Here is a 53,528-nt window from a genome sequence, read left to right as displayed (position 1 = left end):
ATGCCCCCGCAGGAAATCCACCAGCGCATCGCCTTCCAGCCGATGCGGGCTGGGGTTCAGCTTCGCGTCGGGGTACAGCGCCAGGAGTTCCGCGCGCAGCACGGGATGCTGGCAGAAGCTGGGGGAGGCGACGGCGATGCGCGGGCGGTCAGGCGCCACGCGGCTGTTCCAGCAATTCGAACAGCACGCCGCCGGTGGTGGCCGTGTCCAGGAAGGCCACGCGCGTGCCGGCATGGCCGGGCATGGGAGAGCCCGCGCGCAGCCGCAGCCCCTTGGCAGCGAGATCGGCGATGGCGGTGTCGAGGTCATCGACCTCCAGACAGATGTGGAAAAGCCCCTCCCCCTTCTCCGCGATGAAGGCGGGGACGGAGGAGCCGGGGCCGGTCGGGCGCAGCACTTCGATCGCGCTGTCGCCGGCGTGGAACACGGCGATGTCGAGGGCCGCCCGGCTTTCGCGATGCGGCGTGCCGAGGGCGAAGGCATCGCCCAGCAACGCCTCCAGCGGGGCGGAATCCGTCACCGCGATGGCGACGTGATGCAGGCGCGTGACGCGCATCGCCATCAGTCCAGCCGGACGCCGGAGCGCTGCACGACATCCCGCCACACCGGCGCTTCGGCCTGCATCTGGGCCGCGAATTCGGCCGTGGTGTTGCAGACGGGATCGCTGCCGAGGCGCCGCAGCCCGGCGCGGACGGGCTCCTCCGCACAGGCTTCCCGCACCGCGGCGGCCAGGCGGGCGATGGCGGCGGGCGGCGTGCCGCGGGGGGCGAGCAGGCCGTTCCAGGTCTCGAACCGGAAACCCGGGAAGCCCTGCTCGGCCACGGTCGGGACATCCGGGGCCAGCGCCGAGCGTGCCGCGCCGGAGGAGGCGATGACGCGCACCTCGCCGCTCTGCAGGAAGGGCGCCATGTCTGACGGGTTGCCGAAATAGCCGGCGGTGCGGCCCGCCAGCAGGTCCTGCACCGCGGGCGCGCCGCCGCGATAGGGGATGTGCTGCATGTCGAGGCCCGCGCGCAGCGAGAGGAAGATCATGACGAGATGCGTGCCGGATCCCGCGCCGCCGCTGGCATAGTCCAGCGCGCCGGGCCGGGCCTTCGCGGCCGCGATGAAGTCGCCGAGGGTGCGGAAGGGGGAATTGCCGGGCACGCCGAGGAAGAATGGATTCGCTGCCAGGTTCACAGCCGGCACCAGATCCGCCATCGGGTCGTAGCTGAGGCGCATCAGCACCGGCAGCACCATCAGGTGGGATGGCGAGAGCATGATGTAGGCATGGCCATCGCCCTGGGTGCGGGCGATGAACTCCCCGGCCACGGCGCCATTCGCGCCGCTGCGGTTCTCCACCACCAGAGGCTGGCCGAGCCGCGCGCCGGTGCGATCCGCGAAGAGCCGCGCGAGGCTGTCGGAGATGCCGCCGGGCGGGAAGGGGACGACGATGCGGATGGGCCGGTTCGGCTGCCAATCCTGCGCCGCCGCCGGCAGCGCCGGCAGCAGCAGGAGAAGCAGGGCAAGGAGTTTCCGCATCACTCGTCTCCGGGTCAGATGTGACTCTCGTGGTTGGCGAGGTACCATTCCGCGATCTCCTCCCGCGTCGTCCACCAGACGTCGGGGAAGGTCCTGGCGTAGTCGACGAAGTCGCGCAGCGCGCGGATGCGGAAGGGCTGGCCGATGACGTGCGGGTGCAGGCCGATATTCATCAGCCGGCCGCTGGTCGCACCCTCGCGGTACAGCTCATCGAACTGTTCCTTGAAGACGCCGAAGCCGCCATTCACGTCCTTGCCCTGGCGGAGGAAGACGGTGAAGTCATTGACCTCGGACGTATAGGGGATGGAGACCATCGGCTTTCCCGATTCCGTGTGGATCAGGTAGGGCTGGTCGTCGTTCAGCAGATCCGTGAAGAAGATCAGCCCTTCCTCCGCCAGGATATCGGCGGTGTTGGGCGTGGAGCGGAGCGAGCAGGAAAGCCAGCCGCGGGCGGGCTTGCCGACCACGTCCTTGTAGACGCGGAGCGTTTCCCGGATGACGTTGCGCTCACCGTCGATGTCGAACTGGTAGTTGGTAAGCAGGTCGGTCTGGACGTAGTTGTGGGCGACGATCTCCCAGCCCTTGTCGATGGCGTGCTGCACGACGGCGCGGCGTTCCAGGCCCATCTTGGCGTTCATGGTGCAGCTGGTCGGCACGCCCGCACGCTCGAAGGTCTCGAACATCCGCCAGACGCCGACGCGCTGGCCGTACTCGCGCCAGGTCCAGTTCGGGTTGTCATAGACATTGCCGGGCAGCATGTCGGTGATGATGGAGGGACCGCCGGGATAGAAGGGCTTGTCCGTGTCCTTCGTCGGGTCCCAGTACTCGAAGTTGGTGGTCAGCAGCATGGCGATGCGCGCCCCGTTGGGCCAGCGGAGCGGCTTCCGGTGGGGCATCGGGACGAAGTCGTAGCGCATCGGGCCATGTCCTCTGAGGTTGTCCGTACTTCACCATGGGGAATGGCGGCGCGGAAGGGTGCATGGATGACTTGGCGCGCGATGGCGTGCATGATCGCGCCATGCAGAACACCGCCCCCTCCGGCTTCCCGCAGCGCGTCGGCCTCCTCGTGCCCGGCAGCAACACGACGGTGGAGGCGGAGATGAACCGCGCCGGCCTGCCGGGCCTGAGTTTCCACGCCGCGCGCATGACGCTGCCGATGGGGCTGGCCGGGGAGGCGCTGGCGGCACAGCTGCGGGAGAATGCGGCCGCGCCGTTGCAGCACCTCTCGGCCTGTCAGCTCGATGCCGTGATGCTGGGCTGCACCAGCGCGGCGATGGCGCTGGGGGCGGATCGGTCACTGGCGATGATGCAGGCGGCGCAGGCCCGGGGCACGCTGGAAGTCGGCACTGCCATCATCGCCGCGCTGCGTGCGACGAAGCTCGCGCGAATCGCGCTGTTCACGCCCTATCTGCCCGCGACCAACGCCTCCGTCATCGCCTATCTCGCGGCGGCGGGGATCGAGACGGTGGCCTCGCTCGGCCTCGGGCTGAATGCGAGCCTGGAGATGTTCCGCGGCGTGTCCCGCACCACGCCGGCGGCGCTGGAGGCGCATCTCGATGCGCTGGACACCACCGGCGCCGATGGGGTGCTGATCTGCTGCACGGACCTGCCGACGGTGGCTGCGCTGCCGGGGCTGGAGGCCAGGATCGGCAAGCCGGTGGTCAGCAGCAACCAGGCCATGATCTGGGCCATCGCCCGGCACCTGGGCCAGCAGCCGGAACGGGCGGGCGGGAGTCTTTTCGCCGCCGCCTGACGGCGCGGACGGAACCGGCGGGGGTGGCGCGGCTTTGAGGGGGTTTGGAAACCCTTTCGAGGCGAACAGGATTCATGCCGGGCCGGACTGTCTGGATCGGCGCCGCGCTGCTGGCGCTGGGCGCAGGTGCGCTGGCTGCGACGATCGCGATGCAGGCGCCGTCGCGCGGGGATACCGTGGCGGTGGCGCCGCCGGGGGCCGATGACGCGGTGGAAGGGCAGAGCGCGGTGGAGGCCGTGCGCCAGCATCTGCGTCGCGCCGGGCTGTCCGACGAATTGCTGGGGCTAGAGACCCATCGCCCGGACGGGCTGCGGGAGACGGTGGTGGTCTGCGGTCGCATCGCCGCGCCGGCGCGCCAGGGCGGCGGGCTGGCGGATGTGGTGGCGCGGGTGATGGCGACGCCGCGCAGCAACGCGGCGCTGGCTTCCAGCGCGTCCCGCCCGCTGCCGCCCTTCGTGGTGCTGGAAGACGGGCCTGGCCTGACGCGCAACCGCCCGGTCGGCGATGCCTGGCGGCGGCTGTGCCACGCCACCCCGCCGGCGGATAGGGCACCGACAGCGGCCCCGGCTGCGACGGCCCCCTCGCCGCCGCCCGCCCTTTCCCCCGCTGCCATGCCGGCCGGTGAGCAGGTGGTGCTGCGCAGCCACGGCAATATCCGCAGCGGTCCCGGCGGCGGCGCCGCGGTGCTGCGCGTGGCGCCGCGCGGCGCCAGCCTCACGGTGCTGGACCGCGCGGCGGGCGGCTGGCTGCAGGTGGATGACGGCGCTGGCGGTGGCTGGGTGCATGAGAGCCTGGTGGAGGCGCCCTGACGCCGCCTACCAGCGATGGGCGGCGGCGGCGTGCGTCTCCGGCAGGCGCGGGCCGGCGCCGAACAGCTTTTCCCGGTAGGTGCCGGGCGCGTAGCCCGTCTTGAACAGCCCGCGTTCCTGCAGCACCGGCACCACCAGGTCGATGAAGTGCTCCAGGCATTCCGGCATGACGGTGCGGGAGAGGTTGAAGCCATCCACATCGGCGTCGCGCATCCAGCCCTCCAGCGCATCGGCCACCTGGTGGGGGTCGCCGACGATGGGGGGCTGGCGGCTGCCGAGGACGGATTGCTCCAGCAGCTTGCGCTTGGTCCAGGCGGGGCCGGCGACCTGCTTCATCGCCTGGACATTGGACTGGATGGCCTGGGTGGGGCCGGCCTGGATGGGATCGTCCATGCCATAGCGCGCAAAATCGATGCCGAGCGAGGCGGCGGCATGGGCCAGCGTGGCCTCCGCGCTGGCGTGGCTGGCGTAGTCCGCCAGCAAGGCGCGGGCCTCGGCTTCCGTGCGGCCGGTGACGATGGTGGCGCCGACGAAGACCTGGATGGGCCGGGGCGCGGCGCGGGCGCGGAGGTCGGCCACCTGCCGCGCCACGATGGCGGGGCTGGTGCCGTTGACGAAGACGCATTCGGCATGGCGGCCCGCGAAGGCGCGGCCGCGATCGCTGGCGCCGGCCTGGTACAGCACCGGGGTCCGCTGCGGCGAAGGCTCACAGAGGTGGATCGCGTCCAGCCGGTACTGCCTGCCCTGGTGGTGGATGCGGCGGATGCGGGCGGGGTCGGTGTAGAGGCCCCCCGCGCGGTCCCGCTTCACCGCATCATCGGCCCAGCTGCCCTCCCACAGCGCATAGACCGCCTCCATGTATTCCTCGGCCAGGTCGTAGCGGTCGTCATGCTGCATCTGGGCGTCATGGCCCAGCGCACGCGCCGCGCTGTCGAGGTAGCCGGTCACGATGTTCCAGCCGATGCGCCCGCCCGTCAGGTGATCCAGCGAGGACATCCGGCGGGCGAAGAGATACGGCGCCTCATAGGCCAGGTTGCAGGTGACGCCGAAGCCGAGATGCGTCGTCACCGCCGCCATGGCGGGGATGGTGACGACGGGATCGATCAGGGGCACCTGCACGCCACCGCGCAGCGCCGCATCGGCGCTGCCGCCCAGTACATCGTAGATGCCGAGCACATCCGCCAGGAACAGGCCATCGAACAGCCCGCGTTCCAGCAGGCGGGCCAGGTCCATCCAATGGGCCAGGCTGTTGTAGCCGGGGCTCTGGTCCCTGGGGTGGGTCCACATCCCCTGCTGGATATGGCCCGGCGTCGCCATGTCGAAGGCGTTGAGGCGCATGGCGCGCGTGGCCATGCAGTCAGCTCCGGTAGCTGATCGGGTCGTTCTCGATCAGGCGGAGGGACGCTTCCCAGGCCAGGTTGATGTGCGGGCTGGGCGGGTTCTTCGGCGCGAATTGCGCCGCGGTCTTCAGCCGCACTTCCTCCGGCGGCAGGACCAGCTTGGCGCCGCCGGCCAGCGCGGCCACCTGCGCCTGGCAGGCGCGTTCCAGGTAGTAGATCTGGCTCCAGGCATCCGGGATCGTCGTGCCACCCACCAGCAGGCCGTGGTTGCGCAGGATCATCGCCTTGTGCGGGCCGAGATCCGCGACCAGCCGGTCCCGCTCATCCAGGTCGAGCGCGATGCCTTCATACCCATGGTAGCCGAGGCAGCCGTAGAATTTCAGCGCGTGCTGGCTGATCGGCAGCAGGCCGTGTTCCTGGGCGGAGACGGCGATGCCGGCGGAGGTGTGGGTGTGGATGACGGCCACCAGATCCTCCCGCGCCATGTGGATGGCGGAATGGATGGTGAAGCCGGCGGCGTTCACATGCAGGCCGCTGCGGCCCTCCGGTTCCAGGATGTTGCCGTCCACATCGATCTTCACCAGGTCGCTGGCGCGCATCTCATGGAACATCACGCCGTAGCTGTTGATGAGGAAGTGGTGTTCCGGCCCCGGGATGCGGGCGCTGATATGGGTGTAGATCAGATCCGTCATCCGGTGATGCGCGACCAGGCGGTAGAGCGCGGCCAGGTCGCAGCGGATCTTCCATTCCTCCTCGCTGATGCCGGCGGGGATGGGAGAGGGGGCGGACATGTTCATCGGACGGGTCTCGCGCGCGGAGGGATCGGCCGACACTCTCCCGCATCGCGCGCCCTGCGGGAAGGGTCGCCGGGGCTGGACGGGGTTCACGATCCGGCCCGACCATGTGCATGAAGGGGGAAAGAAACCCCGTTGAGGAACGCTTCATGGCCCTGAGCCCCGAGACCCGCGACAAGCTTCGCCGCGTCAGCACCGCCACCCTGGCGACCGCGCTGTTCAAGCGCGGCTTCCGCAGCCAGATGATCCAGGGGCCGCTGCCGCTGCACACACCCACGGAGAGCATGGTGGGGGAGGCCTTCACCGTCCGCTACATCCCGGCGCGGGAGGATCTGAACACGCTGGAGGCCTTCCGGGACCCCAGCCACCCCCAGCGCAAGGCCATCGAGACCTGCCCGCCCGGGCATGTGCTGGTCTTCGACAGCCGCAAGGATGCGCGCGCGGCCTCCGCGGGCGCCATCCTGGTCGGGCGGCTGAAGGCCCGCGGCGTGGCGGGGGTGGTGACGGATGGCGGGTTCCGCGACAGTGCGGAGATCGCGGCACTCGGCATCCCGGCCTTCCACACCAGGCCGTCCGCGCCGACGAACCTGACACTGAACCACGCCATCGACATCAATGTCCCGATCGCATGCGGCGATGCGCCGGTGTTCCCGGGGGATGTGCTGGTGGGGGATTGCGACGGCGTGATCGTGATTCCCGCGCATCTGGCGGAGGAGATCGCGGGCGAAGCCACCGAGATGACGGCCTATGAGGATTTCGTGACGGAGAAGGTGGCGGAGGGGCGGACGATCGTCGGCCTCTATCCCGCGACGAACCCGGCGAGCCTGGAGGAATTCAAGGTCTGGCGGGCGGCCAAGGGGCGGTGAGGTGCGTGGGGAAGGCGCTGCCTTCCCCACACCCCATCCGCCAGGGGCGAACCGCCCCTGGACCGTCGTCGATTGCCAGGGTTCCAAGGGCCCGCTGGCCCTTGGCATGGGGGTGCGGGGGAACGGCGTTCCCCCGCGAGACTGAACAAAAACGGGAGGACCAAGACCCAATGAACCGCCGCACGCTGCTGGGCGCCCTCGCCGCGCCCGCCCTCATCCGCCCCGCTGTCGCGCAGCAGGATTGGCCATCCCGCGCCGTCACCCTCGTCGTGCCCTTCGCCACCGGCGGGCCTTCGGACCTGATCGCCCGCATCGCCGCGCAGCACATGCAGCAGACGCTGGGCCGCCCCTTCGTGGTGGAGAACCGCCCCGGGGCGACCGGGGAGGTCGGCGCGCGCCAGGTGATCCGCACGGCGCCGGATGGCTACACGCTGATGCATGCGCCGATCAGCACCTGGGCGATCAATGTCGCCCTGCGTCCCAACCTGGCCTATGACCCGACGACGCAGTTGACGCGCATCACCGTCACGGTGCGAACGCCCAATGTGCTGGTGGTGAACCCGCAATCGGTGCCGGTGCAGGATTTCGCGGGCCTCATCGAGTGGATGAAGCGCAACGCGGCCACCGCTTCTTATCCCTCCTCCGGCGTCGGGTCTTCGGACCATCTGACGGCGGAGATGTTCAAGCAGGCGACGGGGACGGAGATGGCGCACATCCCCTATTCCGGCGGCGGCCCGGCCATGACGTCCCTGATGGCGGGGACCACGCATATCTCCTTCCAGAACCTCGGCGCCGTCATCCCGCATATCCAGTCCGGGCGGCTGAAGGCGCTGATGGTGACGGCGTCGCAGCGCACGCCCGTGCTGCCGGATGTGCCGACGGGGCTGGAGGCCGGGCTGCGCGACTTCGTCGTCTATTCCTGGCAGGCGCTGGGCGGGCCGCCCGGCATGACGCCGGCCCTGGTGGAACGGGTGCGGGATGCCTTCATGGGCGCGCTGCGCGTGCCCGCGACGGCGCAGCGCCTCATCGATGCCGGCTTCGACATCGGCGGCGACACGCCGGAGGAATTCGCCACCTTCCAGGCGGCGGAGATCGCGCGCTGGAAGCGGGTGGTGGAGGCCGGAAACATCAAGCCGGAGTAATGGCCCGGGACAGCGCCAGCCGCACCGCGGCCGGCACGGGTTCGATGATCGGCACGGCGAAGCGCGGCCGCAGCGCTTCCGCCACCGCCGCCAGCGGGCCGCCGCCGATGATGATGGCATCGGCGCCGGTTTCCACGAGCGCTCGGCGGGCCGTCTCCTCCAGCGCGGCTTCGAGGCGCGCCGGGTCCGTCATCAGGGTGGCCGCGTCGCCGGGCGTCAGGAAGGTGCCGGCGTGGCGCGCGCCATGGCCATATTCGGCGACGCGCGCGTCGATGGAAGGCTTCAGCAGGCCGGTGGTGGTGACGATGACGAAGCGGCCCAGCGCGGCGGCCTCCGCCATCGCGGCCTCCGCGATGCCGGTCAGGGGCACTGCTGTCGCGGCGCGGCTCTCCGCCAGGCCGGGATCGCCGAAGGCGGCGACGACCACGCCGGCATAGGCGGACAGGTCGGTCGCGCCGACCAGCGCGCGGACCGCCAGCGCGCCTTCGGCCAGCTTCGCGGGGTCATCCAGCAAGGGCGCGCCGGTGGCGGCGGTCGTACCTTCCACCGTCACGCCGGCGGGGGCCGCGCGCTGGGCGATGGCCGCCATCAGCGCTGTCGTCCGGGTGTTGGTGTTCGGGTTGACCAGCAGCAGGCGCGTCACAGGCTGAACAGCCTTCCCCAGCCCTGCACCCGGGTGGGGTCCACGCCGGCGATCGCCAGGCTCTTCCACACCGCGGTCGCGATGCTGTCGATGATGGGGATGCCGAGTTCCGCCTCCAGCGCCGCCACCAGCGGCCCGGCGCGAAGGTTGGTGCAGACCACGGCGATGGCGTCCGGACCCTCCGCCGCCACGGCGCGGGTCATCGCCCGCAGCGCGTCCTCCGTGACCTCGGCGAAGGCGAAATTGTCGCGGATGCCGGCATGGGCATCGCCGCGGCAGGCCAGACCATGGCGTTCATACTGCGCGACGATCTTCGCCTGGACATCATCGGTGTAGGGCGTGACGTAGCCGAGGCTTTTCGCGCCCAGCTTCGCCAGCGCCTCATTCATCGCGAGGATGGAGGTGGTGGCGGGGATGCCGGTGGCGGCGGTGATGCGCTCGCACAGCCGCTCATCCGTCTCGAACCCCAGCCAGGTGGCGGAGGTGCCGTTCCAGGTGATGACATCGACCTTCGCATGGGCCAGCAGTTCCGCCGCCACCAGGATGGCGCTGTCGTCGAACTGGGCGAGGGCGGATCGGCTCAGCGCGATCTCCGTCACCTTGAAGCGGCCGAAATGGGCCGAGACCTCCGGCAGCCCGGCGATCATCGCCTGGGTCACGGGTTCCAGCACCGTGTTGGAGGAAGGGGTGAGCATGCCGAGGCGGATTCGTTTCGTCATGCCCGGCAGCCTAGCGAAGCCGCACCGCCGCGCAAACGCGGCTTTGCATTGACGCAGGCCGCCCGGCACGGCAGGCGGGGTCGAACAACCCCGCGGAGACGCCGTGAGCACGGGCCTGATCGCGCTGCTGGATGATGTGGTGGCCCTGTCCAAGGTGGCCGCGGCCAGCCTGGACGATGTCGCCTTCCAGGCCGGCAAGGCGGGGGCGAAGGCCGCCGGCGTGGTCATCGACGATGCGGCGGTGACGCCGCGCTACGTCGTGGGCTTCGCCGCGAGCCGCGAGATCCCGATCGTCAAGCGCATCGCGCTGGGGTCGCTGAAGAACAAGCTGCTGATCCTGCTGCCGGTGGCCCTCGCGCTCAGCCTGCTGGCACCCTGGGCCATCACGCCCCTGCTGATGCTGGGCGGCGCCTTCCTTTGTTATGAGGGGGCGGAGAAGGTGCTGGAAGCCATCCGCCCGCACGCCGCCCAGGCGCATGAGGCAGCGGTGGGCGCCGCGCCGGCGGACCCGCTGGCGCTGGAGGAAGCGCGGGTGGCCGGCGCCATCAAGACGGATTTCATCCTGTCCGCGGAGATCATGGCCATCGCGCTGTCCACCATCCCCGACAGCGGCTTCGTGGCGCAGGCGGCGATCCTGGCGGTGGTCGGCATCGGCATCACCATCGTGGTCTATGGCGCCGTCGCGCTGATCGTGAAGGCGGATGATGCCGGCGTGGCCCTGGCGCGGGAGCAGGGAGTGGCCCTGCGGCTGCCGGCGGGGCTGCGACCCCTGGCGCGGGCGGTGGGGCGCGGCCTGGTGAAGGGCATGCCGCCCTTCCTCATGCTGCTGAGCATCGTCGGCACGGCGGCGATGGTCTGGGTCGGCGGCGGCATCCTGATCCATGGGCTGGAGGAATTCGGCCTGGCCGGGCCGGCGCATTGGTCGCACGACCTGGCCGCCGCCGCGGGGACGATGCCTGGCATGGGCGGCGCGCTGGGCTGGCTGGCGGGGGCTGCCTTCGCCGGCGTGGTCGGGCTGGCCGCGGGGTTCCTGCTGATCCCGGTGGTGGAGCGGGTGCTGGCCCCGCTGGCGAAGCGCCTGCGGCCAGCGTAGCCTTTGCGGATATCCGGGAAGGAAAGCGCCGCATGATCCACGTCCTCGCCATCATCACGACCAAGCCCGGGATGCGGGATGCCGTGCTGGAAGCCTTCCGCGCCAATATGCCCGCCGTGCATGCCGAAGATGGCTGCATCGAATACGGCCCTGCCATCGATGCGGAGGGCGTGGGCGCCATCCAGACGAAGCTTGGCCCCGACAGCTTCGTGGTGGTGGAGAAGTGGGAAAGCCCGGCGCATCTGGCCGCCCACGCCGCCGCGCCCCACATGGCGGCCTATGGCGCGAAGGTGCGGCCGATGATCGAAGGCCGCGTCATCCACGTCCTGTCCCCCGCGGGCTAGGCCGGCGGTGCGATCCATCTCGCTGCGGGCGGAAGCGGCGACGGCGGAGAATGTCGCGCCCTTCGGCACGCTGATGGGCCCGACCGCGCCTGCGCCGGTGATCCGCAGCCCCTTCTATGGCGACCGCGTCGCGCTGCGGAAGCCGGGCCGCTTCGTGGCCGACGACACGCTGGAATTCACCGTCGCGACGCTGGAACGACGGCCACTGCGCGTGGTGTGGATGGAACGCCATTTCCTCCACACGCAGAGCTTCTTCCCCCTCGGCGGCCGGCCGTTCCTGATGGTGCTGGCCCCGCCCGGCGATGGCGAATTGCCGGTGCTGGAGGAAGCGCGCGCGCTGATCTTCGACGGCAGCGCGGGGCTGATGCTGCACCTCGGCACCTGGCATGAATTCCCGCTGGCGCTGGTGGACGCCACCAGCCTCATCATCGCCATCCGCCGGGATACCGCGCGGGACCTTCAGCATGTTCAGGGGAATGAGGCGCGCGGACCGGACCTCGACAAGAAGGACATCGCCGCGCGGCTGGGCGTGACCATCAGCGTCGATCTGTAGTCAGGTGATGCTGGCGAGTTCCGCCGCCAGCCAGGGCCGGGCCGCGATGGCGCGACGGAGGTAGTGGTCCCAGCGCAGGCCGAGCACCTTGTCCGACAGCAGGAAGCGCTTCGCCTCCTGCGCCGTGGCGTCATCGACAAGGGAAAGCGGCCTGCCCGCGGCGGCGGCCATGGCGCCGAGTTGGATGCGGCAGGCATCGTCCAGCATGATCGCGCAGTGCACGGCTTCGCGGATATTGCGGCCGACCACCAGCGTGCCGTGGTTGGCCAGCAGCAGGGCGCGGCGCGGGCCGAGGGCGGCGGCGAGTTCGACGCCGGTTTCCACCGTATCGACGATGCCGCCATACTCCGCATGCAGCGCGCAATCGTCGTGGAACATCAGCGCGGACTGGAACAGCGGCAGCAGCGGCGTGCCCGTGGCCGTCAGCATCACCGCGTTCAGGCTGTGGGTGTGGATGACGCAGCCGATATCGGGGCGGGCGTGATAGAGGCCGGTATGGATGACGAGGGAGGGATTGATCTTCCCGCCGTTTAGCACGCGCAGTTCCATGTCGGCGTGGCGGAGGTCATCCGCGCGCACTTCCTCGAACCCCTGGCCGTAGCCATGGCACCAGAAGCTGTCGCCGCCGGGCAGCCGCGCGGTCAGGTGCCCCGCGATGCCGGCATTCTGCCCGTGCACGTCGAGGATGTGATAGGCGGCGAGGAGTTCCCGCCGCAGCGTCGCCTCATCCATGGGCATCCTCCAGCGCGGGAATCCGGTTGGCGCCCTCCGTGATGCGGAGGCATGCGGCCTGGTGGGCGGCATCGCCGGCGACGGGATCGAGCGGCGGCGTTTCCGTGCGGCAGCGCGGCACGGCGACGGGGCAGCGACTCGCAAAGTGGCAGCCGGGCGGCAGGTTGATGGGGGAGGGGATCTCCCCCTGCAGGACGTGGCGCTTCAGCACCGCATCCGGGTCCGCGGGCAGGTGGGCCGACATCAGCGCCTGGGAATAGGGATGCGCGGCATCGGCGAAGACCTGGGCCGTCGGCGCATATTCGACGACGCTGCCGAGATAGAGCACCAGGATGCGGTCGCTGATGAGCTTCACGGTGCCGAGATCGTGGCTGATGAACATCATCGCCGCCCCCGTTTCCGCCTTCAGCTCCGCCAGCAGGTCCAGGATGCCGGCGCGGACGGAGAGGTCGAGCGAGGAGGTGGGCTCATCCAGCACGATCAGCTTCGGACTGGTGGCGATGGCGCGGGCGATGCACACGCGCTGGAGCTGGCCGCCGGAGAGTTCGGCGGGATAGCGGGTGAGGAGTTCGGGCGTCAGGCGCACGCGGATGGCCAGCGCCTCCACCCTGTCGCGCCGTTCGGCGGCGGAGAGCTTCGTGTGCAGCTTGAGGGGTTCGGCGATGAGGTCGCCGATGCGGATGCGCGGGTTCAGCGCGGACCAGGGGTCCTGGAACACCATCTGCATCTCCGCCCGCAGCGGGCGGCAGGCGGATTCGGGAAGGTTCGTGATGTCCCGCCCGCGGAAGCGGATGGTCCCGCCGGTCGGGGCCAGCAGCCGGATGACGCTGCGGCCGATGGTGGACTTGCCGGAACCGCTCTCACCGACGACGCCCAGCGTCTCCCCTTCCCGGATCGAGAAGCTGACGCCGTTGACGGCATGCACCTTCACCTGGCGGGAGACGTCGAAATGCTTGACCAGGCCTTCGACCTCGAGGACCGGCGCAGTCATGCCGCCACCCGGTGGCAGCGCGCGACATGGCCCTCGCCGAGCGCGACATCGGGCGGGATGGTGGTGCAATCCGCGCCGGCCTGGGGGCAGCGATCCTGATAGGGGCAGCCCGGCGGCAGGGCGCGAAGATTGGGCGGCGGGCCGCCCACGGTGCGCGTGGCGCCAAGCCGCAGGCGTTCCGGCGTCGCGCCGATCAGGTTCACGGTATAGGGGTGGGTGGGGCGGCGGAACACCTGGCGCACGGGCCCGCTTTCGACGATGGCGCCGGCATACATCACCGCCATCTCGTCGCAGTAATGCGCCACGACGCCGAGGTCGTGGGTGATGATCATGGCGCCGATGCCGGTGCGCCGCACCAAATCCCGCAGCAGGTCCAGGATCTGCGCCTGCACCGTGACGTCGAGGCCCGTGGTCGGTTCATCCGCGATCAGCAGCTGCGGTTCGTTCATCAGCGCGAGCGCGATCAGCACGCGCTGCGCCATGCCGCCGGAGAGTTCGTGCGGCCAGGCGCGCATCCGCCGCGCGGGGTCGGGAATGCCGAGGCTGCCGAGCATGGCGATGGCCTTGTCCCGTGCCTCCGCCACGCTGCCGCCGCGATGGGCGCGGCGGATGCGGATCAACTGGTCCCCGATGCGGCTGAGCGGGTCGAGCGATGATTTGGGGCTCTGCACCACCAACGCGATGTCGCGGCCGCGCAGCGCGTTGAGGTCATCATCGGGCATCGCCAGCAGATCCTGCCCCTGGAACAGCGCGCGGCCGCCCATGATGCGGGCGGGCGGGCGCAGCAGGCCCATGATGGAAGTCGCCGTCAACGACTTGCCGGCCCCGGTTTCCCCGACGAGGCCGAGGATGCGACCGGCATCGAGGGAGAAGGAGACGCCGTTCAGCGCCTTCGCCACCTGGATCTCATTGTCCAGGTTGCGGGCGATGAAGTGGGTATGGAGATCCTCCACGCGCAGCAGCGTCATCGCGTTGCCGCCTTGCGGCGGGGATCGAGCAGGTCCTGCAACCCGTCGCCGAGCATGTTGAGGCCGAGCACCATCAGGATCAGCGCGATGCCGGGGAAGACGCCGACCCACCATTGGCCGGTGACCAGGTATTCGGCGCCCTGCCGGATCATCGCGCCCCATTCCGGCGTCGGTGGCTGGATGCCGACGCCGAGGAAGGCGAGCGTCGCGCTGATGCGCACCGCCCAGGCCGCGCGCACCGCCGTCTGCGCCATGGCGCCCTGCAGGGCGTTGGGCAGGATATGGACGAAGAGGATGCGCCAGGTGGGGTTGCCGGCGGACACCGCGCTTTCGACGAAGGTGGAATGGCGCAGGGCCAGCACCTCCGCCCGCACCACCCGGGCGAAGACGGGGCTGTCCAGGAAGCCGATGACCAGCACGACGTTGAGCAGCGAGGGGCCGGCGGCGGCCACGACGGCCAGCGCCAGGATGATGGAGGGGAAGACGCGCAGCGCGTCGAAGAAGCGCATCGCGATCTCATCGAACCAGCCGCCGCGATAGCCGGTGTAGAGGCCGAGCGGCACGCCGGCGAGCAGCCCGACCAGCACGGCGGGGATGGCGATGCCGAAGGCCCAGCGCGCCCCGGCGATGACGCGGGAGAAGACGTCCATCCCGTTGCCATCCGTGCCCATCAGGTGCGCGCCGCCGGGTGCGGCCAGCACGTTGCGGGACTGGGCGAGTTCAGGATCGAAGGGCGTGATCCAGGGCGCCAGCAGCGCCATCGCCGCGAAGCCCAGGATGATGAAGACGCCCGCCGCCAGCGTCGGGCTGCGGCGGGAGATGCCGCCGATGCGACGGACCCAGCGGGGCGAGGCGATGGTGGCGCTCATGCCGCGCGGGGTTCCGTGAGGGTCACGTAGATGTCCACGATGAGGAAGACCAGCACGGAGAAGAGCGCGAGCATCAGCACGTAGCCCTGCACCGCGGCGAAATCGCCGGCGATGATGGCGGAGAGGCCGTATTGGCCGAGGCCGCCCCAGGCGAAGACGTATTCGATGAGGGAGGTGGTGCCGACCAGGCCCGTGATCTCCGTGCCGATGAAGGTCACGATGGGTGTGGCGCTGTTGCGCAGCGCCATGGCGCGGATCTCCCGCTTCGGCAGCCCCTGGGCGCGCGCATAGCGGATGTAGTCGCTGGCCAGCACTTCCAGCGCGATGGCGCGGGTCTGCTTGATGATCGGCGCGGCCGCTATGATGGCGACGCAGATGACGGGCAGGATGAGCTGCGAGGCCGCCGATGCCGCCAATTCCCAATCCGCCGCGATCAGCCCATCGATCAGGTAGCTGCCGGTCACGCGCGGTGGTGGCTCCAGGAACAGGCTGATGCGGCCCATGCCCGGTGGCGCCCATTCCAGCAGGTAGAAGAACACGAACAGCATGATGAGGCCGAGCCAATAGGTCGGCACGGAGAAGCCGAGCAGGGAGAAGAAGCGGCTGAACTGGTCGAAGCTGCGATCCGGGCGGAAGGCCGCGCGCAGCCCGACAGGGATGCCGATGCCCGCGCCGATGAACACACCCCAGAGCATCAGTTCCAGTGTTGCCGGCGCGCGGTCCAGGATCTCCGCCAGCACGGGGCGGTTGCTGAGCCAGGAGGCGCCGAGGTCCCCCTGCACGACCTTGCCGAGATAGACGCCGAACTGCACCCAGATCGGCTGGTCGAGCGCCAGCGAGGCGCGCACCAGCTCGATCTCCGCCGCCGTCGCGGTGGGGCCGGCCAGCAGCCCCACGGGGTCCTGCCCGCTGAGGCGCACCAGCATGAAGGTGCCCAGCAGGATCACGAAGAGCAGCGGCACCACCAGGACCAGGCGCCGCGCCAGCATCCGCCCGATCGGCATGGGCCTGCTATGCCACCCTCAGATCGTACCAGCGTTCATGCTCGTCCGGGTGCGGGCACCAGCCCGTGATGTTGCCGGCCATCGCTTCCCACACCGTCGGATAGACGGTGACGATCCAGGGCGCCTCGTCCATCCAGAGCTTCTGCGCCTCCCGCATCAGCTCATTCCGCCGCGGTACATCGAGGGTCTGCCGCGCCTCGTCGATCAGCGCATCCATGCGCGGGTCGGCGAAGCGGGCGCGGTTGGAGACGCCCTGGGAATGCGCCAGCAGGAAGGTGGCGTAGACGGGATCGAGGACGATGGGACCATCCTCGAAGGAGAACATCGGCATGTCCTGCCGGTTGGGTGCGCCGCGCGCGCGCATGTCGCTGTCGCTGATCCGCACGGCGCGGGCCTTGACGCCCACGGCCTGCAGCTGCGCCGCCACCTGGATGGACATCGGCTCCTCCCAGTTGAAGATCTGGGAGTAGAGGATCTCCACGGTCTGGTCGAAGTTGAAGTTGGCCTGGGCCAGCAATGCACGGGCCTTGGCGGGATCGTAGTCGTAGTTGAAGAAGCTGGGGTCGTAGCCCGCGACGATGGGCGGGACGATGGAGCGTGCCTGCTCGGCGAAGCCGAAGAAGACGCCCTGGATGAGCGCCGGCTTGTCCACGGCGTAGTTGAAGGCCTGGCGCACCAGCTTGTTGTCGAAAGGAGGGAAGCGGAGATTCATGCGGACGGAGGAGATGGTGCGGCCGAAGCTGTCCTGCGTCCTCACCCGCCGGTCGCTGCGCAGTTCCGCCACCTGCTGCAGCAGCGGGCGATGGATCCACTGCACCTGGCCGCTGCGCAGCAGCGTGATGCGGGACGCGGCGGAGGGAACCGCGCGATAGACCACGCGGGTGAAGAAGGGCTGTTCGCGGAAATAGTTGGGGTTGGCGACGAAGACCGCCTGTTCGCCGGCGCGCACGGATTCCAGGTGGTAGGCCCCGAAGCCCGCGGTGTTGGTCTCCATCCACTTCAGCGCCCAGGGGTCTTCCGGCGTCGCGTGCTTCTTCACTTCCGTGCTGTCATAGACGGCCGGCAGATAGAGCGTCAGCGCGCTGAGCAGGATCATGCTGGGGGCGGAGAGGGTGAACTCCACCTCATACTTCGAGATCGCCTTCACGGCGGTGACGTTGGAGACATTGGCGATGAAGGCGCCGGTGCGGCGCTGCGCGAAGGATTTCGCCCAGCCCCATTCGACGTCGGCGGCCGTCATCTCATTCCCGAAGAAGCTCCGCACGCCCTGACGCAGCTTGAAGACCCAGGTCTTGCCATCCGTGGAGGTCGTCCAGCTTTCGGCCAGGTGGCCTTCGATGACATCGGGGTTGAGGTAGGGGCGGCCGTCGCGCATCACGCGGCCGTAGCGGGTCAGGCCCTCATAGACCTGCACCACGGTTTCCTGCGTGCCGGGGCGCAGCGCGTCGCCGTCGAAACCCTCCGGCGCGCCAGGCGCGGCCAGCAGCAGCGTGCGGCCTGCGCGCGGCTGTGCCAGCGCGGGCGCGGCCAGGGGCGCACCGGCCGCCATGGCCATGGTGCCGAGCAGGATGTCGCGCCGTTCGATCGCCATTGGTCTTTCCCCCGTCCCGCCATCCCGCCTGGTCAACTCAGCCGGACCGGTCCCGATCCGCCGTTGCCAATCCGCGTGGCCGGGGCCATTGTCCGGACAACCTCGATCCTTGGCAAGGAGCCTTCATGCACGACCTGGTCATCCGCGGCGGCACCATCGTGGACGGCACGGGGGCGCCGCGCTTCACCGGCGATGTGGCGATCGATGGCGACCGCATCACGCAGGTCGGCGGCAAGGCCGGCCCCGCGAGGCGCGACGTGCAGGCCGAAGGCCGCATCGTCGCCCCGGGCTGGGTGGATGTGCATACGCATTACGACGGGCAGGCCACCTGGGACCCGGTGCTGGCGCCTTCCGTCTGGCACGGCGCGACGACGATCCTGTTCGGGAATTGCGGCGTCGGCTTCGCACCCGTCCGCAAGCGCGATCACCAGGCGCTGATCGATTTGATGGAAGGCGTCGAGGACATTCCCGGCATCACCCTGGCCGAGGGGTTGCAGTGGAACTGGGAAAGCTTTCCCGAATACCTCGATGCGCTGGATGCCATGCCGCGCACCATCGACGTGGCCGCGCAGGTCGCGCATCACCCGCTGCGCGTCTATGTCATGGGCGAGCGCGGGCTGAACCGCCAGGCCGCGACGGATGACGACATCGCGCAGATGGCGAAGCTGACGGAGGAGGCGCTGCGCGCCGGCGCCTTCGGCTTCACCACCAGCCGCACCGACCAGCACAAGACGCCGACCGGCGACCTGGTGCCCGCGCGCTATGCGGAGCATCGGGAACTGCTGGCGATCGGCCAGGCCATCGGCCGTTCGGGCCGCGGCACCTTCGGAATGCTGAGCGACTTCGAGGATGAGGCCGCGGAATTCGCCTGGCTGCGCCAGGTGGCGGCCAGCACGCAGCGGCCGGTGTGGTTCCTGCTGACGGATCGCAACGCGGACCCCGGGCGTTTGCAGCGCCTGCTCGGCCATGTCCGCGCAGCGCGGGCCGATGGGTTGCCGCTGGCGGCGCAGGTGGCGTCGCGGCCGGTCGGCCTGATCCTCGGCCTGACCACCTCGCTCAACCCCTTCGCGCTTCGCGAAGGTTTTCACGAGCTGGCGCATCTGCCGCCGGCGGAGCAACTCGCAAAACTGCGGGAACCGGCGGTGCGGGCGAAGATCCTGGCGGAGGAGGCGTCGCCCCGCCTGCTGCATGTGGTGCCGCCGCTGTCGCGCCAGATTGCGACGCGCTGGGACCAGATGTTCGCCCTCGGCGATCCGCCGGATTACGAGCCGCCGCCGGAGCGCAGCATGGCCGCCATGGCGGCCGCGGCGGGGCAGGACCCCGCCGCCTTCTGCTACGACTACCTCACTGGCGGCGATGGCGGGCGGATGCTGTATTTCCCCGTCGTCAACTATGTCGGCGGCGACTTCGACCGCCTGCACAATCTGCTGCAGGACCCGCATACGGTGGTCGGCCTGTCGGATGGCGGGGCGCATTGCGGCGTGATCTGCGATGCCTCCATGCCGACCTTCGGGCTGACGCATTGGACGCGCGACCGCAGCCGCGGCGACCGCCTGCCGCTTGAATTCGTGATCCAGCGCCAGACCAGCGGCACGGCGGATTTCTTCGGCTTCCATGATCGCGGGCGGCTGAAGCCGGGCCTGAAGGCCGACATCAACGTCATCGACCTGGATGCGCTGCGCCTGCACCACCCCGAGATGATCTACGACCTGCCCGCGGGCGGCCGACGCCTGGTGCAGCGCGTGGATGGCTACGACATGACCCTCGTCTCCGGCGTGCCCATCATGGAGCGCGGCGCGGAGACGGGGGCACGGCCTGGGCGGCTCGTCCGCTCCTAAAGGCGGGCGACGAAGCCGAGGATCGCCGCGGCCATCAGTTCCGGGGTCTGGATGGCCATGAAGTGGCCGCTCTCCACCTCCCGGAACTCGGCGCCGGCGATGGCGTCGGCCACCGGCTTCACGCGCTCCGGCGGCCGCGTCAGGTCATGCTTCGCGGCCAGCACCAGCACGGGGCAGGCGATGCTGGCGAGGTCGGCGGCCATGTCGAGGTCAGCCAGCATCCGCGCCGTCGCCGCCTGCCCCGCGGGATCGACGCCGAGGCGCGACGCGCGGCAATGCGCGAAGCGTTCCGCATCGCCCCGCATGGCGGGCGGATAGCTCGTCATCAACCCGGTATCGACGACGGCGCGCGCGCCCTTCGTCTCCATCTCCTGCGCGCGGGCCAGCAGCGCGACGCGCCCGGCCTCATTCACCCCCGTCGCCGGCGAGGAGACGACGGCGCCACGCACGCGGCCGGGATGCGCGGCTGCCAGGTGCAGGGCCAGCGCGCCGCCGACGGCCATGCCCACCACGACCACGGGCTGCGTGATGCCGAGCGCATCCATCAGCGCCACGGCGTCATTGCCCTGGGCTGGCATCGTCAGCGGCGTGCGCGGCTTCTCCGACAGGCCGGCGCCGCGCTGGTCGTAGCGCAGCACGCGGCAGCGCGGTGCCAGCAGCGGCAGCATGAAGTCCCAGCTTTCCAGGCTGCCGCCCATCTCATGCAGCAGCAGCAGCGCGGGGCCATCGCCGCCCGTGTCGTGGTAGCGCAGCGCGGCGCCGTCCAGGTCGATCCAGCGCATCATGGCGTGTCTCCGTCGAGGTCGAGCGTCCAGGCATCCGGCACCAGGCGATAGCCGGAACCGTCCCGCGCGACATGCGCGAAGGCGGGGAAGTGCAGGTGCATGCCCGCGATGGCGACGCGATCCGTCGCCACCTGGTCCAGGATGCGGCGGCGCGTGGCGATGGCGAGGGCGGGGTCGGTATCGACCTTCATTGTGACCTCCGGCCGCGCGATCTGCACTTCCGGCACATGCACGATGTCGCCCCAGATCAGCAGCGACCTGCCGCCGGAGGCCACCATGAAGCCGGTATGGCCGGGGGTGTGGCCGGGCAGCGGGATGGCGGTGACGCCGGGGAAGATTTCGCCACTCCGGAACACCTGCATGCGGTCGCGATAGGGGCGCAGGCGGTTGCGGGTCTCGATGAACATGGCCTGGCGCTGGGCGGGGTCGGCCAGGCGCATCATCGCGTCATCGCTGTCCCAATGCGCGATCTCATCGGCATGGACATGCAGCGTGGCATTCGGGAAGGCGGCGGTGCCGGTGCTGTCGGCGATGCCGCCCCAATGGTCGCGGTGGAGATGCGTCATCAGCAGCGTGTCCACCGCCGCCGGATCGACGCCCGCATCCGCCAGGTGCTTCGCGACGAAACCCACCGTCGGCCGCACACCCTGGCCGAGTCCCGCATCCACCAGCGCGATGCGGTCGCCATGGCGGATCAGGAAGGCGTTCACCGCCGTGCGGCGCGCGGGGCGGAAGGATGCCGCGAGCAGGGTGGTCGCCTCCTCTGCCGCGATGCCATCCATCGACGACACCGGCGAATCCTGGTGCCCGTCATGCAGCGCGGTGACGAGGATCTCGCCGACGCGGCGGTGGAAGACGCCCGGAACCTGCGCTTCGATCATGCCGGCAGGGGATGCGCGAGGAGGTAGGGCATGTAGTCCGGCTCCACATCGATCTCCATGGTCCCGAGGAAGCGCACCAGGCCGCAATAGGTCGCGATGATCAGCGTGAGTTCGACCAGCGCCTCCGCGTCGAAATGCGGGCGCAGCGCGTCGAAGGTGGCGGTGGACATGGCGGGGCCGTCCCACATCTCCCGCGCGCCTTGCAGGACCAGCTTCGCCAGCGGTTCCAGCGCGGAATCGCCGCCCGCCGTCTCCACGCCGATGGCGCGGATATCGGCCTCCGTGCAGCCGAAATCCTGGCTGATGCGGACATGGTGCGACCATTCATAGGGGCTGCGCGCCAGCCAGCCGATCTGCAGGATCGCGAGTTCGCGCAGCCGCGCATCCAGGCGGCTGGCGTGGCGGATATGCATGGCGAGGCCGGTGAAGGCGCGGGCCAGGCCGGGGCTGTGCGACAGCAGGCGGTTCAGCGCGATGTCGCGCTTCAGCAGGTCCTGATCCTGTTCGGGCAGGTCGGCGCGGGTGAGATAGGGGAGGCGGGCCATGGCGATCCTCAGCGATGCAGCATGTGTTCGTAGTCGGCACCCATGACCTGGCTGACCGGCTTCCCCGCCTCCACGTCGCGGGCCATGGCGGCCTCTCGCGCCGCGATCATCTCGGCCGCTTCCAGCACGCGGTCGATATCGGCGGCGGCGACCAGCACCACGCCGCTGCCATCCGCCAGCGCATAGTCGCCGGGCCGCGCGGCGACGCCACCCAGGGTGATGGGGCCGCCTGTCTCGGCCTCATGCAGCCGGCCGCGGGCGGTGCGGGCGGTGGTGGCGGCGGCGAAGACGGGGAAGCCGATCTCCGTCGCCTCATCGATGTCGCGCGCCGCGCCATCGGTGATGATGCCCGCCAGCCCGCGCGCCCTGGCGGCGCGGGAGAGGATGCCACCCCAGCCCCCGGCATCGAGGCCCGGGATATGCTGGATCAGCAGGATGTCGCCGGGGCCGGCGGCCTCGATCGCGGCGGAGCAGAGGTGGCGGGGCGTCGTTCCGGGCGGTGGCGGGCCCTCGGCCAGGCGCACCGTCATCACACGGCCGGCGATGCGGCCGCGCACCGTGCGGGGCGGCATGAAGGACAGCGCGGGCGGCAGGCCGAGCTTGTCCATGGCGTCGGACAGCGCGCAGGAATCGAGGCGCCCGAGGCGCGCGATGATGTCGTTCTCGGCCACGATGCCCCGTTTCCCCCGCGTGTCGCCCGCATCATGGGCACCCGGGAGGGCGGCGCCAAGCCGGGCCCCTGGCATGCTTCATGCAAGCCCCGCGCGGGGATTTCGGACGGAGCCACGCCATGGCCGACAGGACCGCCTTGCAGGGCGCGGAGGGACCGCCGGATGCGGCCTGACGAGACGCTTTCCACGCTGATGCGGGACGGCACGCGGCTGGATGCGGCGGTGTGGCGGCCTTCGGCGCCCGGGCCGCATCCGGTGCTGCTGATGCGCCAGCCCTATGGGCGGGGCATCGCCTCCACCGTCGTCTATGCGCATCCCGCCTGGTATGCGGCGCGGGGCTATATCGTGGTGATCCAGGATGTGCGCGGGGCCGGGACCTCCGCGGGGCGCTTCCTGCCCTATTCGGCGGAGGCCGAGGACGGGGCCGACAGCATCGCCTGGGCGGCGGGGCTGCTGGGGGCGACCGGGCAGGTCGGGATGTATGGCTTCTCCTACCAGGGGGCGGCGCAGACGCTCGCGCTCTCCCAATCCCCGCCGGCGCTGAAGGCGATCGCGCCGGCGATGGCGCTCTGGGATTTCTACAAGGAGCGCATCGCGCCGAACGGCGCCTTCACGCTGGGTGGCAGCGCGTATTGGGCGGCGCAGATGGCGGCGCTGATGGCGAAGCGGGCGGATGACCCGGAAGCCTTCGCGGAACTGGCGGCGGCGGCGAATGGCGGGCTGCGCTTCGATGGCCCCGTGCCGGCGGACCCCGCCGTGCTGCGCCGCCATGCCGGCTACAGCCATTACGCGCTGTGGCGGGAAGCGGGGCCTGACCATCCGTCCATGCGGCAGGCGTCATCGGCCGCGCTGATCGGCAGCGCGAAGCCGGCGGTGCCCGCCTTCTTCACCGGCGGCTGGTTCGACTACCATCTGGCGGGCACGGTGGCGGGGTTCCGGCACCTCGGCGGGCATCTCCTCATCGGGCCCTGGACGCATCTCGCCTGGGCACCGCAGGGCGCGGGCACCGATTTCGGCCCGGCGGCCATCAGCAGCATCGACACCATGCAGGCCGACTTCTTCGACCATGTGCTGAAGGGCCATGATCCCGCGCCCTGGATGCGGGAAGCGCCGGTGCGGCTGTTCGACCTCGGCACGCGCGGCTGGCGACTGTTTGATGCCTGGCCGGAGGGGCCGCGCCAGGTGCTGCATTGCGCTGGCACCGGCCTGGCGGCCACGCGGGCGGATGATGGCGCGCTGGTCGCCGATGCGCCGGCCGGGGCGGGGTGGGAGCGTTTCGTGCACGACCCCTGGCGGCCGGTGCCCGCCTTCGGCCTGGCGCATGGCGCGGGGCAGGGGTGGCGCGACCGCGCGGAGATCGATGCCCGCTTCGACATCGCCTGCTTCACCAGCGCGCCCGCTACCGCGCCCGTGACCTATGCCGGCGACCCCGTGGTGGTGCTGGCGGCGGAGACGGATGCGGAATCCTTCGACCTCAACGCGACCCTGTCGCTGGTGACGCGGGAGGGGCGGGCGATGGCGCTGTCGCAGGCCCATGCGCGGATCGAGGCCGGCGCCATGGCGGGCCTGCGCCTGGCCATGCGCCCGATCTGCATCACCCTCAAGCCCGGGGAGGCGCTGCGCCTGTCCGTCGCCGGCGCCTGCTTCCCGGCCTATCCGATCAACCCGGGCAATGGCACCGATCCGCGCCGCGCGACCGGGGCGGAAGCGCAGCCGATCGCCATCGCGCTGCGCACCGGCGCCGGGGGCTGCCGGCTGGAGATGCCGCTGGCGCCGTGACCGGCCGTCAGGGCCTGGCGTAGCGGGTGCTGCCGGGGATGGCGGCGCTGCGATGCGCGAGGCTGTGCGACAGCGCCTGGTAGGGGCTGGCGGAGACGCCGATGCTGCTGCGGAAGGGCTGGTCCATCAGGAAGACGAAGGCGATCAGCGCGCCGACGCCGGCGGCCTGCACCGCCAGCATCGCCACCGTATGAAGCCGCGGCGGATACAGCGCGCCGGTCAGCGCCAGCAGGCCGGACAGCACCAGGATCAGCATCCAGAATTCCAGTGGCAGGCCGATGCGCGCGCCATCCAGCCGCTTCTCCCGCGCGCCATCCATGTCGTCGAATTGCTGCAGCATGTCGTTGGCCATCACCTCCGGCGCCATGGCGGCCAACTGGTAGAAGCCGGCCTCCAGCCGTTCCAGCAGGGCCTGGGTCTGGGGGTGGCGGCCCTCGGTCGTCATCGCGGGGAACTCATCCTCCGCGATGCTGCGGGCGTAGGCGGCCAAATCCTGGCGCAGTGCGTGGCCGGCCGGCCCGCCCCGATCGGCGATGCGCGCCATGGTCGCGATCGCCGCCACCTCCGTGGAGACGAGGCGCTGCGCATCGCTGGCCTGGCTGCGCGCCTGCACGGCGCAGAAGGCCAGGATGAGGGTCAGCGCCGCCATCACCGCGCCGGTGGTGCGCATGGCGATGTCGATATGTTCCTTGGTCTGCGGGATGCGCGCCAGGGGCGCGAGCGCGGCGCAGCCCAGCGCGGCCATCACGGCGGCGGCGGCCATGAAGGCGGCGTAGATCGCGGGGCTCGGCAGGCCATGCAGCAGCGGCGACAGGTCCATGCGCCCACACTGCGCCGCGCGCGCTTAACCCGGCGTTGATGCGCCCTGGTGCTTCCTGCCGGGGCAAGGAGGCAGGGTGATGGCGCAGGCGGTCGCGCGCGGCAGGGGCTGGAGGCCGGACGGCTGGAGGCCGGACGGCTGGAGGCCGGACCCCGTGCTGGCATCGCTGCACGGCATGGGCGGCCACCTGGTGCTGCATGCCGACCGGCTGCGCATCCTGCGGCACGGGCCGTGGTTCACCGCCGTGAACCTGCTGTCGCATCTGGAGCGGGAGATGGAGACGACCATCCTGCTGCGCAGCCTGGTGGGCGTGCATCTGGTGCGGTCGCTGCTGCTGGTGCAGTTCCTGCGCCTGACCTATGCCGGCGCGCCCGCGCCGACCGGCCACTACCTGCGCGACGCCTTCGCCGAGAACGCCTTCATGTTCAGCCTGGCGGACAACCGCCCCCTGCAGGCGATGGCCGCGCGCATCACCCAGGCGGCGCGCGCGGCGGGGGCGGTGTAGCTGGCTGCTTCCGCTACGCCTCCGCCAGGCGGCGGTACCAGGTGGTGGTGCGCAGCACGCCATCGGGGCGGGGGGCCAGGCCCTCGGCCTCCATCAGCTTCGCCACGGCGCGATCGGCATCGGCGCGGCGGCCCTGGTTGCCGGCCAGGCCGTGATACAGCGCGGCGGCGTGCCCGGCATCGCGGCGGGAGACGCGGCCCCTGCCATCCGCCTGCGCCCGCAGGAAGACCAGGACCTGCCGCGCGGCGGTGCTGGGCGTGGCGCCATGCCGCGTGGCTTCCGCGGCCAGCGTGGCGCGGGCTTCCGCCGCCGTCAGGCCATAGCGGGTGACGCCCTCGGTCAGCAGCGCGCGCTCGGCCTCCGCATCCGCGAGGCCGGCGGACAGGCGAAGGCGAACCAGCTCCGCGAAGGCCGGCGCGCCAGCGGGGGGCGATGCGGCCGGCGATGCGGGCGGCGCGACGGCTTCCGCGCGCAGGCCCGGGCGCATGGTGTCCAGGCGCCGCTCCGCGGCGGTGGCGCAGGCCATGCAGGGCAGGCGCTGGGTGCTGCCATCCAGCGCCATCAGGTGCAGTTCCACCGCCATGTCGGGATGGCGGCGCAGCACCTCCGCCGCCGCGCGTTCCATCACCGCCTGGTGCTGGCGTTCCTCATCCGCCGGATCCTGCGCCAGGTTCCGCCCGGCCCAGAGGTTCATCGCCCCGCAGTCGCGATGGTTGATGATGATGACGCGGCGCACGCCGTGCAGCTGTCGCGACGCGGCCAGGTTGTCCCACACCGCGGTGTTCCAGCCGGGCCGGGCTTCGTCCACCGCGGCCAGCGCGGCGCCGGCGATCCGCATCTCGCTGTAGCGGTTGGTGCGGCCCATGGTGGCCAGCAGCTGGGTCACGTCATCGACCAGGCGCGGGTCGATGCAGCTGAGGACGAAGGCGTCCGCCTTGGATGTGTCGGGGGCTGGGGCAGTCATTTCTTGACCTCCTCCGTGTGGGTGATGCCGGTCAGGCGATGATCGAGGTGGGAGTACGACAGGCCCGCGGTGAAGACCACGGCGATGCTGACCAGCGCCCAGATCAGCAGGGTCGCGCCATCCAGCAGCGGCTGGCCGGTCAGTTGCGCCAGCGTGACGCTGGTGCCGAGGGAGAACAGGAGGACCAGCACGATGCCGGTGCGGCCGAGCACGCCCATCGTCGTGCGCCACAGCAGCAGCAGGATCGTCACCAGCACCGCGCCGGTGGCGAGCTTGGCCCAGAACCAGTCGAAGCCGCCCAGCACCCAGTGCAGGTAGGAGGTGCCGGACGGGTTGTAGATCGCGAAGACGATGAACAGGCTGAACAGCGCCCGCGCCACCACGCCGCGCCAGTTGAAGGGCCGCGCGTTCATCGGGCGGAGACCCGCTGGAGCGCGAGGGCGGCCAGGTGGCGCGTCGCCGCATCCGCGGCGAGGCGGCGCTGCAGCCCTTCCCGCCAGGGCCGCAGCGCGGCCGCGGAGGCCGGCGGAAGGCCCGCCAGCGCCGCCTCCGCCCCCGCCAGGTCACCGGCCGAGAGCGCGGCGGAGGCTGCCTGCACCGCGGCCAGCGCCGGCGTGCCGGTGCTGCCCAGGCTGGCGCCGAGCCGCATGGTGGCGGCGGCGCGGCGCGCCAGCCAGCCGGCATCAGGCGCCAGGCCCATCTCCGCCAGCAGCGCCGCTTCCGCCGCGTCCCCGAAGCTGTCGGCCAATTGCCGGGCGGAGGGCGCGCCATGCGGCGCCACCGCATGCAGCGGCGCCAGCAGCGCGGCCGCTTCCGCATCCCCGGCGGCGAAGGCCAGGGCGAGCGCGAAGGCGCGGGGGAAGGGCGCGGTGCGCGGCAGATGCGGCAGCAGCAATTCGATCCCGATCAGCGGCAGCGGCGCATCGGCCGGCAGCGGCGTGGGCATCACCGCCGCCGCCTGGGACACCACGGGGGGCAGGGGCCGTTCCAGCGCGGTCGCCAGCGCCGCCGCGGCCAGCAGGAAGGCGCCGGCGGACAGCGCCAGGGCCAGGCGGCCCTGGCGTGGCGGCGGGGCCGGGCGCGGGGGCTCCGGCGGCATCCCGGGTTCCTCGCCGGGCGCGGGCAGGGGCATCATGGGCAGGGTGCCACCCGCCGCAGCGCGTCGAGCCGGGCCTGCAAGGCCGTGGCGGTGGCGTGGGTGGCCTCCGCGGCCAGGCGGCGTTCGGCATTGGCGATGGCCTCCAGGGCCTGCGCCTCGAAGGCCGCGCGGTTCAGCGTGGCATCCAGCTTGTTGAACAGCCAGTCGATGCCCCAGGAGGCGCCGATGCCGCTCGCCAGCCCCACCACCGTGCCCGGCAGGCCGGCCAGCGCATAGCCGAAGGCGCCGCCCGTCGCGATGATCGACCCCGCCTCGCTCACCCGCACCGCCACGGCGCCGAGCCGCGCGGCCATGGGGCGGAGGGAGCGCATGAAGACCATGCCGGAATCGGCGCCTTCCTCCGCGGCCACCGCCATCGGGTCGGCGGGCGCCGATGCCAGCAGGGCCGGGGCCAGGGGCCGGGCGGCGGCGGCGAGGTCCAGCATCGCCACCGGCTGCCCGCTGCCGGGCGGCAGGGCACGCAGCGTCCCGGTCGCCGCGGCCAGCGCCCGCGCCCATTCGGCATCCACCAGGGCGCCGATATGGTTGAGGTCGGCGCCGAAGCCGCCTTCCTCCAGCGCCGGGGCCAGGACGCGGATGCGGAATTCCTCGCGGATCGGCGCGGCCATCTCCTCCGCGATGCGGGCGGGGTCCGGCACCTCGCCCCGGCCGGCCATGGCATCCGCCAGCCCCACCGCCCCGCGCACCAGCACGCGGTAGGAGGTGACGTAGCTCTGCACCCAGCCATAGGCCCAGTCGCCGAAGCGGGGCACGCGTTCGCGCGCCGGCGCCAGGCGCATGGCGGCGGCATCGGCCAGCAGGCGGGCGGCCATGTCGCGGATCGCCGTCGCGTCGCGGGCCAAATCCTCCGCCACCTGCCGCGCCGTGCCATCCGGTGCCGCATGCAGGGTGCAGGTGCCATCGGCGGTGGCCAGGCCCAGGATCTCCGCCCTTGCGGGTGCGGCAGGCAGGGCGGCGCAGGCCAGCAGCAGGGCGAGGAGCCCGCCGTAACGGCTGGGAAAGCGATGCGGCCGCATGATGCGTGACCGTAGCGGAGATGCACCATGGATTATGGCGGCATGGCGTCCCTGGCCTGGGTCGCGATCGAGGCGCTGGTGGCGGTGCTGGTCGCCCTGCTGCTGCTGCGCGGCGCCAGCGGCGCCTTCAGCCTGGCCGCGCCCCAGGATGCGGAAGCGGTGCCGCTGCTGCATGTCGCCGCACTCGGCACCGGCCTCGCCCTCGGCCTGTCGCTGCTGCTGGCCCTGCCGCATGGGGAGGCCTTCCGCCTGGCGCAGGTCTTCGACGACAAGGGCCGCTGGGGCCAGGACCTCGGCGGCTTCCTGGCCGGCAGCCTGATCCCGGCGCGGGAGACGCTGCACGCCGCCTTCCTGGCCGCCCGGCGGATCGATGGCCCGGCCGGCTTCGCGGGTCTGCTGACGCTGGCCGGCATGCTGGCCGGGGCCGGCGTGGCGCTGCGGCTGTGGCGCGGCCTGGCCCGGCTGCGCGCGCTGGTGGCGTTCCTGCTGCTGACGGCCTGCGTCGCGCTGCTGCTGCACTACGCCGCGCACCTCGCCGCCTGGCTGGCCGCCCGGCTGAACTTCTGGGTCTTCGCGCTGCTGCTGCTGGGGTTCCAGCGTTGGCGCTACGCGCCACGGGCTGCGCACTAGCGCTACGCGCCACGGGCTGCGCACTAGCGCTACGCGCCACGGGCTGCGCACTGGCGCTACGCGCCGCGGGCGGCGCACTGAGCGGCGCATCACGACACCTCCATCAGCGCGAGGAAGGGCCGCGGCGTCAGCAAAGCGGGGTCGCCGACATAGGGAAAGGCGAGCTTGAGGGCCACCAGCAGCACCGCGCCCACGATCAGCGCGATGACGCTGCCCATCGCGTAGTGCATCGTCGCGCTGCCGCCGTTGAAGAACCACTGGAAGGCGATGACGGCGACGGAGACGGTGATGACGAGCAGCCAGATCAGCCCGGCCAGCGACCGGCTGGTGACGGAAAGCCGGCCGATGCGCGCTTCCGCCACGCTGCCGACCCAGTCGCCGATCTTCTGCTGCAGCGCCTGCTGGCCGGAAGAGACGCCATCGACATCGAGGAAGGCGCGCGTCAGCCGCTGGAAGGCGGCGTCGGAGGCGGGGTTGGGCGTGCCGGCCTGCATGGCGGGCCAGTCGTCGGAGACGACGGCGGCGGCATAGCCGCGGATCGCGGCGCGCATTTCCTTCCGCGCCTCCGCGAAATCCGGCCCGCTGAAGGTGTCCACCGACAAGGCGAGCATGTAGAGCCCGCTGGCTTCCTTCTGCAGTGTGTCGCGCGATGTCTGGTAGGTGTCCCAGGCGCCGACGAGGGCGAGCGCCGCGACCACCGCGTAGATCTCCACCACGAAGCCGTACTTCACCGCGCCGACGGTGGCGTTGGTGGCGAATTCATGCGGCGTGAACAGCGCGAACATGGCGCGCCCGAAGACGAGCGCGATCACCACCGGCACGCCGATGGTGACGATGATGCCGGCCCAGGCCGGCAGCGCCGCCAGGCTGTGCGGCAGCAGGATGTCCAAGGCCGGGCTCCTCCTCGGCGTCTCGGGCGGGAAGGCCCGGCATCCTGCCGGGCCGCAACGGGCGCGCCCCTGGTGGGGCGCGGCGGCCTCAATCCTCCGGGCCGTGCTCCTTCCACGCCCAGTTGCCGACGGTGACGCCGGCGATGGCGCCGATCGCGGCGCCGAGGAAGCCGCCCTGGATCAGCGCGGAGCCCGCCAGCGCCCCGGCGAAGAGCCCGGCGCCGAGCGCCGCGGCATGGCCGGCGGAGATGTCCGGCACGGCCGGCAGCTGCACCTGCGGCAGGGCGAGCGTGGCCGCGCGCGGGGCCGGGGCCGCGGCCTGGCCGGCGGTCTGACCGAGGGTCTGGGCAGCGGCGGGAAGTCCGAAGGCGAGGAAGGCGAGCAGCAGCAGCAGGCGCGGCATGGTCATTCTCCTTGTCGGAACAGGGTCGTCAGGCGTCGATCGCGCGGTACCAGCGACGGGTGCGCAGGATGCGGCCGCTCGGCCGCGGCTGGAGGTCGAGCTCCTCCATCAGGCGCTTCACGCGGCGGCGCGCCTCGGCATCGGTCAGCGCCCCGCCCGCGCGGGCGCGGTAGAAGGCGACGGCGCGGGCGAAATCATCGCGCGCCACGCGGTTGCGCCGATCCGCGAGCGTGCGGAGCAACTGGCGGGAGGAGGCGCCGAGCTCGGCTTCCATGGCGACGTCGCCCTCCTGCGCGGCGCCGCGCAGCAGGCCCTGCGCTTCGTCCAGCGTCAGGCCGTAGCGGGTCAGCCCTTCCTCCAGCAGCTTGCGTTCCTGGTCACGGTCCAGGAAACGCCGGCCCTGTGTCTGCAGCTTCACCAGTTCCGTGAAGCGGGCGCGGCCCGCGGCATCGGTCATCGTCATCGAAATGGCTGCCTTCCTTTCTGGAAGCCGCGCACCCTTCTGGTGCGCCGGGAGTCGGGTTCAGAAGTCGAGCGTGGCGGGGCGCAGGGCGGGCCCGCGCGAACCCGGGGCCGGGGCTTCGAAGCCCTGGCCCTGGGTGCGTGGCAGCGCGCCCTGCACGCGCTGGTTCAGGCGTTCGATGGCCCGCATGATGCGGCTGGCCTCGATGCCCAGCGGCGCATCCGTGGGCGTCAGCACCAGCTTCACCTTGGGCAGCGGGAAGAGGTCGACCTCCACCTTGTCCACGGTGAAGCCGCCGATCTCACCGGCATCCATGATGCCGCGCACGATGGTGCGCTGGATCGCGGCCAGCGGGCCCGGATTGGTGCGGGCGTGGCGTTCCAGCATCCGCTCCAGGTAGTCGCGGTCGCCTTCCGTCAGTTCCCGTGCCTGGCCGAAGGTCAGGCTGAGGCTGGGGAAGAGGCTGACGGCGGATTCGATTTCCTTCAGCTTGTAGCCGGCGACATCCATCAGCCAGGTGAAGTCCTCCCGCGCCTGGTCCTGCGCGGTGTGGGCGGGGCGGCGCATGAAGTTGCTGGTGCTGAGGCCGAAGCCGAAGGCATCCATGAGGCTGGACCACAGCCGTTCCGCCCGGTCCCCGAGCGAATCGCCCGTGGGCAGATCCTGCAGCGGCACCGTCACCACGGTGCGCGGGGCGGGCGCCGTGACGGGCCCCGTGGCGGGCCCCGTGGCGGGCCCCGTGGCGGGCGATGTCTGCGCGTCGGCGGCTACCGGCAGCGCCAGCAGGGCGGCAAGGGCGATGCCCGTCAGGGCGCGGGATTTCGCGTGCATGATCGACATTCCTTCGGCGTCAGCGGGACATCAGCGTCTGGCGTTCGGCGATCCGGCGCTGCGCGGCGCGGTCCGCGGGTGGCAGCGGCACCAGCCCGGCGAGGGAGAGGTAGCCGCCCGGCCCCCCCGCCTGTTCGCTGCTGGCCTCGTTCAGGAATTCCCGCAGGCCACGCACCACGCCGACGCCCTGCATGTTCCGGCCGTGCTGGCGCTTGGCGTAGAGGTAGTAGGTGCGCGACTGTTCGTAGCTGCCGCTCGCGATGCTGCTGGCCGTGGGCAGGTCGCCATCCAGCGCCACGGCCAGGAAGTTGCCGCCGCTGGCGACCAGCTGGTCGTAGCTCATCACCGCCAGCGTGCCCGGGGGCGCGGCCAGCAGGCGGGCCGGCACATCCGCGGCGGGCACCGGCGTCACCGCGCCGTCATTGCGCAGCGTCACGCATTTGCTGTGGCGGTAGCTGGCTTCGAAGATCAGCCGAATGTCGCGGACATGCCGGCAGCCCGCTTCAAGGATCAGATCCTCGAACAGCATGCGCGTGCCACTGCCCGCGGCGGGGACGATGACGCGGATCGGCACGCGGGGCAGGCCCGGCCCGACATCGGACCAGTTGGTGGCGCGGTTCGGGATGAACTCGTTCTCGGCCGGCTGTTCCGCCGCCAGCGCCGACCACACCTGGCGGGAGCTGACATTGGGCAGCACCTCCCCACGCCGCGCCGCGAGGACAACGGCGCCGAGGCCGATCTGCAGCTCGACAATGTCCCGCACGCCATTGGCGCTGCAATTCTCCACCATCGCGCGCGGCATGCGCCGGGTGGTGATGGCGATGTCGGGCGTCTGGGGGCCTACGCCGGCGCAGAAGAGTTCCAGCGCCTGGCTAGATCCGATGGCGCGGAGATGGGGCGGGTTGGCGCCGTCGAACCGCTCCGCGAAGCTCTGCGCGAGCAACTGCGCGATGCCGGCGGAGGAGGAGGAGCTCACGATGACGAGGCGGTCGCGCAGCGTCAGGCCTGCTGCGGGCGCGCCGACGGGGGATGCGCCGGCCGGCGCGGATCCCACCTGGGCCGATGCGGTGGCGCCGCCCAGCGCGACAAGGGCTGCGATCAGCGGCAGGAAGGTCCGGCGCACGGGCTTCTCCTTTGTGGAGGATGGGGGGACGGTCATGAGGGGCGGCCCGGCGGCGTCAGGCCCGGCGGCGTGGCGCCCGTGCCGGACAGCGCGCGCAGCAGCGTTTCCTGCACCGCCTGCTCCACCGCGAGGCGCGCCCTGGCCTGCGCCAGCCAACCCGCCAGCAGGGGTTGCAGCCCGGCATCCAGCGCCGCGGCATCCGCCACTGCGCCGGCCAGGTTGCCGCGGCGCAATTGCTGCGCGACCGCGCCGATCGCCACTTCCTGGTCGGAGGGCGGCGGCGGGGCCGCCAGCCCGATGGCCGCGAAGCCGCCGCGCAGCAGGCCAAGCCCCTGGTCCAGCAGCCCGCCCGGCTGCGGCGCGCGGGCGATCAACTGGGGCATCAGCGCGGCGAAGCGTTCGCGAAGCTCGGGTTCGGAGGGCAGGCCCCGCGCGGCGTGGCTCATCAGCACTTCCGCCACCGGGCGCGGCAGGGCGCCCGCGGGGGCAAGGTCCGCCATCGTCTGGAGTTCACGCAGCCAGGGGCGGGGCGTGGCGATGCTGGATTGCAGCAGCAGCGCCGCGGCCAGGAAGCGGTCCCCCTGCGGGCCGCGCTGCGCCAGGCTGCCTTCAAGCCGCTGCGCCGCGGCCTCGGCGCGGGTGGAGAGCGCTTCCGCGCGCACCGCCTGCTCCTCCGCCCGCCGGGCGGCGTCCAGCGCGGGCGCGACCGCGGCTTCGACCTGCGCCAGGCTGGGCCCGGCATTCGCGGCCACCGCCGGCGCGGGCAGGCGAGTCAGCAGCGGCGCGAGCACGGCCACGGCGACGCCACCCAGGAAGGCCAGCCCGGCCAGGAGCAGCGGATGCCGGGCCGGCGGCGGCCGTGTGGCCGGGGCCGGCATGGCGAGGAGCCGGGGGTTGGGGGTGCGGTGCTGCGCTGACACGGGTCTTCCGGTGCTGGGCGATGCGGGTTGCCGAGGACCCCACCATGCGCCGCCGCCCCTTACCCGCTGATTAAGCCCGGCACCGCAGTGCACCATTCTCCGCCCGCGGCCAGGCCCGGGGTTGACCGGCGGCACCATGGGGGCGAACTGGCGCGCATTCACGCCGACGGAGATGGACGCCATGCCGAGACCGCGCCGCAGCGCCCTGTTCATGCCGGGCTCCAACGCCCGGGCGCTCGACAAGGCGCGCGGCATCGCCTGCGACACGATCCTGTTCGACCTGGAGGATTCGGTGGCGGCCGGGCAGAAGGCCCTGGCGCGGGACCAGGTGGCGGCGGCGATCCGCGCGGGCGGCTACGGGTCGCGGGAACTGGTGGTGCGGGTGAATCCGCTGGGCGGCGCGCTGGTGGCGGATGACATCCGCATGGCGGTCGCGGCCGGTGCGGATGCCGTCCTGCTGCCCAAGACAGAAAGCGCGGCCGATGTGATGGCGGTGGAGCAGGCGCTGGCGGAGGCGGGGGCGCCCGCCGCCATGGGGATCTTCGCCATGGTGGAGACGCCGCGCGCCATCCTGGCCGTGGCGGCGATCGCGGCCCGGGCGGAAGCCGGGCGGCTGCGGGCGCTGGCCGTCGGGCCGAACGACCTGGCGAAGATGACGGGCGTGCGCGCGGGCGGGGACCGGGCGCCGATGCTCGCCTGGCTGTCGCAGGTGGTGCTGGCGGCCAAGGCCTATGGCCTCTCCGCCCTCGATGGCGTGTACAACAATTTCAATGACGAGGCCGGCTTCGCCGCCGAATGCCGCCAGGGCCGCGCGCTGGGCTTCGATGGCAAGACGCTGATCCACCCCCGCCAGGTGGAACCGGCCAACGCGCTGTTCGGCGCGTCGGAGGAGGAACTGGAATGGGCGCGCCAGGTGGTCGCCGCCTTCGACCAGCCGGGCAACGCCACCGCCAATGTCATCAACCTGGACGGCCGGATGGTGGAACGGCTGCACCTGGAGCAGGCGCGGGCGCTGCTCGCCTCAGTCGCGTAGCGCCGGGCGCCGCAGCAGGGCGATACCCACCACCAGCGCCGGCAGGCCGCAGGCGGCGAAGCCCCAGCCATGCTGGCCGGTCAGGCTCAGCACCAGCGCATAGGTCAGCGGCAGGATCAGCGCGCCGAGCTGCCCACTGGACAGAACGCCGCCCGTGGCCGCGCCGCTCATGCCCGGCGGCGCCAGGCGCGCGGCTTCGGAGAGCAGCACGCCATGCCAGGACATCGCCGTCAGGCTGATGCCGATGGCGACGGTGGCGAAAAGCGCCAGCGGCCAGCCAGCGCCGGACAAGCCCAGCAGCCCGGTGCTGACCGCCATGCCGAGCGACAGCCCCCCCATCAGCACCCGCGGTGCCACGTGACCGCTGCCGAGCCAGCCCCAGAAGATGCGGGCCGGCACCGCGACCACCATGGCCAGCGAGAAGACGGCACCCGCCGTGGCCAGCCCGTGCCCGAGCTGCGTGAGGTAGATGACGAAGAAGCCGATGAAGACCGTCTGCAGCCCGTTGAAGGCGAAGCAGGCGAAGGCGAGGTTGCGCAGCGCCGGGCTTCGCGCCACGACGACGCCGGACAGCCAGAGGTCGCTGACCTTGAAGCCGCGCCCCGGCATGCGGTCCCCGTCGAAGGTGGCGCGCAGCGGTTGCAGCGCCACCGCGAAGACCAGGCAGAACAGCGCCGCGATCTCCAGCGCCGCCCGCCAGCCGAGCCAGGCGGTGAGCCATGGGCCGACCAGGCCCGACAGCAGCAGCCCCGCCGGCACCGCCGTCTGCTTGATAGAGAAGACCAGCGGCGCCTGCTTCGGCGGCGAATAGCGGCCGAGCAGATGGGAACTGGCCGGGGTGGAGACCGCCGAGCCGCCCCCGCCGATGATGGCCGAGATCGCGAAGAAGATGAGCGGCCCGACCGCCGCGGAAGCCAGCCCGATCGCCAGCATGACCAACGCCAGCTGGCTCATCCTCAGCGCGCCCCAGCGCAGGATGAAGCCGCCGCAGCCCATCTGGAAGGCCAGGGAGGAAGCGGCGGCGAGGCCGACATAGACACCCGCCAGCGCGGGATCGAGGTCCAGGTCCAGGATGATGGCGGGCGCGATGATGGAGGGCAGGTTGCGGCCGAGCGCGGCGCAGGTCTGCTGCATGAACATGGCGCCCAGGATGACCAGCAGCAGGCGTGGAATTGCGACGGCCATCGTGTCCTGCCGGACGCTCCCTTGATGCGCCGCCAGGATAGGCATGCGCGGCGGGGCGCCGGAAGCCGCGCCAGGCTTCGCCCAGGCCCGCTTCCCGGGCATGATGGGCGCATGACCGCCGATCCCGTGACCTCACCCCAATCCCCCTACGCCCTGCTGGGCGGGGAGGAAGGGCTCCGCCGCCTGACGCGGCGCTTCTACGCGCTAATGGACGAATTGCCGGAAGCCGCCGCCTGCCGCGCCATCCATCCGGAGAGCCTGGAGCAGGCGGAGCAGCGGTTCTTCGAATACCTCTCCTTCTGGTTCGGCGGGCCGCCTCTGTTCCTGCAAACGCGGGGCGCGCCGATGCTGCGCGCCCGCCACCTGCACGCCCCCATCGCGGGGCCGGAGATCGAGGGCTGGATCGCCTGCTTCCGCCAGGCCTGGGCCGAACAGGTGACCGATGCGGCACTGACCGACGCCGTGCTGCCGAAGGTCATGGCCATGGCGCTGCATATGCGCAACCGGGAGGATGGGGCATGAGCCTGCTGTTGCGCGGCGCCGATGTGGTGCTCACCATGGATGCCACGCGGCGGGAACTGCGCGGGGGCTGGGTGCATGTCGAGGGCGGCGCCATCACCGCCGTCGGCGCCGCCGACGAAGCCCCGCCTTTGGCCGCGGAAAGCATCGACCTGGCCGGCCATGTCCTGATGCCCGGCCTGGTGAACACCCACCACCACATGTTCCAGTCCCTGACCCGCGCCCTGCCGGCGGCGCAGGATGCGGAGCTGTTCGACTGGCTCGGCGCGCTCTATCCGGTCTGGGCGCGGATGACGCCCGATGCGCTGCGCATCGCGGCGGCGACGGCGATGGCGGAGCTGGTGCTGAGCGGCTGCACGACGGCGGCGGATCATCACTACATCTTCCCGAATGGCTGCGCGCTGGACGACACGATCGAGGCCGCGCGCCAGGTCGGCATCCGCTTCCACCCCACGCGCGGGGCGATGAGCCTCGGCCAGTCGAAGGGCGGGCTGCCGCCGGATGCGGTGGTGGAGGCGGAGGACGCGATCCTGGCCGACATGGAGCGCGTGGTGGCGCGCTTCCATGACCCCGCGCCGCTTTCCATGCTGCGCATCGGCATCGCGCCCTGCTCCCCCTTCTCCGTCACGCGGGAATTGATGCGGGATGCCGCGGGCTTCGCGCGGGCGCGCGGCCTTCGGCTGCACACGCACCTCGCGGAGAATGACAAGGACGTCGTCTTCAGCCGGGAGAAGTTCCGCTGCACGCCGGCGGAATACGCGGAGGAACTGGGCTGGGTCGGCCCCGATGTCTGGCACGCCCATTGCGTGAAGCTGGATGAGGCCGGCATCGCGCTTTTCGCCCGCACTGGCACGGGTGTCGCGCACTGCCCGTGCTCCAACATGCGCCTGGCGTCGGGCATCGCGCCGATCCCGGCGATGCGCCGCGCGGGCGTGCCGGTCGGGCTCGGCGTGGATGGATCGGCGTCCAACGACGGCGCGCATCTGCTGGGCGAGGCACGCCAGGCGATGCTGCTGGCGCGCGTCGGCCACGGCCCCGCGGCGATGACGGCGCGCGACGCGCTGGAGATCGCGACGCTGGGCGGCGCCCGGGTGCTGGGGCGGGACGATATCGGCGCGCTGGCGCCGGGCATGGCGGCGGACCTCGTCGCCTTCGACCTCGGCGGCATCGACCATGCCGGCGCGGGCGCGGACCCCGTCGCCGCGCTGGTCTTCTGCACGCCGGCGCGCGCGGCGCTGTCCGTCATCAATGGTCGCGTCGTGGTGCGGGACGGGCGGCTGCTGACGCTTTATGAACGGCAGCAGGCCGCACGCCACCGCGCGGCCGCGGCGGCGCTGCTACAGGGCTGAGGCGCAGTCCAGCACGACGTTGCCCATGACCTCGCCGCGCGCAACGAGGTCATGCGCCTCCGCGCAATCCTCCAGCGGCATGACGGCGCCGATGGCGTGCTGAAGGGCGCCGGCTTCCAGCCAGCCTGTCATCGTCGCCAGCCCCTCCGCCCGCGCGGCGTCGGGCAGGCCGTAGACGATGAAGAAGCGCACGGCGGCGCCGGAGAGGATCATCGGGAAGAAGGGCAGCGCCGCTTCCGCCTTGCCGCTGCCGTAGCAGACGCAGAGCCCGTCCTTCGCCACGATCTGCGGCAGCAGCGCGCCGTTCGCGGCCAGGTCCACTTCCACCACGCGGTCCACGCCATGGCCGCCGGTCAATGCCTTCACCGCCGCGGCGACATCCTGCGTCCTGTAGTCGATCACGGCATCGGCGCCGGCAGCCCTGGCGTGTGCCGCCTTGCCCGGGCTGCTGACGGTGGCGATGACCTGCTTCGCCCCCAGCAGCTTCGCCATCTGGATGGCGTAGTGGCCGACCGCACCGGCGCCGCCCGCCACCAGCACGCGCTGCCCGGCGACGCCGCCATCGATCTGCACCGCGCGCCAGGCCGTCAGCGCCGGGATGCCGAAGCAGGCGCCGGCCTGGAAGCTGGTATTGGCGGGCAGCCGCACGGCCTGCGCCGCGGGCAGCGCGATGCAGTCGGCGGCCGTGCCCAGCGCGCGCTGCCACTGGCCGTTCCAGATCCAGACGCGTTCGCCGATGCGCGCGGCATCGACGCCGTCGCCCACGGCCTCGATCGTGCCGGCGCCGTCGCTGTGCGGGATGATCCGCGGCGCCAGCATCGGCCGGCTGCCTCCCCGCGCCTTCCAGTCGGAGGGATTGACCCCGGAGGTTGCGAGGCGGACCAGCACCTCCCCAGGGCCGGGGGAGGGTGTCGGCATCTCGCCGACCACGATCACCTCCCGGGCCGGTCCCGTCCGTTCATACCAGGCTGCGCGCATCGTGCTGTCCCGTCACTGATCGAGGCGGATATTGCCGATGCGGACGGCCTCGCGCGAGGTCTCCATCTCCTCCCGGATCACGCGTGCGTAATTGGCGGGGGTGATCGCCTCGGCAGCCGGGATGGCGCCGCCGAGGCTCTCCAGCCGCTGCTTGATGGTGGCGTCATGCATGGTGCGGGCCAGCGCGGTGCGGAGCGTCTCCACCACCTCGGCGGGCAGCCCCGCAGGGCCGAGCAGTCCTAGGGTGGTGGTAAGCTCCTGCTGCACCAGCCCGGCTTCCCGCAGGGTCGGCACATCCGGCAGCTGCGCGGCGCGGCTGCCGGAGGCGACGGCGATGATGCGAGCGCGGCCATCGGCATGCAGCGGCAGGGCCGATGAGAGCTGGTCGAACACCACCGGGATCGTGCCGGCGATCAGGTCGTTGATGGCGGGGCCGGTGCCGCGATAGGGCACATGCACCAGATCCGCTCCCGTACCGGCATTGAACAACTCGATCGCGAGATGCGCGCCGGAGCCGATGCCGGCGGTGCCGGCGGAGAACTGGCCCTTCTGTGCCTTGGCCGCGGCAACGAATTCCGCCAGGTTCCGCGCCGTGACCTGGCGGGAGACCATCATCACGATGGGCACACGGTAGCAGATTCCGATCGGCGCGAGGTCCCGCAGCGTGTCGTAGGGCAGTTGCGCCATCGCGACGGGGAACAGCGAAAGCGGGCCGGTGGAGCCCAGCAGCAGCGTATGGCCATCCGGGCGGGACCGCGCGACATGCTCCGTGCCGACGATGCCGCCCGCCCCCGCGCGATTATCCACGACGACCGGCTGGCCGAGGGCAGCCGACAGCGTGGGCGCCAGCAGCCGTGCCGTGAAGTCCACATTGCCGCCGGGCGGGAAGCCCACGACGATGCGCACGGGACGGTCGGGGAAGCGGCCCTGCGCGCGCAGGGAAGGGGCGGCGAGGGCGGCGGCGGCGGCCAGCGCCAGGGTTCGGCGGGTGGTCATGGCGTGGGTTCCTCGGATTGCGTGCGGCGTTCGGCGAATTCGCGCACCAGCAGCGGGATGGTGCCGCCGGCACGCCAGATCTGGACCATGCGGGGGGAGAAGGGTTTCGACTGCCGCGTGCTGCCATCGGCCAGGGTGACGATTCCCGTGGCGGGATCGGCCGCGATCACGTCCCCATCCCGCACGGCGGCGTGGATGCCGGGGCAGATCATCACGGGCAGTCCGACATTCAGCGCGCGGCGCAGGAAGCCGGAATCGCAGGATTCGACGACGACGACGGCGATGCCGGAAGCGCGGATGGCGACGCTGACTTCCACATGATTGTGATGCGCGAAGTTCCGCCCACCCACGACGATGTCACCCGCCTTCACCTCGGCCGGAAACTCCGGGCGCAGGCGGCGGAAGCACATGGCGCGCAGCGCGTCCTCGTCGAATTCCTTGCCGAAGCCGTCGCGGATGATGGCGAATTCGATGATGCCGTCATCGCCGGAGACATCATCGCCGAAGACCCAGGCGCGGCCGCGGGGCGTCATGCCACGGCCTCTGCCATCAGCGGCCGCGGGTCGGCGATGCGCCCTTCGATGGCGGAGGCCGTAACCACTGCCGCGCCGGCCAGGTGCACAAGCGCGCTGCGCGCGCCGTTGCGGCCGGCATAGTTGAACTGCTGGGTCGAGATCAGCACTTCATGGTCGTTCAGTACGCCCTGATAGCCCCAGCAGGTGGTGCAGCCCGGCGCCAGCACCGTGGCGCCCGATTCCGCGAAGATCTCGAGCAACCCCTCCCGCGCCGCGGCGGCATAGACGTTGCGGCTTCCTGGCGTGATGTAGAGCGTGACATGTGGCGCGACGCGGCGCCCGCGCAGCAACCCGGCCGCGATGCGCATATCCTCCAGCCGCCCGCCGGAACACGACCCGATCGTCGCCTGGTCGATCCGCTGGCCCGCGACATCGCCGACCGGCACGGCGGCGTGGAGGTCCGGCGGCAGCGTCACCATGGGCGCGATGGCCGAAAGATCGTAGGTGAGGTCGGCGATGTAGGGCACGCCAGGGTCGGCTTCCACAATCTGCCAGGGGCGGCCGGCGGCGCGCTGTTCGACGTAGCGCAGGACCAGGTCATCCACCGGCATCACGCCGGTATAGGCGCCGCTGTGGAACAGGCTGGCGAGGATCGTCTCCCGCTCATCCAGCCCCAGCGTCGCGATGCCGTCGCCCGCGAATTCGACGCAGGCCTGCAGCAGCGCGCTGTTGGTGGTCTGGTCGCGCAGGATGGTCTGGATCAGATCCCGCGCGCCGACGCCGAAGCCGAGCCGTCCCGTTAGCGTGATGCGCGCCGATGGTGGCACCGCGATCCAGTTGCCGTCCTGGATCAGCGCCACGATAACTTCCGTGGAGATCGGCAGGTTCAGCGCGCCCAATGCGCCGATGGAGGCGATGTTGCCCTCATCGGAGAAGATCAGCGTGCCCGGCCGCGCGAAGCCGCGTTCCGTCAGCACCAGGTGGCGGAGCCCGTTGCCGGGGCCGAAGAAGGTCTCGATCCCCTGCCGGGCGCACCAGTCGCGGAGCGTTCGGTGCGTCTCGTGGTGATGCGATCCCATCGCCGCGCTGGTGGAATGGTCGATCACCATGATCGCCTTGTCCGGGCGCGGGATGCGGTCGACGCCGATGCGTTCCAGGTTGCGCTTGTGGCCGGGCCAGAAGAGTTCCTGGCAGGCCACGTAGTCCGGCGTCACAGTGACGTAGTCGCCGACCTCCACCGCATCGAGGCCGGCGGCGCGGGCGATGATCTTCTGCGCGACGCTGCGCGGCGCGGTGGCCATGCGGCATTTCCCCCGGTGGCCGGCCTTAGGCCAGCATTATGACCTTAGGCCCACCACCCGGGTGTGTCCATGCCCGGTCAGGGCAGTTGCGCGAGGGTGCCGGCCCGCGCGCGTTCCACCGCACGCGCCGCATCCTCCGGCAGCAGCAGCCGTTCCGCCACCGCGCGGTCGGCCGCGGCGCGCACGGCGGCGACATAGGCGGCGTCATCGGCATAGCGTTCGGCGATGGACAGGCGCGGATCATTCGCCGCGATGCGCGCCTCCCGCGTCGGCGCGAAGGGAGAGACGGCGCCCTGCAGCGGAAACAGCGTGCCGGCGCCGAAGCCCTCGGCGCGGGGATTCCAGCCGGTGTAGCTGGCGCGCGGCACGGCGAGTGGCAGCATGCGGATGCCGGCGATGGCCATGCCATCGGCATCCGCGCGCGGCACGAAGACCGGGTATTCGCCGATCAGCCGCGGCGGCAGCACCGATTGGTCGGAGATCGCGGCACCGGTGTAGATGCCGGCATAGGGCAGGCCGGGGATGCCCGCGGGCACGGCCTGCGCGGCCTCCACCAGCGTGCCATGGGCGCGCATGGGCACGCGGCTGGCCGGCGGTTCCACCCCTTCCGCGATCCAGGCCTCCATCGCCACCAGCAGCGCGCGCATGGGCGGGCCGGCATGCATCGGGTTGGTGGGCAGCGCCATGGTCGGCGCGCGGCGCACGCTGTCATTCGGCGGCGCGTAGTGCGGCGTGCCGGCGACCATGTAGGCGCGCACATCGGGCGGCAGGTCGATGTGGTTGCCCGCGAGGTCCGTCACGACCAGCGAGGCGCGCGACGCCCACCATTCATGCTCGCTGTCCGTGTGCATGATCTTCGGGCAGGTGCCGTTCAGCCGGCAGCGCATCAGGATGCCATCCGTGCGGCCGGACAGCGGATCGCGCATCGCCGCGTAGGTGAAGGGGAAGGTATCCGCCTGCCAGGCGGGGTCCTGCGGGTGGCGCGCGTTGCGGCCGGGATTGCCGAAGCGGTAGTTGGTCGCCATGCGGCGTCCGCCGGCGATATGCGGCATCACGCCATCGAAGACCATGCGGCCGCGCATGTCCTCGTTGAAGCCCTGCCAGAGGAAGTCCCGCAGGAAGCGGCCGGACTGGGAGACGCCGAAGCCGATGGCGCGCTGCACCGTGGACCGCCCCTGCGCGGCCAGCGGGTTCTCCGCGCCGCCCTCCCGCCGCAGGAAGGCCGTGACGTCGCGCGTGGCGGCGAAGCCCAGGCCGAGCACGATCGGGTCCTTCGCCGTGTAGGTCACCTCATACAGCGCCGCCGCATCGAAGCCGCTGGCCGGGCGCGTGATCTCCGCTGTGTTCGGCCCGGTGGCGCGGATGCCGAGGCCGGGCGGCGTCTGCCGCGCTTCGGACCAATGGCCGCGCACGGTCACCGCCAGGCTCGCCGCATCCGCGATGGGCCAGGTCAGCGTGGCCGTCGCGGGATTGCGCGTATGGTCGAAGATGAATTCATCGCGCGATGGGCCGGTGATGCCGGTGAGGACCGGCGCCGTCATCGCCAACTGGTTGGGGCGGGAGGGGATATCCGCCTGCCAGCCGATCCAGGCCATGGCGTAGCCGCGGCTGTGCAGGAAGCCGATCCCGGCATCCGCCGCCTGTTCCGCCCGCGTCGCGCCGGGCTGCGCCACATCGTCGAAGAGCTGCGGCGCCAGCTTTGTGCCGCGATTGGGCACGTCCACCAGCAGCGTGCCGTTGCCGCGCGCGGGGTCCGCCGGCCGCAGCAGCACGACATCCGCCACCGCCTCCACGCGGCCCTGCGCATTGCGTGGCGCGCGTTCGATATCCGCGATCACGGCATTGCGCGGATCGCTGGGATCCACGGCGATGGTGGCGCGGCCGGTGATGCGGAGGTAGGGCCCCACCCCCTCGAAGCTCCGCCCCTGGAAGGCGGGCACGCTTTCCAGCACCTCGAACCGTATCACTTCCGAGAGGGCGGGCGAGGCAAGCGCCCCGATCCCGCCGGCGAGCATGCAGGCCCGCAGCGTGCGCTTCATGGCTGTTCCTCCGTCGCGCGGCATCGAGTCCGCGTCTTGGACGAAAGCCTCCCGCAGTCTCGCCGCGGTGGCAACCGCTCATCGTCGCCGGATGCGGATCGGCGATGCCGGCGCCTGGCGCAGGTGATCGGGGAAGACGCGCGCGGCGTAGTCGGCGAAGGCGCGTATCTTGGGCGCGGTGAAGCGCGCCTTGGGATAGGCGACGTAGAAGACCTGCGCCTCCGTCTCCCATTCCTCCAGCACCGCGCGCAGCCGGCCGTCGCGCAGATGCGCATGCGCCAGCAGGCCGAGCACGTAGCAGAAGCCGGCCCCCTGCGCGGCGGCGTTCAGCAGCGCATCGCTGCTGTTGAAGGCCAGCGGCCCCGTGGGGTTCACCACCACGCGTTCCGCCCCGCGCTGGAAGCGCCAGGCGCGCGGTGCCGCCGCCGTATCCGCCACCCAGGCCAGGCCCTGCGCGGGATCGATCGCGCGCGGATGCGTCGGCACGCCATGGCGGGCCAGGAAGCCCGGCGCCGCGCAGACCACATGCGTGCTGCGATAGACCGGGCGGGCGACGAGATCGCCGGTCTCCACCTCATCCATCCGGATCGCGACATCGATGCCGCGCCGCGCCAGGCTGTCCACATCGTTCCCCAGGATGGTCACCACGCGCAAGCCGGGATGCGCGGCGGCGAAGGCCGCCAGCGCCGGCGCCAGCACCATATGGCCGACGGCGATCGGCACCTGGACGCGCAGCACGCCGCGCGCGGCATCGCCGCCGGCGCCGGCCTCCGCTTCCTCCATCGCGCCCAGGATGGCGCGGGCGCGGGACAGGAAGGCCTCGCCTTCCGGCGTCAGGCGCAGGCTGCGCGTGGAACGATGCAGCAGCGCGCAGCGCAGATGCGCCTCCAGCGCCTGGACCTGCGCCGTGACGGTGGGGGCGGAAAGGCCGAGCCGCGTGGCCGCGCCGGCCAGGCTGCCGGCTTCCGCCACCGCCACGAAGACCTCCATTGCGCGCAGCCTGTCCATGCGCGCAGCCTATCCCATCATTCGGGAAAGTCGAAGACTGTATTCGGCGTCTCCCCGGTACTCGGCCGTTGCCCTCCGGCCGCCACGGGTGAACCCTGCGCCCGTCCAAGCAAAGGGGAGCGGCGCCGGTCACATGGCAGCGGGGGAGGGATTCGACCTGGTGGTGGCGGGCTGCGGGGTGGCAGGGCTCTCCGCCGCCGTGGCGGCCGCGGAGCAGGGCGCGCGCGTCGTCGTGCTGGAACGCGCGCCGCGCGCGGAACGCGGCGGGCAGAGCCGCTACACCGAAGCGTATCTCCGCATGAAGAGCGAGACCGAGGTCACCGACGATTTCGAGACGCATCTCGCCGAGAATGGCGCGCTGCCCTACGCCGACCCCGACCTCGCGCCCGAGGTCTCCCGCCCCATGGCGGATCGCGCCGGCCATGCGCGCGCGCTGTCCATGATCGATCCCGACGTGGTGCAGGAATTCGCCGACCAGGCGGGGCCGACCATCGCCTGGCTGAAGACCATGGGCGTGCGCTTCGATTTCCTGCCGACGCAGTTCCTGACGAAGTCGCAGCCCCGCCTGCTGCCGGTCGGCGGCGGCGCCGCGCTGGTGGAGGCGCTGGCGAAGCGGGCCGAGGAACTCGGCGTGGCGTTCCGCTACGAGACGACGGCGCAGTCCCTGATGCAGGATGAGGAGGGGCGCGTCATCGGCCTGGTCGCGCGCCAGGCCGGGCGGCTGGTCCGCTTCCACGGCCCCGTCACGCTGGCCTGCGGCGGGTTCGAGGGTGATGCGGAGATGTCCACCCGCTACCTCGGCCCGCGGTCCAGCTTCCTCCGCACCATCTGCAAGGGCGGGCTGTTCAACCGGGGGGAGGGCATCCGCATGGCCCTCGACATCGGTGCGGCGCCGAGTGGCGACTTCGGCAGCTACCATGCGGAACCGATCGATCCGCGATCCTCGATCGCGGAGCCCTCCGTCTTCCTCTTCCCCTACGGCATCCTGGTGAACAAGGAAGGCCGGCGCTTCGTGGATGAATCGCCCGGCACGGTGGATGCGACCTATGAACGCGTCACGCGCCGCATCTACGAACAGCGCGACGGCATCGCCTGGGTGATCCTTGATGCCAGGCACCGGGAGATCCCGAACTGGCGGCTCGGCCTGCGCACCGACCAGCCGCCGATCGAGGGCGAGAGCATCGAGGCGCTGGCGCGGGCCATCGGCCTGCCGGAGGCGGCGCTGGCGGAGACGGTGGCCGAGTACAACGCCGCCTGCGTGCCCGGCGAATGGAAGCCGCTGCAACTGGATGGGCTTGCCACGCAGGGGCTGGTGCCGCGCAAGTCGAACTGGGCGACGCCGCTGGTGGCAGGGCCCTTCCACGCCTACCCCATCATCTCCGCCAATGTCTTCACCTTCGGCGGCGTGCGCGTGGACGGCAAGGCGCGGGTGCTGGACACCGGCGGCGATCCCATCCCCGGCCTCTACGCGGCGGGTGAGGTCGTGGGCATGTATTACGGCACCTATACCGGCGCGACCTCCGTGCTGAAGGGGCTCGTCTTCGGCAAGCTGGCGGGTGCGGATGCGGCGACCGCAAGGCGCAACCTGTGACGCTGGCAATGGAAGGCCGCGTCGCGCTGGTGACGGGTGCCGCCGGCGGCATCGGCAGCGCCACGGCGCGTGCCCTGTCGGCGCGGGGTGCGCGACTGGCGCTGGCGGATCGCGTGGCGCCGGTGATGGAGGCTGCGCTCAACCTGGCCGTGGATGTCACGAGCTCCGCCGATGTGCGCGCCATGGTCGACCGCGTGGTCGCCGAATACGGGCGGCTCGATATCCTGGTGAATGTCGCTGGCACGGTGTCGATGGGCGCGGCGGCGACGTTGCCGGAAGCGGAGTGGGACCGCGTGATGGCGGTGAACCTGAAGGGCAGCTTCCTCTGCTGCCAGGCGGTGATTCCCGCCATGCGCGTCAACCGGCACGGCCGCATCATCAATATCGGCTCCATCATCGGCAAGAATGGCGGCAATGCGCGGCCCTGGATCGACGCGGCGGAGCAGGACCGGGCAAGCAACGTGGCCTATGGCGTCTCCAAGGCCGGGGTCCATGCCATGACGGCATTCCTGGCGCGCGAACTTGCCGCCGATGGCATCACGGTGAATGCGGTGGCGCCCGGGCCCATCGCCTCCGCCATGACGACGAATTTCCCGGCAGCCCTGCAGGCGCTGATCCCGGTGGGCCGCATGGGGCGGGTGGAGGAGGTGGCGGCTGCCATCGCCTTCCTCGCAGGGCCTGACACGGGCTTCATCACCGGCGAAGTGCTGGACATCAATGGCGGCATGTGGAGCGACTGACGTGATAAAGATCTGGCACCACAGCTTCACCGTGCTGGGCAATCTGCCCGCCTATGCCGATGCCATGGCCGCGCATCTGGCCCGCGCCAGCGCGCCGGGGACGGAGGTGGTGATGCATGGCATGGACCCTGGCACCTACCTCACCGAATATCCCGGCAACGACATCAGCTTCAGCTACCTGCAATCCCTGCACAGCCAGCAATTCGTGCTCGGCGCCATCGCGGCGGAGGAACAGGGCTTCGACGCCTTCGCGATGATGACGCTGCCCGAACCTTCCCTGATGGATTGCCGCAGCCTGGTGGACATCCCCGTGGTTGGCTACGGCGAAAGCGCGATGCTCGCCGCCTCCATGCTCGGCCAGAAGATCGGCGTGCTGCTCTTCATCCATGGCATGGCCGGGACGGTGGAGCGCAATGTGGAGCGGATGGGGCTGACATCGCGCTTCATCGGCGCGCAACCCGTCTCCTTCACCTTCAACGATGTGCTCGCCGCCTATGCGGGCGACCCTTCGGAGGTGGTGGCCCGCTTCCAGTCGGATGCGCGGGCGCTGATCGCGCGCGGCGCGGATGTGATCATCCCCGGCGAGGCGCCGCTCTGCCTGCTGCTGTCCAAGGCCGGCGTGACGGAGGTGGACGGCGTGCCGGTGCTGGACCCCGTGACGGCGACGGTGAAGGCGGCGGAGATGATGGTCGGCATGCGCCGCATCACCGGCGCGAAGCCCAGCCGCCGCGGCTATTTCCAGGCGAAGCCGCCGCGCGAGCGCGTCAAGGAACTGCTCAAATTCTACGGCATCGATCGCGTCGGCGGCTGAGCGCAACAATCGGGAGGAAACAACGATGATGGAACGGCGGACCCTTCTGGGCCTTGCGGCAGGCATGGCGGCGATGCCGGGAGCCTTCGCGCAGGAACGCTTCCCGACGCGCGGCCTCCGCATCGTGATTCCCTTCGCCGCTGGCGGCAGCACGGATATCCTGGCGCGCCTCTGCGCCCAGATGCTGACGGAAAAGCTCGGCCAGACCACGGTGGCGGAGAACATCACCGGCGCGGGCGGCACCATCGGCGCGCAGCGCGTGCTCGATGCGCCCGCTGACGGCTACACGCTGATGGCGGGCACGCCGGGGCCCATCACCATCAACCCCCATCTGCAGCCCCGCATCCCCTACCAGCCCCTGCGGGATTTCGAGCCCGTGGCCTTCGTCGGCGCCAGCCCCGCCGTGGTGGTGGTGCGGCGCGACAGCCCGATCCGGACTATCGCGGACCTGGTCGCGGCCGCGAAGGCGGAGCCGGGCAAGCTCACCTACGCCTCCGCCGGCATCGGGTCCTTCGCGCATCTGTCGGGCGAGTTGTTCAAGTGGCGCGCGGGCGTCGATCTGACGCATGTGCCCTATCGCGGCACCGCCCCCGCCGCGACGGACATCATCGGCGGGCGCATCGACGTGATGTTCGAGAACTACCCCTCCGTCCAGGGCAACCTGACCTCGGGCGAGGTGCGCACCATCGCCATCGGCGCCGCCAACCGCTCCGCGCTGCTGCCCGGCGTGCCGACGGTGAGCGAGGCCGGTGTCCCGGGCTATGAGAGCACCTCCTGGTTCGGCCTTTTCGCGCGGGCCGGCATCCCGGCCGCGGCGCTCGCGACGATGAATGCCGCCATCAATGCCGGCATCGCGGAACCCGCGATGATGGCGCGCCTCGCCGGCCTCGGCATCGAACCGGCCGGCGGCCCGCCCGCCGCCTTCCGCGACTACATCACGCGCAAGCTGGCGGAGACGGGCGAGCTGATCCGCACCGCCCGCATCACCGCCGAATGAAGGGGAACGCCATGACCATGCCCTCTCGCCGCGGGCTCATGCTCGCGGCGCCTGCCATCGCCATGCTTCCCGGCGCGGCGCGCGCCCAGGCCTGGGCCCCGACGCGTCCCGTGCGCCTCGTCGTCGCCTATCCGCCGGGGGGCGCGACGGACCTCGTCGCGCGCTGGGTGGCGCGGGAACTCACCACGCGGCTCGGCCAGCCGGCGGTGGTGGAGAACCGGCCGGGTGCCAACGGCATCCTCGGCAGCCAGGCGGTGCAGCAGGCGGCGCCGGACGGGCACACGCTGATCTTCACCACGGCGGATACGCATTCCGTGAACCCCGTGGTCTATCGCCGTCTGCCCTACCAGCCGCAGAGCTTCGTGCCGGTTTCCGCCGTGGCGCGGCTTGTCTTCTCGCTTGTCACGCGGCCGGGACTCGGGCCGAAGACGGCGCAGGAATTCGTGGCGCTGGCACGCTCGCGCGCCAGCAACCCGCTGACCTTCGCCTCCTGGGGTATTGCCAGCACGTCGCAGGTGATGATGGAGACGATGAAGTTCGAGACGCGGACGGAGATGCAGCACATCCCCTTCCAGGGCGCCGCCCCCGCCGTGCAGGCGCTGCTGGGTGACCAGGTCGATGCGATGATGCTGCCGGTCGCGGTGGCCATCGGCCAGCAGGGGCGCCTGCCCATCCTTGGCGTCGCGACGGCGCAGCGCTTCTCCGCCATCCCGCAGGTGCCGACGCTGACGGAACAGGGTATCAACCTGGCGGGCGATCTCTGGCTCGCCATCCTCGCGCCGCCCGGTACGCCCGCCGCCATCGCGGAGCGCATCGCGCAGGAAACCCAGGCTTTCGTGCGGACGCCGGCGGCGCTGGAATTCCTCACGCCCAATGGGTTGCTCGCGGATACGCAGGATCGCGCGCGCTTCATCAGCTACCTCGCGGAAGATGACGCGGTGTGGCGGGCGCGGGTGGAACGCCTTGGCATCAAGCTCGACGATTGAAACGGGAATACATACGATGAAGTCGATCTACCTCGTCCTCGACATGGAAAACGATCTCGTCTCGGCCGATGGGCCGAACGGCAAGGGGCCGCTGGGCGCCCAGGTGCAGGGCCGCGGCATCATCCCGAAGACCGCGAACGCCATCGCCAAGGCGCGCGCGGCGGGCGTGCCCATCGGCTATGTGCGCGTCGGCTTCTCCCCCGACTACCGGGAGGCTCCGTCCACCTCCGTCATCTTCAACGGCGCGAAGCAGCATGGGCTGTTCAAGCTCGGGACCTGGGGCACGGAGGTGCACAAGGACCTGGCACCGCAGCCCGGCGATTTCGACATCGTCAAGCACCGCGTCAGCCCCTTCTACGCGACCAACCTGGAAGCGATCCTGCGCGCGCATGGCATCCAGCGCATCATCTGCTCCGGCGTTTCCACCGTGGCCGTGGTGCAGGGCTGCGTGCGGGACGGGCATGACCGGGACTACGTCATGACGGTGCTGGAGGATTGCTGCGCCTGCGCGACGCAGGAGGACCAGGACGCCGCGATCCGCGCTCTGCAGCGCTTCGCGACCTTCACGACCTCGGACGCCATCGACTTCACGGCCTGAGCCCCCAAGGCGGCGCTTGAAGGGCGCCGCCGATCTGGCGCAGACTGAGTAGGATACAGGGAGGATACAAGAATGCGCGCCCATCCCACTCGTCGCGCCGTGCTTGGCGCGGCTGCTGCCGCCCTCGCCATGCCCGCCCTCGCGCAGCCGGTCGCCGGCGGCCGCACCATCCGCATCATCGTGCCCTTCGGCGCCGGCGGCGCGGTGGACATCGTGGCGCGGCTGGTGGCGCAGGAGATCGGACCGCGGCTCGGCCAGACCGTGGTGGTGGAGAACCGCACCGGCGGCGGCGGCAACATCGCCATGGAGCATGTCGCGCGATCCGCGCCGGATGGCACGACGCTGCTCATGGCCTCTCCCTCCGTCATCGTGAACCCGCATCTCTATCCGAGCCTGACCTACGACCAGGCGACGCAGCTGGCGCCGCTGATGCTGGTGGGGGAGGTGCCCTCCGTCATGATCGCGCCGCCGGGGTTCGAGGCGAATGACGCGCGCGCCTTCATCGCCATGGCGCGTGCGCGGCCCGGCTTCTACACCTTCGGCTCCGGCGGTTCCGGCACCACGGAGCACCTGGCCAGCGAATTGCTGAAGCTGCGCGCGGGGATCGACATCGTGCATGTCCCCTATCGCGGTGGCGCGCCGGCGATGACGGATCTTCAGGCCGGGCGGCTTTCCATGATGTTCACCAACCTGGCGCAGGCGCTGCCGCTGATCCGCGGCGGGCAGTTCAAGGTGCTTGGCGTCGCCGACCGCCAGCGCCACCCCGCGCTGCCGGACTCGCCGACCTTCGCCGAACAGGGGATCGAGGGCATCAACGTCACGGTCTGGTGGGGCATCATGGCGCCCGCCGGCCTGCCGGCGGAGACGACGCAGCGCCTGCATGCCGTGCTGGCCGAGAGCATCGCCTCCCCCACCATGACCGCCGCGCTGGAACGCCTCAGCGCGAAGCCGCTGGGCGGCAGCATCGAGAGCTTCGCGCAGCGCCTGTCCAGCGAGGGCCGGTCCTGGGGCGAGGTGATCCGCGGCGCCAATATCCGGGCGGAGTGAACGCATGAAACTCTGGTACCAGTCGCTCACCCGTCCCGATGCCTGGCCCGCCTACCAGGCCGCGCTGCGCCGTGTGCTGGCGCAGGCGACCGATCCCGGCACGGTGATCGAGGTGCATGGGATCGAGAAGCGCGGCGGCGTCGGTGACCAGTACCGGCGCCTCGAATTCATCGAGACGATCGAGGTGCTGGAGAATGTGGAGCGCGCGGAGGCCGAGGGCTTCGACGCCGTGCTGCTCGGCAACATCGCCGATCCGGGGTTGCGCACGGCGCGGGAGATGGCGCGGATCCCGGTGCTGGGGCTGTGCGAATCCTCGCTGTTCACGGCCTGCCAGATGGGCGTGACGGTTGGCCTCGTCGTGTCCAACGACAAGCACTACTCCCGCATCCTGGAGAATGTTTCCGTCTATGGCCTGAACACGCGCGTCGTGGCGGTGGAGCGGATGGCGGTCGATCGCCTCGTGGACCTCGATGCTGCCTTCAGCCCCGGTGAGCAGCGGGAGCGCATTCTTGGCCAGTTCCATGCGGCGGCGGAGGCCTGCGTGGCGAAGGGGGCGGAGGTGGTGATCCCCGCCGTCGGCGTGGCCATGGTGCTGCTGGCGGAGGCCGGGGTGCATGAGACGGTGAAGGACACGCCGGTGCTGTGCGGCCCCATGGCGCTTGTGCAGGCGGGGCAGGCGGCGGTGCGCCTCTCCCGCGCCATGGGCGGGCGCTATGCCAGCCGGCGGGGCGCCTATGGGCAGCCACCGCCGGGCCAGATCGAGGAGCTCCGCCGCTATTACGGCCCGGTCTATCCGGCGGTGATGCCGGGCTGACCCATCGACCCGGCGGCGACGCCGGGGCGACCGGGCAGCATCCGGCGCAGCACATCGTCGCGCTGGATGAAGTGGTGCCACAGCGCGGCACCGGCATGGGCGGCGACGAGGGCGACCAGCGCCCATGCCATCAGTTCATGCGCCTCGATCCACAGCTTGCCGCCGCCGATCGGGAAGGGGGCGGGGATCAGGTTGTCGCCGAACAGCCGCAGCGGGCGGCCGCGCGCCCAGCGGTCCATGGCGCCGGTCACGGGCATGGCGACCATCAGGGCGTAGAGCATCCCGTGCACGGCCAGCGCGGCCTTCCCGGCCAGCCCCGCATCGGGCTTCACCGGGCCGGGCAGCAGCAGGCGCCGCAGCAGCCGCAGCATGACCGTCGCCAGCACCAGCGTGCCGAGGCTGTAGTGGATCATCATCGCCATGTCGCGCTGCGGGCCGCGCGGCCATTCCTCCATCAGCAGGCCGAGGCCGAAGGCCGCGACCAGCACGAGGGCGGCGCCCCAGTGCAGCGCGATGGTGGTGGCGCCGTGGCGGGGCGGGGCGCTGGTCGGCAGGATGTCGGCGGTGATGCTGGTCATGGCGGTGTGTCCGGTTCGGGCCGCGGGGAGCGCCCGGCCTGATGGCCGGGCGCGGTCGGGATCAGCGCTGGCGCGGTGTGACGGCGCCGGATTGCGCATCAACGCGCAGCGCCACGCGCTGGCCGGCGCTGTCGGTCGCCTTCACGGCCCAGGCGCCACGCTCCCAATCCACTTCGCGGATGGTGCCGTAGCCGGCGGCCCTGACGGCCGCGATGGCGCCGGCGGCGTCCACCGTGGCGGCGGTGATGGCGCGCTGTTCCTCGCTGCGGCGCTGGTCGCGCTCCGGGGAGGCGAAGGCCGCCATGGGCAGCCCGGCGGCGAGGGCCAGGGCCAGCGGGGCGGCGAGGATGCGGGTGCGGGTCATGTCGGTTCTCTCCGTCTGTGCCGTTGCGGGTGGGCTGCAACGGGGCGCACTCTGGCGGCCCCCGCCTGAACCCAGCCTGAGGCGGCGGTTCAGCCGCCATTCAGCTTCGGGATGCCAGCCTGCC

The 53,528-nt window shown here is 71.4% G+C and carries 60 protein-coding genes (1 of these 60 cut by a window edge); 22 read left to right on the top strand and 38 right to left on the bottom strand.

Annotated features, from left to right (window positions below):
* The 4 genes in view from BM041_RS25225 to BM041_RS25210 are tightly spaced (at most 14 nt apart) and all read right to left on the bottom strand, a layout consistent with a single transcriptional unit that may run on beyond the window.
* Positions 1–159, bottom strand: partial view of a phosphoglycerate dehydrogenase gene (locus BM041_RS25225; protein WP_245762266.1) — the 5' end (the start) only. Its footprint begins 786 nt before the window's first position; 159 of the gene's 945 nt are visible here — the first part of the coding sequence; the start codon lies at positions 157–159; the stop codon falls past the left edge of the window.
* Positions 149–556 carry a VOC family protein gene (locus BM041_RS25220; RefSeq protein ID WP_175534167.1) on the bottom strand — a complete coding sequence of 136 codons (408 nt, stop codon included), beginning with the start codon at positions 554–556 and terminating at the stop codon, positions 149–151. The genes BM041_RS25225 and BM041_RS25220 overlap by 11 nt, the downstream gene beginning before the upstream one ends.
* 5 nt (positions 557–561) lie before the next feature.
* A complete protein-coding gene (locus tag BM041_RS25215) occupies positions 562–1,521 on the bottom strand; it encodes a Bug family tripartite tricarboxylate transporter substrate binding protein (protein ID WP_175534166.1) in 960 nt (319 codons plus the stop codon).
* 14 nt (positions 1,522–1,535) lie between these two features.
* Positions 1,536–2,438 carry a polysaccharide deacetylase family protein gene (locus BM041_RS25210; protein ID WP_092962679.1) on the bottom strand — a complete coding sequence of 301 codons (903 nt, stop codon included), beginning with the start codon at positions 2,436–2,438 and terminating at the stop codon, positions 1,536–1,538.
* 62 nt (positions 2,439–2,500) lie between these two features.
* Between BM041_RS25210 and BM041_RS25205 the strand changes: the two genes are divergently transcribed.
* Both BM041_RS25205 and BM041_RS25200 read left to right on the top strand, forming a co-directional pair.
* Positions 2,501–3,274, top strand: coding sequence for a maleate cis-trans isomerase family protein (locus BM041_RS25205; protein WP_175534165.1), 774 nt, complete (start codon positions 2,501–2,503; stop codon positions 3,272–3,274).
* 74 nt (positions 3,275–3,348) lie between these two features.
* Entirely contained in the window at positions 3,349–4,083 is a 735-nt protein-coding gene (locus BM041_RS25200) for an SH3 domain-containing protein (protein WP_092962677.1), read from the top strand.
* A gap of 6 nt (positions 4,084–4,089) precedes the next feature.
* Here BM041_RS25200 and BM041_RS25195 read toward each other — a convergent pair whose 3' ends face one another.
* Complete coding sequence (locus BM041_RS25195) at positions 4,090–5,436, bottom strand: LLM class flavin-dependent oxidoreductase (protein ID WP_092962676.1); 1,347 nt, start codon at positions 5,434–5,436, stop codon at positions 4,090–4,092.
* 4 nt (positions 5,437–5,440) lie between these two features.
* The gene (locus tag BM041_RS25190; protein WP_092962675.1) at positions 5,441–6,220 is read right to left on the bottom strand and encodes a class II aldolase/adducin family protein; all 780 of its coding nucleotides are present in this window, start codon (positions 6,218–6,220) and stop codon (positions 5,441–5,443) included.
* Positions 6,221–6,366: 146 nt separating this feature from the next.
* Here BM041_RS25190 and BM041_RS25185 point away from each other — a divergent pair, with 146 nt between their 5' ends.
* Both BM041_RS25185 and BM041_RS25180 read left to right on the top strand, forming a co-directional pair.
* Positions 6,367–7,083 (top strand): ribonuclease activity regulator RraA, encoded by a 717-nt coding sequence (locus BM041_RS25185; RefSeq protein ID WP_092962674.1) that lies wholly within the window; start codon positions 6,367–6,369, stop codon positions 7,081–7,083.
* 170 nt (positions 7,084–7,253) lie between these two features.
* Positions 7,254–8,225, top strand: coding sequence for a Bug family tripartite tricarboxylate transporter substrate binding protein (locus BM041_RS25180; RefSeq protein ID WP_092962673.1), 972 nt, complete (start codon positions 7,254–7,256; stop codon positions 8,223–8,225).
* Here BM041_RS25180 and BM041_RS25175 read toward each other — a convergent pair.
* Positions 8,212–8,868 carry an aspartate/glutamate racemase family protein gene (locus tag BM041_RS25175; RefSeq protein ID WP_092962672.1) on the bottom strand — a complete coding sequence of 219 codons (657 nt, stop codon included), beginning with the start codon at positions 8,866–8,868 and terminating at the stop codon, positions 8,212–8,214. The two genes, BM041_RS25180 and BM041_RS25175, sit on opposite strands and share 14 nt — an antisense overlap.
* Positions 8,865–9,587, bottom strand: a complete 723-nt coding sequence (locus tag BM041_RS25170) for a maleate cis-trans isomerase family protein (protein ID WP_092962671.1) — start codon at positions 9,585–9,587, stop codon at positions 8,865–8,867. The genes BM041_RS25175 and BM041_RS25170 overlap by 4 nt, the downstream gene beginning before the upstream one ends.
* A gap of 103 nt (positions 9,588–9,690) precedes the next feature.
* On the opposite strand from BM041_RS25170, the gene BM041_RS25165 reads away from it, so the two are divergent.
* From BM041_RS25165 to BM041_RS25155, 3 genes are read left to right on the top strand one after another with little or no spacing between them, the layout of a single operon-like run.
* Complete coding sequence (locus BM041_RS25165) at positions 9,691–10,680, top strand: DUF808 domain-containing protein (protein ID WP_092962670.1); 990 nt, start codon at positions 9,691–9,693, stop codon at positions 10,678–10,680.
* Positions 10,681–10,712: 32 nt separating this feature from the next.
* A complete protein-coding gene (locus tag BM041_RS25160) occupies positions 10,713–11,024 on the top strand; it encodes a putative quinol monooxygenase (RefSeq protein ID WP_092962669.1) in 312 nt (103 codons plus the stop codon).
* A gap of 7 nt (positions 11,025–11,031) precedes the next feature.
* Entirely contained in the window at positions 11,032–11,577 is a 546-nt protein-coding gene (locus BM041_RS25155; RefSeq protein ID WP_217648841.1) for an ureidoglycolate lyase, read from the top strand.
* Here BM041_RS25155 and BM041_RS25150 read toward each other — a convergent pair whose 3' ends face one another.
* From BM041_RS25150 to BM041_RS25125, 6 genes are read right to left on the bottom strand one after another with little or no spacing between them, the layout of a single operon-like run.
* Positions 11,578–12,309 (bottom strand): class II aldolase/adducin family protein, encoded by a 732-nt coding sequence (locus tag BM041_RS25150; RefSeq protein ID WP_175534164.1) that lies wholly within the window; start codon positions 12,307–12,309, stop codon positions 11,578–11,580.
* On the bottom strand, positions 12,302–13,300 hold the full coding sequence (locus tag BM041_RS25145) for an ABC transporter ATP-binding protein (protein WP_092962667.1): 999 nt from the start codon (positions 13,298–13,300) through the stop codon (positions 12,302–12,304). Before BM041_RS25145 ends, BM041_RS25150 begins: the two co-directional genes overlap by 8 nt.
* Positions 13,297–14,268 carry an ABC transporter ATP-binding protein gene (locus tag BM041_RS25140; RefSeq protein ID WP_092962666.1) on the bottom strand — a complete coding sequence of 324 codons (972 nt, stop codon included), beginning with the start codon at positions 14,266–14,268 and terminating at the stop codon, positions 13,297–13,299. The genes BM041_RS25145 and BM041_RS25140 overlap by 4 nt, the downstream gene beginning before the upstream one ends.
* Positions 14,265–15,137, bottom strand: a complete 873-nt coding sequence (locus BM041_RS25135; RefSeq protein ID WP_092962665.1) for an ABC transporter permease — start codon at positions 15,135–15,137, stop codon at positions 14,265–14,267. The genes BM041_RS25140 and BM041_RS25135 overlap by 4 nt, the downstream gene beginning before the upstream one ends.
* On the bottom strand, positions 15,134–16,141 hold the full coding sequence (locus BM041_RS25130) for an ABC transporter permease (RefSeq protein WP_092962664.1): 1,008 nt from the start codon (positions 16,139–16,141) through the stop codon (positions 15,134–15,136). The genes BM041_RS25135 and BM041_RS25130 overlap by 4 nt, the downstream gene beginning before the upstream one ends.
* 7 nt (positions 16,142–16,148) lie before the next feature.
* Positions 16,149–17,732: an ABC transporter substrate-binding protein gene (locus tag BM041_RS25125; protein WP_092962663.1), complete on the bottom strand. Its 1,584-nt coding sequence runs from the start codon at positions 17,730–17,732 to the stop codon at positions 16,149–16,151.
* 125 nt (positions 17,733–17,857) lie between these two features.
* Here BM041_RS25125 and BM041_RS25120 point away from each other — a divergent pair, with 125 nt between their 5' ends.
* The gene (locus tag BM041_RS25120; RefSeq protein WP_092962662.1) at positions 17,858–19,570 is read left to right on the top strand and encodes an N-acyl-D-amino-acid deacylase family protein; all 1,713 of its coding nucleotides are present in this window, start codon (positions 17,858–17,860) and stop codon (positions 19,568–19,570) included.
* Here the strand turns inward: BM041_RS25120 and BM041_RS25115 are convergent.
* The 4 genes from BM041_RS25115 to BM041_RS25100 are packed head-to-tail and all read right to left on the bottom strand — an operon-like array spanning position 19,567 to position 22,452.
* Positions 19,567–20,355 (bottom strand): alpha/beta fold hydrolase, encoded by a 789-nt coding sequence (locus tag BM041_RS25115; RefSeq protein WP_092962661.1) that lies wholly within the window; start codon positions 20,353–20,355, stop codon positions 19,567–19,569. The genes BM041_RS25120 and BM041_RS25115 overlap by 4 nt on opposite strands.
* Complete coding sequence (locus tag BM041_RS25110) at positions 20,352–21,236, bottom strand: MBL fold metallo-hydrolase (protein ID WP_092962660.1); 885 nt, start codon at positions 21,234–21,236, stop codon at positions 20,352–20,354. The genes BM041_RS25115 and BM041_RS25110 overlap by 4 nt, the downstream gene beginning before the upstream one ends.
* Positions 21,233–21,781, bottom strand: coding sequence for a carboxymuconolactone decarboxylase family protein (locus tag BM041_RS25105; RefSeq protein ID WP_092962659.1), 549 nt, complete (start codon positions 21,779–21,781; stop codon positions 21,233–21,235). Before BM041_RS25105 ends, BM041_RS25110 begins: the two co-directional genes overlap by 4 nt.
* An 8-nt stretch (positions 21,782–21,789) precedes the next feature.
* Positions 21,790–22,452, bottom strand: a complete 663-nt coding sequence (locus BM041_RS25100) for an RraA family protein (RefSeq protein ID WP_217648840.1) — start codon at positions 22,450–22,452, stop codon at positions 21,790–21,792.
* A gap of 162 nt (positions 22,453–22,614) precedes the next feature.
* Here BM041_RS25100 and BM041_RS25095 point away from each other — a divergent pair, with 162 nt between their 5' ends.
* Positions 22,615–24,231, top strand: coding sequence for a CocE/NonD family hydrolase (locus tag BM041_RS25095; RefSeq protein ID WP_092962658.1), 1,617 nt, complete (start codon positions 22,615–22,617; stop codon positions 24,229–24,231).
* A 7-nt stretch (positions 24,232–24,238) separates the two neighbouring features.
* Here the strand turns inward: BM041_RS25095 and BM041_RS25090 are convergent, their stop codons facing one another.
* On the bottom strand, positions 24,239–25,051 hold the full coding sequence (locus BM041_RS25090) for a bestrophin-like domain (RefSeq protein ID WP_092962657.1): 813 nt from the start codon (positions 25,049–25,051) through the stop codon (positions 24,239–24,241).
* 79 nt (positions 25,052–25,130) lie between these two features.
* On the opposite strand from BM041_RS25090, the gene BM041_RS25085 reads away from it, so the two are divergent.
* Positions 25,131–25,556 carry a hypothetical protein gene (locus BM041_RS25085; protein ID WP_092962656.1) on the top strand — a complete coding sequence of 142 codons (426 nt, stop codon included), beginning with the start codon at positions 25,131–25,133 and terminating at the stop codon, positions 25,554–25,556.
* A gap of 13 nt (positions 25,557–25,569) precedes the next feature.
* On the opposite strand, the gene BM041_RS31965 is transcribed toward BM041_RS25085, so the two are convergent.
* From BM041_RS31965 to BM041_RS25065, 4 genes are read right to left on the bottom strand one after another with little or no spacing between them, the layout of a single operon-like run.
* Positions 25,570–26,520 carry a carbonic anhydrase gene (locus BM041_RS31965; RefSeq protein ID WP_092962655.1) on the bottom strand — a complete coding sequence of 317 codons (951 nt, stop codon included), beginning with the start codon at positions 26,518–26,520 and terminating at the stop codon, positions 25,570–25,572.
* A complete protein-coding gene (locus tag BM041_RS25075; protein ID WP_092962654.1) occupies positions 26,517–26,933 on the bottom strand; it encodes a DUF6524 family protein in 417 nt (138 codons plus the stop codon). The genes BM041_RS31965 and BM041_RS25075 overlap by 4 nt, the downstream gene beginning before the upstream one ends.
* A complete protein-coding gene (locus BM041_RS25070; RefSeq protein ID WP_175534163.1) occupies positions 26,930–27,655 on the bottom strand; it encodes a hypothetical protein in 726 nt (241 codons plus the stop codon). Before BM041_RS25070 ends, BM041_RS25075 begins: the two co-directional genes overlap by 4 nt.
* Positions 27,652–28,695, bottom strand: a complete 1,044-nt coding sequence (locus tag BM041_RS25065; protein WP_092962652.1) for a hypothetical protein — start codon at positions 28,693–28,695, stop codon at positions 27,652–27,654. The genes BM041_RS25070 and BM041_RS25065 overlap by 4 nt, the downstream gene beginning before the upstream one ends.
* A 42-nt stretch (positions 28,696–28,737) precedes the next feature.
* Here BM041_RS25065 and BM041_RS25060 point away from each other — a divergent pair, with 42 nt between their 5' ends.
* The gene (locus BM041_RS25060; RefSeq protein WP_175534162.1) at positions 28,738–29,325 is read left to right on the top strand and encodes a hypothetical protein; all 588 of its coding nucleotides are present in this window, start codon (positions 28,738–28,740) and stop codon (positions 29,323–29,325) included.
* 89 nt (positions 29,326–29,414) lie between these two features.
* Here the strand turns inward: BM041_RS25060 and BM041_RS25055 are convergent, their stop codons facing one another.
* The 6 genes from BM041_RS25055 to BM041_RS25030 all read right to left on the bottom strand — a co-directional run bounded on the left by BM041_RS25055 (position 29,415) and on the right by BM041_RS25030 (position 33,913).
* Positions 29,415–30,215, bottom strand: a complete 801-nt coding sequence (locus BM041_RS25055; RefSeq protein WP_092962650.1) for a bestrophin-like domain — start codon at positions 30,213–30,215, stop codon at positions 29,415–29,417.
* An 88-nt stretch (positions 30,216–30,303) separates the two neighbouring features.
* The gene (locus BM041_RS25050) at positions 30,304–30,618 is read right to left on the bottom strand and encodes a hypothetical protein (protein ID WP_092962649.1); all 315 of its coding nucleotides are present in this window, start codon (positions 30,616–30,618) and stop codon (positions 30,304–30,306) included.
* 28 nt (positions 30,619–30,646) lie between these two features.
* The gene (locus BM041_RS25045) at positions 30,647–31,081 is read right to left on the bottom strand and encodes a hypothetical protein (protein ID WP_092962648.1); all 435 of its coding nucleotides are present in this window, start codon (positions 31,079–31,081) and stop codon (positions 30,647–30,649) included.
* A 60-nt stretch (positions 31,082–31,141) separates the two neighbouring features.
* Positions 31,142–31,912 carry a hypothetical protein gene (locus BM041_RS25040; RefSeq protein WP_139226175.1) on the bottom strand — a complete coding sequence of 257 codons (771 nt, stop codon included), beginning with the start codon at positions 31,910–31,912 and terminating at the stop codon, positions 31,142–31,144.
* Positions 31,913–31,931: 19 nt separating this feature from the next.
* Positions 31,932–33,035, bottom strand: a complete 1,104-nt coding sequence (locus BM041_RS25035; protein WP_175534161.1) for a PstS family phosphate ABC transporter substrate-binding protein — start codon at positions 33,033–33,035, stop codon at positions 31,932–31,934.
* Between the two features lie 32 nt (positions 33,036–33,067).
* Positions 33,068–33,913: a hypothetical protein gene (locus tag BM041_RS25030; RefSeq protein ID WP_175534160.1), complete on the bottom strand. Its 846-nt coding sequence runs from the start codon at positions 33,911–33,913 to the stop codon at positions 33,068–33,070.
* A 223-nt stretch (positions 33,914–34,136) separates the two neighbouring features.
* Between BM041_RS25030 and BM041_RS25025 the strand changes: the two genes are divergently transcribed.
* Positions 34,137–34,988 carry an HpcH/HpaI aldolase/citrate lyase family protein gene (locus BM041_RS25025; protein WP_245762265.1) on the top strand — a complete coding sequence of 284 codons (852 nt, stop codon included), beginning with the start codon at positions 34,137–34,139 and terminating at the stop codon, positions 34,986–34,988.
* On the opposite strand, the gene BM041_RS25020 is transcribed toward BM041_RS25025, so the two are convergent.
* A complete protein-coding gene (locus BM041_RS25020) occupies positions 34,977–36,173 on the bottom strand; it encodes an MFS transporter (RefSeq protein WP_175534159.1) in 1,197 nt (398 codons plus the stop codon). The genes BM041_RS25025 and BM041_RS25020 overlap by 12 nt on opposite strands.
* A 111-nt stretch (positions 36,174–36,284) precedes the next feature.
* On the opposite strand from BM041_RS25020, the gene BM041_RS25015 reads away from it, so the two are divergent.
* Both BM041_RS25015 and BM041_RS25010 read left to right on the top strand, forming a co-directional pair.
* Entirely contained in the window at positions 36,285–36,695 is a 411-nt protein-coding gene (locus BM041_RS25015; protein WP_217648839.1) for a group II truncated hemoglobin, read from the top strand.
* A complete protein-coding gene (locus tag BM041_RS25010) occupies positions 36,692–38,041 on the top strand; it encodes an 8-oxoguanine deaminase (RefSeq protein WP_092962643.1) in 1,350 nt (449 codons plus the stop codon). The genes BM041_RS25015 and BM041_RS25010 overlap by 4 nt, the downstream gene beginning before the upstream one ends.
* Here the strand turns inward: BM041_RS25010 and BM041_RS25005 are convergent.
* The 6 genes from BM041_RS25005 to BM041_RS24980 form a co-directional block, all read right to left on the bottom strand.
* Positions 38,030–39,019 carry an NADPH:quinone reductase gene (locus BM041_RS25005; RefSeq protein ID WP_092962642.1) on the bottom strand — a complete coding sequence of 330 codons (990 nt, stop codon included), beginning with the start codon at positions 39,017–39,019 and terminating at the stop codon, positions 38,030–38,032. The two genes, BM041_RS25010 and BM041_RS25005, sit on opposite strands and share 12 nt — an antisense overlap.
* 12 nt (positions 39,020–39,031) lie before the next feature.
* Positions 39,032–40,015, bottom strand: coding sequence for a Bug family tripartite tricarboxylate transporter substrate binding protein (locus tag BM041_RS25000; protein WP_092962641.1), 984 nt, complete (start codon positions 40,013–40,015; stop codon positions 39,032–39,034).
* Positions 40,012–40,548, bottom strand: coding sequence for a 3-isopropylmalate dehydratase small subunit (locus BM041_RS24995; protein ID WP_092962640.1), 537 nt, complete (start codon positions 40,546–40,548; stop codon positions 40,012–40,014). Before BM041_RS24995 ends, BM041_RS25000 begins: the two co-directional genes overlap by 4 nt.
* Positions 40,545–41,831, bottom strand: a complete 1,287-nt coding sequence (locus BM041_RS24990) for a 3-isopropylmalate dehydratase large subunit (protein ID WP_092962639.1) — start codon at positions 41,829–41,831, stop codon at positions 40,545–40,547. Before BM041_RS24990 ends, BM041_RS24995 begins: the two co-directional genes overlap by 4 nt.
* Positions 41,832–41,908: 77 nt before the next feature.
* Positions 41,909–43,870, bottom strand: a complete 1,962-nt coding sequence (locus tag BM041_RS24985; protein ID WP_092962638.1) for an alpha/beta hydrolase domain-containing protein — start codon at positions 43,868–43,870, stop codon at positions 41,909–41,911.
* Positions 43,871–43,948: 78 nt separating this feature from the next.
* Entirely contained in the window at positions 43,949–44,878 is a 930-nt protein-coding gene (locus BM041_RS24980) for a LysR family transcriptional regulator (RefSeq protein WP_092962637.1), read from the bottom strand.
* Positions 44,879–45,011: 133 nt separating this feature from the next.
* On the opposite strand from BM041_RS24980, the gene BM041_RS24975 reads away from it, so the two are divergent.
* The 8 genes from BM041_RS24975 (at position 45,012) to BM041_RS24940 (ending at position 52,462) form a co-directional block, all read left to right on the top strand.
* Positions 45,012–46,469 carry an FAD-binding protein gene (locus BM041_RS24975; RefSeq protein WP_092962636.1) on the top strand — a complete coding sequence of 486 codons (1,458 nt, stop codon included), beginning with the start codon at positions 45,012–45,014 and terminating at the stop codon, positions 46,467–46,469.
* A complete protein-coding gene (locus tag BM041_RS24970) occupies positions 46,466–47,209 on the top strand; it encodes an SDR family NAD(P)-dependent oxidoreductase (protein WP_245762264.1) in 744 nt (247 codons plus the stop codon). The genes BM041_RS24975 and BM041_RS24970 overlap by 4 nt, the downstream gene beginning before the upstream one ends.
* Position 47,210: 1 nt before the next feature.
* The gene (locus BM041_RS24965; RefSeq protein WP_217648838.1) at positions 47,211–48,020 is read left to right on the top strand and encodes an aspartate/glutamate racemase family protein; all 810 of its coding nucleotides are present in this window, start codon (positions 47,211–47,213) and stop codon (positions 48,018–48,020) included.
* A 25-nt stretch (positions 48,021–48,045) separates the two neighbouring features.
* Complete coding sequence (locus BM041_RS24960) at positions 48,046–49,017, top strand: Bug family tripartite tricarboxylate transporter substrate binding protein (protein WP_092962633.1); 972 nt, start codon at positions 48,046–48,048, stop codon at positions 49,015–49,017.
* A gap of 17 nt (positions 49,018–49,034) precedes the next feature.
* The gene (locus BM041_RS24955; protein ID WP_217648837.1) at positions 49,035–50,003 is read left to right on the top strand and encodes a Bug family tripartite tricarboxylate transporter substrate binding protein; all 969 of its coding nucleotides are present in this window, start codon (positions 49,035–49,037) and stop codon (positions 50,001–50,003) included.
* Between the two features lie 16 nt (positions 50,004–50,019).
* On the top strand, positions 50,020–50,601 hold the full coding sequence (locus tag BM041_RS24950; protein WP_092962631.1) for a cysteine hydrolase family protein: 582 nt from the start codon (positions 50,020–50,022) through the stop codon (positions 50,599–50,601).
* Between the two features lie 72 nt (positions 50,602–50,673).
* Entirely contained in the window at positions 50,674–51,648 is a 975-nt protein-coding gene (locus tag BM041_RS24945; RefSeq protein ID WP_092962630.1) for a tripartite tricarboxylate transporter substrate binding protein, read from the top strand.
* 4 nt (positions 51,649–51,652) lie between these two features.
* Positions 51,653–52,462 (top strand): aspartate/glutamate racemase family protein, encoded by an 810-nt coding sequence (locus tag BM041_RS24940; protein ID WP_092962629.1) that lies wholly within the window; start codon positions 51,653–51,655, stop codon positions 52,460–52,462.
* Here BM041_RS24940 and BM041_RS24935 read toward each other — a convergent pair.
* Both BM041_RS24935 and BM041_RS30800 read right to left on the bottom strand, forming a co-directional pair.
* A complete protein-coding gene (locus BM041_RS24935; protein ID WP_175534157.1) occupies positions 52,438–53,040 on the bottom strand; it encodes a cytochrome b in 603 nt (200 codons plus the stop codon). The genes BM041_RS24940 and BM041_RS24935 overlap by 25 nt on opposite strands.
* Positions 53,041–53,101: 61 nt before the next feature.
* Complete coding sequence (locus BM041_RS30800) at positions 53,102–53,404, bottom strand: PepSY domain-containing protein (protein ID WP_175534156.1); 303 nt, start codon at positions 53,402–53,404, stop codon at positions 53,102–53,104.
* Positions 53,405–53,528: the final 124 nt, after the last annotated feature.

It is taken from the genome of Falsiroseomonas stagni DSM 19981 (assembly GCF_900114315.1).
Classification (GTDB): domain Bacteria; phylum Pseudomonadota; class Alphaproteobacteria; order Acetobacterales; family Acetobacteraceae; genus Falsiroseomonas; species Falsiroseomonas stagni.
The sequence above is the reverse complement of the archived record's forward strand: the minus strand, read 5'-3'. Positions and strand labels throughout refer to the sequence as shown.

Excerpts from the sequence above, each read along its gene's own strand:
- BM041_RS25030 (WP_175534160.1), bottom strand. The coding sequence starts at position 33,913 with ATGCCGGCCCCGGCCACACGGCCGCCGCCGGCCCGGCATCCGCTGCTC.
- BM041_RS24950 (WP_092962631.1), top strand. The coding sequence starts at position 50,020 with ATGAAGTCGATCTACCTCGTCCTCGACATGGAAAACGATCTCGTCTCG.
- BM041_RS25130 (WP_092962664.1), bottom strand. The coding sequence starts at position 16,141 with ATGCCGATCGGGCGGATGCTGGCGCGGCGCCTGGTCCTGGTGGTGCCG.
- BM041_RS24945 (WP_092962630.1), top strand. The coding sequence starts at position 50,674 with ATGCGCGCCCATCCCACTCGTCGCGCCGTGCTTGGCGCGGCTGCTGCC.
- BM041_RS25125 (WP_092962663.1), bottom strand. The coding sequence starts at position 17,732 with ATGGCGATCGAACGGCGCGACATCCTGCTCGGCACCATGGCCATGGCG.
- BM041_RS24990 (WP_092962639.1), bottom strand. The coding sequence starts at position 41,831 with ATGGCCACCGCGCCGCGCAGCGTCGCGCAGAAGATCATCGCCCGCGCC.
- BM041_RS25145 (WP_092962667.1), bottom strand. The coding sequence starts at position 13,300 with ATGACTGCGCCGGTCCTCGAGGTCGAAGGCCTGGTCAAGCATTTCGAC.
- BM041_RS25050 (WP_092962649.1), bottom strand. The coding sequence starts at position 30,618 with ATGCCGCGCCTGCTGCTGCTGCTCGCCTTCCTCGCCTTCGGACTTCCC.
- BM041_RS25060 (WP_175534162.1), top strand. The coding sequence starts at position 28,738 with ATGGCGTCCCTGGCCTGGGTCGCGATCGAGGCGCTGGTGGCGGTGCTG.
- BM041_RS25170 (WP_092962671.1), bottom strand. The coding sequence starts at position 9,587 with ATGACGAAACGAATCCGCCTCGGCATGCTCACCCCTTCCTCCAACACG.
- BM041_RS24995 (WP_092962640.1), bottom strand. The coding sequence starts at position 40,548 with ATGACGCCCCGCGGCCGCGCCTGGGTCTTCGGCGATGATGTCTCCGGC.
- BM041_RS25140 (WP_092962666.1), bottom strand. The coding sequence starts at position 14,268 with ATGACGCTGCTGCGCGTGGAGGATCTCCATACCCACTTCATCGCCCGC.
- BM041_RS25190 (WP_092962675.1), bottom strand. The coding sequence starts at position 6,220 with ATGAACATGTCCGCCCCCTCTCCCATCCCCGCCGGCATCAGCGAGGAG.
- BM041_RS25160 (WP_092962669.1), top strand. The coding sequence starts at position 10,713 with ATGATCCACGTCCTCGCCATCATCACGACCAAGCCCGGGATGCGGGAT.
- BM041_RS24955 (WP_217648837.1), top strand. The coding sequence starts at position 49,035 with ATGCCCTCTCGCCGCGGGCTCATGCTCGCGGCGCCTGCCATCGCCATG.
- BM041_RS24980 (WP_092962637.1), bottom strand. The coding sequence starts at position 44,878 with ATGGACAGGCTGCGCGCAATGGAGGTCTTCGTGGCGGTGGCGGAAGCC.
- BM041_RS30800 (WP_175534156.1), bottom strand. The coding sequence starts at position 53,404 with ATGACCCGCACCCGCATCCTCGCCGCCCCGCTGGCCCTGGCCCTCGCC.
- BM041_RS25045 (WP_092962648.1), bottom strand. The coding sequence starts at position 31,081 with ATGACGATGACCGATGCCGCGGGCCGCGCCCGCTTCACGGAACTGGTG.
- BM041_RS25000 (WP_092962641.1), bottom strand. The coding sequence starts at position 40,015 with ATGACCACCCGCCGAACCCTGGCGCTGGCCGCCGCCGCCGCCCTCGCC.
- BM041_RS25015 (WP_217648839.1), top strand. The coding sequence starts at position 36,285 with ATGACCGCCGATCCCGTGACCTCACCCCAATCCCCCTACGCCCTGCTG.
- BM041_RS25105 (WP_092962659.1), bottom strand. The coding sequence starts at position 21,781 with ATGGCCCGCCTCCCCTATCTCACCCGCGCCGACCTGCCCGAACAGGAT.
- BM041_RS25025 (WP_245762265.1), top strand. The coding sequence starts at position 34,137 with ATGCCGAGACCGCGCCGCAGCGCCCTGTTCATGCCGGGCTCCAACGCC.
- BM041_RS25120 (WP_092962662.1), top strand. The coding sequence starts at position 17,858 with ATGCACGACCTGGTCATCCGCGGCGGCACCATCGTGGACGGCACGGGG.
- BM041_RS25195 (WP_092962676.1), bottom strand. The coding sequence starts at position 5,436 with ATGGCCACGCGCGCCATGCGCCTCAACGCCTTCGACATGGCGACGCCG.
- BM041_RS25070 (WP_175534163.1), bottom strand. The coding sequence starts at position 27,655 with ATGATGCCCCTGCCCGCGCCCGGCGAGGAACCCGGGATGCCGCCGGAG.
- BM041_RS25135 (WP_092962665.1), bottom strand. The coding sequence starts at position 15,137 with ATGAGCGCCACCATCGCCTCGCCCCGCTGGGTCCGTCGCATCGGCGGC.
- BM041_RS25075 (WP_092962654.1), bottom strand. The coding sequence starts at position 26,933 with ATGAACGCGCGGCCCTTCAACTGGCGCGGCGTGGTGGCGCGGGCGCTG.
- BM041_RS24935 (WP_175534157.1), bottom strand. The coding sequence starts at position 53,040 with ATGACCAGCATCACCGCCGACATCCTGCCGACCAGCGCCCCGCCCCGC.
- BM041_RS25200 (WP_092962677.1), top strand. The coding sequence starts at position 3,349 with ATGCCGGGCCGGACTGTCTGGATCGGCGCCGCGCTGCTGGCGCTGGGC.
- BM041_RS24975 (WP_092962636.1), top strand. The coding sequence starts at position 45,012 with ATGGCAGCGGGGGAGGGATTCGACCTGGTGGTGGCGGGCTGCGGGGTG.
- BM041_RS25020 (WP_175534159.1), bottom strand. The coding sequence starts at position 36,173 with ATGGCCGTCGCAATTCCACGCCTGCTGCTGGTCATCCTGGGCGCCATG.
- BM041_RS24960 (WP_092962633.1), top strand. The coding sequence starts at position 48,046 with ATGATGGAACGGCGGACCCTTCTGGGCCTTGCGGCAGGCATGGCGGCG.
- BM041_RS25110 (WP_092962660.1), bottom strand. The coding sequence starts at position 21,236 with ATGATCGAAGCGCAGGTTCCGGGCGTCTTCCACCGCCGCGTCGGCGAG.
- BM041_RS25210 (WP_092962679.1), bottom strand. The coding sequence starts at position 2,438 with ATGCGCTACGACTTCGTCCCGATGCCCCACCGGAAGCCGCTCCGCTGG.
- BM041_RS25180 (WP_092962673.1), top strand. The coding sequence starts at position 7,254 with ATGAACCGCCGCACGCTGCTGGGCGCCCTCGCCGCGCCCGCCCTCATC.
- BM041_RS25205 (WP_175534165.1), top strand. The coding sequence starts at position 2,501 with ATGGATGACTTGGCGCGCGATGGCGTGCATGATCGCGCCATGCAGAAC.
- BM041_RS24940 (WP_092962629.1), top strand. The coding sequence starts at position 51,653 with ATGAAACTCTGGTACCAGTCGCTCACCCGTCCCGATGCCTGGCCCGCC.
- BM041_RS25005 (WP_092962642.1), bottom strand. The coding sequence starts at position 39,019 with ATGCGCGCAGCCTGGTATGAACGGACGGGACCGGCCCGGGAGGTGATC.
- BM041_RS25040 (WP_139226175.1), bottom strand. The coding sequence starts at position 31,912 with ATGCACGCGAAATCCCGCGCCCTGACGGGCATCGCCCTTGCCGCCCTG.
- BM041_RS25115 (WP_092962661.1), bottom strand. The coding sequence starts at position 20,355 with ATGATGCGCTGGATCGACCTGGACGGCGCCGCGCTGCGCTACCACGAC.
- BM041_RS25085 (WP_092962656.1), top strand. The coding sequence starts at position 25,131 with ATGGCGCAGGCGGTCGCGCGCGGCAGGGGCTGGAGGCCGGACGGCTGG.
- BM041_RS31965 (WP_092962655.1), bottom strand. The coding sequence starts at position 26,520 with ATGACTGCCCCAGCCCCCGACACATCCAAGGCGGACGCCTTCGTCCTC.
- BM041_RS25185 (WP_092962674.1), top strand. The coding sequence starts at position 6,367 with ATGGCCCTGAGCCCCGAGACCCGCGACAAGCTTCGCCGCGTCAGCACC.
- BM041_RS25150 (WP_175534164.1), bottom strand. The coding sequence starts at position 12,309 with ATGGATGAGGCGACGCTGCGGCGGGAACTCCTCGCCGCCTATCACATC.
- BM041_RS25090 (WP_092962657.1), bottom strand. The coding sequence starts at position 25,051 with ATGGACCTGTCGCCGCTGCTGCATGGCCTGCCGAGCCCCGCGATCTAC.
- BM041_RS25095 (WP_092962658.1), top strand. The coding sequence starts at position 22,615 with ATGCGGCCTGACGAGACGCTTTCCACGCTGATGCGGGACGGCACGCGG.
- BM041_RS25010 (WP_092962643.1), top strand. The coding sequence starts at position 36,692 with ATGAGCCTGCTGTTGCGCGGCGCCGATGTGGTGCTCACCATGGATGCC.
- BM041_RS25065 (WP_092962652.1), bottom strand. The coding sequence starts at position 28,695 with ATGCGGCCGCATCGCTTTCCCAGCCGTTACGGCGGGCTCCTCGCCCTG.
- BM041_RS25220 (WP_175534167.1), bottom strand. The coding sequence starts at position 556 with ATGCGCGTCACGCGCCTGCATCACGTCGCCATCGCGGTGACGGATTCC.
- BM041_RS24985 (WP_092962638.1), bottom strand. The coding sequence starts at position 43,870 with ATGAAGCGCACGCTGCGGGCCTGCATGCTCGCCGGCGGGATCGGGGCG.
- BM041_RS25215 (WP_175534166.1), bottom strand. The coding sequence starts at position 1,521 with ATGCGGAAACTCCTTGCCCTGCTTCTCCTGCTGCTGCCGGCGCTGCCG.